The sequence below is a fragment of the Sphingobium subterraneum genome, from assembly GCF_014199435.1.
Classification (GTDB): domain Bacteria; phylum Pseudomonadota; class Alphaproteobacteria; order Sphingomonadales; family Sphingomonadaceae; genus Sphingobium; species Sphingobium subterraneum.
On record NZ_JACIJP010000002.1, the window covers coordinates 630,781 to 688,451 of the forward strand.

The 57,671-nt window shown below is 63.2% G+C and carries 51 protein-coding genes, 2 tRNA genes and 1 pseudogene (2 of these 54 only partly in view); 31 read left to right on the forward strand and 23 right to left on the reverse strand.

The features are described from left to right. From dgoD to FHS92_RS09705, 3 genes are all read right to left on the reverse strand, one after another. Window positions 1–12 carry the 5' end (the start) of a galactonate dehydratase gene (dgoD, locus tag FHS92_RS09695; protein ID WP_184079908.1) on the reverse strand. Its footprint begins 1,128 nt before the window's first position, so 12 of the gene's 1,140 nt are visible here — the first part of the coding sequence; the start codon lies at window positions 10–12; the stop codon falls past the left edge of the window. After that, window positions 9–1,307, reverse strand: a complete 1,299-nt coding sequence (locus tag FHS92_RS09700) for a family 1 glycosylhydrolase (RefSeq protein WP_184079910.1) — start codon at window positions 1,305–1,307, stop codon at window positions 9–11. The genes dgoD and FHS92_RS09700 overlap by 4 nt, the downstream gene beginning before the upstream one ends. Window positions 1,308–1,396: 89 nt before the next feature. Then, on the reverse strand, window positions 1,397–2,275 hold the full coding sequence (locus tag FHS92_RS09705) for an SMP-30/gluconolactonase/LRE family protein (RefSeq protein ID WP_184079912.1): 879 nt from the start codon (window positions 2,273–2,275) through the stop codon (window positions 1,397–1,399). Between the two features lie 105 nt (window positions 2,276–2,380). Here FHS92_RS09705 and FHS92_RS09710 point away from each other — a divergent pair, with 105 nt between their 5' ends. The 5 genes from FHS92_RS09710 (at window position 2,381) to FHS92_RS09730 (ending at window position 5,686) form a co-directional block, all read left to right on the forward strand. Then, a complete protein-coding gene (locus FHS92_RS09710; RefSeq protein WP_184079914.1) occupies window positions 2,381–3,262 on the forward strand; it encodes a 2-dehydro-3-deoxygalactonokinase in 882 nt (293 codons plus the stop codon). After that, window positions 3,259–3,906 (forward strand): 2-dehydro-3-deoxy-6-phosphogalactonate aldolase, encoded by a 648-nt coding sequence (locus FHS92_RS09715; RefSeq protein WP_184079916.1) that lies wholly within the window; start codon window positions 3,259–3,261, stop codon window positions 3,904–3,906. The genes FHS92_RS09710 and FHS92_RS09715 overlap by 4 nt, the downstream gene beginning before the upstream one ends. Continuing rightward, a complete protein-coding gene (locus FHS92_RS09720) occupies window positions 3,903–4,835 on the forward strand; it encodes a Gfo/Idh/MocA family protein (protein WP_184079918.1) in 933 nt (310 codons plus the stop codon). The genes FHS92_RS09715 and FHS92_RS09720 overlap by 4 nt, the downstream gene beginning before the upstream one ends. A gap of 185 nt (window positions 4,836–5,020) precedes the next feature. Continuing rightward, on the forward strand, window positions 5,021–5,335 hold the full coding sequence (locus tag FHS92_RS09725; protein WP_246351892.1) for a DUF4142 domain-containing protein: 315 nt from the start codon (window positions 5,021–5,023) through the stop codon (window positions 5,333–5,335). Between the two features lie 33 nt (window positions 5,336–5,368). Then, window positions 5,369–5,686 carry a hypothetical protein gene (locus FHS92_RS09730; RefSeq protein ID WP_221230976.1) on the forward strand — a complete coding sequence of 106 codons (318 nt, stop codon included), beginning with the start codon at window positions 5,369–5,371 and terminating at the stop codon, window positions 5,684–5,686. Window positions 5,687–5,841: 155 nt separating this feature from the next. On the opposite strand, the gene FHS92_RS09735 is transcribed toward FHS92_RS09730, so the two are convergent. Beyond that, window positions 5,842–6,912, reverse strand: coding sequence for a L,D-transpeptidase family protein (locus FHS92_RS09735; protein WP_246351893.1), 1,071 nt, complete (start codon window positions 6,910–6,912; stop codon window positions 5,842–5,844). Window positions 6,913–7,131: 219 nt separating this feature from the next. On the opposite strand from FHS92_RS09735, the gene FHS92_RS09740 reads away from it, so the two are divergent. Then, window positions 7,132–8,238 (forward strand): YihY/virulence factor BrkB family protein, encoded by a 1,107-nt coding sequence (locus tag FHS92_RS09740; protein WP_184079922.1) that lies wholly within the window; start codon window positions 7,132–7,134, stop codon window positions 8,236–8,238. A 9-nt stretch (window positions 8,239–8,247) separates the two neighbouring features. On the opposite strand, the gene FHS92_RS09745 is transcribed toward FHS92_RS09740, so the two are convergent. The 4 genes from FHS92_RS09745 to mutY form a co-directional block, all read right to left on the reverse strand. Further along, window positions 8,248–9,039 (reverse strand): 3'(2'),5'-bisphosphate nucleotidase CysQ, encoded by a 792-nt coding sequence (locus FHS92_RS09745; RefSeq protein WP_343056712.1) that lies wholly within the window; start codon window positions 9,037–9,039, stop codon window positions 8,248–8,250. Beyond that, window positions 9,032–10,378 (reverse strand): TldD/PmbA family protein, encoded by a 1,347-nt coding sequence (locus FHS92_RS09750; protein ID WP_184079924.1) that lies wholly within the window; start codon window positions 10,376–10,378, stop codon window positions 9,032–9,034. The genes FHS92_RS09745 and FHS92_RS09750 overlap by 8 nt, the downstream gene beginning before the upstream one ends. A gap of 110 nt (window positions 10,379–10,488) precedes the next feature. Beyond that, complete coding sequence (nudC, locus tag FHS92_RS09755; RefSeq protein WP_184079926.1) at window positions 10,489–11,376, reverse strand: NAD(+) diphosphatase; 888 nt, start codon at window positions 11,374–11,376, stop codon at window positions 10,489–10,491. After that, window positions 11,373–12,488, reverse strand: a complete 1,116-nt coding sequence (mutY, locus tag FHS92_RS09760) for an A/G-specific adenine glycosylase (RefSeq protein WP_184079928.1) — start codon at window positions 12,486–12,488, stop codon at window positions 11,373–11,375. The genes nudC and mutY overlap by 4 nt, the downstream gene beginning before the upstream one ends. Window positions 12,489–12,501: 13 nt before the next feature. Between mutY and FHS92_RS09765 the strand changes: the two genes are divergently transcribed. From FHS92_RS09765 to smc, 4 genes are read left to right on the forward strand one after another with little or no spacing between them, the layout of a single operon-like run. Then, entirely contained in the window at window positions 12,502–13,071 is a 570-nt protein-coding gene (locus FHS92_RS09765; RefSeq protein ID WP_425506242.1) for a DUF721 domain-containing protein, read from the forward strand. 33 nt (window positions 13,072–13,104) lie between these two features. Then, window positions 13,105–13,791 carry a DsbA family protein gene (locus FHS92_RS09770; protein WP_184079930.1) on the forward strand — a complete coding sequence of 229 codons (687 nt, stop codon included), beginning with the start codon at window positions 13,105–13,107 and terminating at the stop codon, window positions 13,789–13,791. A gap of 51 nt (window positions 13,792–13,842) precedes the next feature. Continuing rightward, a complete protein-coding gene (locus tag FHS92_RS09775) occupies window positions 13,843–14,583 on the forward strand; it encodes a DsbA family protein (protein WP_184079932.1) in 741 nt (246 codons plus the stop codon). Window positions 14,584–14,626: 43 nt separating this feature from the next. Beyond that, a complete protein-coding gene (gene smc / locus FHS92_RS09780) occupies window positions 14,627–18,067 on the forward strand; it encodes a chromosome segregation protein SMC (RefSeq protein WP_184079940.1) in 3,441 nt (1,146 codons plus the stop codon). 659 nt (window positions 18,068–18,726) lie between these two features. On the opposite strand, the gene FHS92_RS09785 is transcribed toward smc, so the two are convergent. Genes FHS92_RS09785 through lepA form a run of 3 tightly spaced genes read right to left on the reverse strand, consistent with a single transcriptional unit; the run spans window position 18,727 to window position 21,500 of the window. Continuing rightward, window positions 18,727–19,032, reverse strand: coding sequence for an alkylphosphonate utilization protein (locus FHS92_RS09785; protein ID WP_184079942.1), 306 nt, complete (start codon window positions 19,030–19,032; stop codon window positions 18,727–18,729). Between the two features lie 31 nt (window positions 19,033–19,063). Continuing rightward, window positions 19,064–19,684, reverse strand: coding sequence for a LysE family translocator (locus FHS92_RS09790; protein WP_221230978.1), 621 nt, complete (start codon window positions 19,682–19,684; stop codon window positions 19,064–19,066). A 7-nt stretch (window positions 19,685–19,691) separates the two neighbouring features. Continuing rightward, on the reverse strand, window positions 19,692–21,500 hold the full coding sequence (gene lepA / locus FHS92_RS09795; RefSeq protein WP_184079943.1) for a translation elongation factor 4: 1,809 nt from the start codon (window positions 21,498–21,500) through the stop codon (window positions 19,692–19,694). A gap of 158 nt (window positions 21,501–21,658) precedes the next feature. Between lepA and FHS92_RS09800 the strand changes: the two genes are divergently transcribed. Next, entirely contained in the window at window positions 21,659–22,429 is a 771-nt protein-coding gene (locus FHS92_RS09800) for a CsgG/HfaB family protein (protein WP_184079944.1), read from the forward strand. Between the two features lie 103 nt (window positions 22,430–22,532). Here the strand turns inward: FHS92_RS09800 and FHS92_RS09805 are convergent, their stop codons facing one another. Further along, a complete protein-coding gene (locus FHS92_RS09805; RefSeq protein WP_184079945.1) occupies window positions 22,533–24,311 on the reverse strand; it encodes an N-acyl-D-amino-acid deacylase family protein in 1,779 nt (592 codons plus the stop codon). Between the two features lie 293 nt (window positions 24,312–24,604). Between FHS92_RS09805 and FHS92_RS09810 the strand changes: the two genes are divergently transcribed. From FHS92_RS09810 to FHS92_RS09835, 6 genes are all read left to right on the forward strand, one after another. After that, a complete protein-coding gene (locus FHS92_RS09810; protein ID WP_184079950.1) occupies window positions 24,605–25,483 on the forward strand; it encodes a TauD/TfdA dioxygenase family protein in 879 nt (292 codons plus the stop codon). Window positions 25,484–25,590: 107 nt separating this feature from the next. Beyond that, window positions 25,591–26,109, forward strand: a complete 519-nt coding sequence (locus tag FHS92_RS09815) for a cupin domain-containing protein (RefSeq protein ID WP_184079952.1) — start codon at window positions 25,591–25,593, stop codon at window positions 26,107–26,109. Window positions 26,110–26,324: 215 nt separating this feature from the next. Beyond that, entirely contained in the window at window positions 26,325–27,980 is a 1,656-nt protein-coding gene (locus FHS92_RS09820) for a GMC family oxidoreductase (RefSeq protein WP_184079961.1), read from the forward strand. Window positions 27,981–28,257: 277 nt separating this feature from the next. Further along, window positions 28,258–29,421 (forward strand): MFS transporter, encoded by a 1,164-nt coding sequence (locus tag FHS92_RS09825; protein WP_184079963.1) that lies wholly within the window; start codon window positions 28,258–28,260, stop codon window positions 29,419–29,421. 209 nt (window positions 29,422–29,630) lie between these two features. Continuing rightward, complete coding sequence (locus FHS92_RS09830; protein WP_184079971.1) at window positions 29,631–30,662, forward strand: aromatic ring-hydroxylating oxygenase subunit alpha; 1,032 nt, start codon at window positions 29,631–29,633, stop codon at window positions 30,660–30,662. Between the two features lie 375 nt (window positions 30,663–31,037). Then, a complete protein-coding gene (locus FHS92_RS09835; protein ID WP_184079972.1) occupies window positions 31,038–33,431 on the forward strand; it encodes a TonB-dependent receptor domain-containing protein in 2,394 nt (797 codons plus the stop codon). A gap of 231 nt (window positions 33,432–33,662) precedes the next feature. On the opposite strand, the gene FHS92_RS09840 is transcribed toward FHS92_RS09835, so the two are convergent. Beyond that, window positions 33,663–33,836: a hypothetical protein gene (locus tag FHS92_RS09840; RefSeq protein ID WP_184079973.1), complete on the reverse strand. Its 174-nt coding sequence runs from the start codon at window positions 33,834–33,836 to the stop codon at window positions 33,663–33,665. Between the two features lie 25 nt (window positions 33,837–33,861). Continuing rightward, window positions 33,862–34,515: a response regulator transcription factor gene (locus FHS92_RS09845; RefSeq protein WP_184079974.1), complete on the reverse strand. Its 654-nt coding sequence runs from the start codon at window positions 34,513–34,515 to the stop codon at window positions 33,862–33,864. Window positions 34,516–34,832: 317 nt separating this feature from the next. On the opposite strand from FHS92_RS09845, the gene FHS92_RS09850 reads away from it, so the two are divergent. The 10 genes and pseudogenes from FHS92_RS09850 to FHS92_RS09895 all read left to right on the forward strand — a co-directional run bounded on the left by FHS92_RS09850 (window position 34,833) and on the right by FHS92_RS09895 (window position 44,122). Beyond that, window positions 34,833–35,189, forward strand: coding sequence for a hypothetical protein (locus FHS92_RS09850; RefSeq protein WP_184079975.1), 357 nt, complete (start codon window positions 34,833–34,835; stop codon window positions 35,187–35,189). Next, window positions 35,176–36,960 carry a sensor domain-containing protein gene (locus FHS92_RS09855; RefSeq protein ID WP_184079976.1) on the forward strand — a complete coding sequence of 595 codons (1,785 nt, stop codon included), beginning with the start codon at window positions 35,176–35,178 and terminating at the stop codon, window positions 36,958–36,960. The genes FHS92_RS09850 and FHS92_RS09855 overlap by 14 nt, the downstream gene beginning before the upstream one ends. 15 nt (window positions 36,961–36,975) lie before the next feature. Then, window positions 36,976–37,404, forward strand: a complete 429-nt coding sequence (locus FHS92_RS09860; RefSeq protein ID WP_184079977.1) for a BLUF domain-containing protein — start codon at window positions 36,976–36,978, stop codon at window positions 37,402–37,404. Between the two features lie 133 nt (window positions 37,405–37,537). Then, a pseudogene (locus FHS92_RS09865) lies at window positions 37,538–37,795 on the forward strand (alpha-ketoglutarate-dependent dioxygenase AlkB); the annotation flags it as partial. 213 nt (window positions 37,796–38,008) lie between these two features. Further along, window positions 38,009–39,610 (forward strand): EAL domain-containing protein, encoded by a 1,602-nt coding sequence (locus FHS92_RS18660; protein WP_184079979.1) that lies wholly within the window; start codon window positions 38,009–38,011, stop codon window positions 39,608–39,610. Further along, complete coding sequence (locus tag FHS92_RS09875) at window positions 39,610–40,332, forward strand: LysM peptidoglycan-binding domain-containing protein (RefSeq protein ID WP_184079981.1); 723 nt, start codon at window positions 39,610–39,612, stop codon at window positions 40,330–40,332. The genes FHS92_RS18660 and FHS92_RS09875 overlap by 1 nt, the downstream gene beginning before the upstream one ends. Continuing rightward, entirely contained in the window at window positions 40,329–41,981 is a 1,653-nt protein-coding gene (locus FHS92_RS09880; protein ID WP_246351895.1) for a protein kinase domain-containing protein, read from the forward strand. The genes FHS92_RS09875 and FHS92_RS09880 overlap by 4 nt, the downstream gene beginning before the upstream one ends. Window positions 41,982–41,991: 10 nt before the next feature. Further along, window positions 41,992–43,011 carry a type VI secretion system-associated FHA domain protein TagH gene (gene tagH / locus FHS92_RS09885; protein WP_184079983.1) on the forward strand — a complete coding sequence of 340 codons (1,020 nt, stop codon included), beginning with the start codon at window positions 41,992–41,994 and terminating at the stop codon, window positions 43,009–43,011. After that, a complete protein-coding gene (locus FHS92_RS09890; RefSeq protein ID WP_184079985.1) occupies window positions 43,008–43,799 on the forward strand; it encodes a protein phosphatase 2C domain-containing protein in 792 nt (263 codons plus the stop codon). Before tagH ends, FHS92_RS09890 begins: the two co-directional genes overlap by 4 nt. After that, window positions 43,799–44,122: a PilZ domain-containing protein gene (locus FHS92_RS09895; RefSeq protein ID WP_184079987.1), complete on the forward strand. Its 324-nt coding sequence runs from the start codon at window positions 43,799–43,801 to the stop codon at window positions 44,120–44,122. Before FHS92_RS09890 ends, FHS92_RS09895 begins: the two co-directional genes overlap by 1 nt. A 905-nt stretch (window positions 44,123–45,027) precedes the next feature. On the opposite strand, the gene FHS92_RS09900 is transcribed toward FHS92_RS09895, so the two are convergent. Continuing rightward, a tRNA-Ser gene (locus FHS92_RS09900) sits at window positions 45,028–45,117 on the reverse strand. Window positions 45,118–45,260: 143 nt separating this feature from the next. Here FHS92_RS09900 and hspQ point away from each other — a divergent pair. Continuing rightward, window positions 45,261–45,641 carry a heat shock protein HspQ gene (gene hspQ / locus FHS92_RS09905; RefSeq protein ID WP_184079994.1) on the forward strand — a complete coding sequence of 127 codons (381 nt, stop codon included), beginning with the start codon at window positions 45,261–45,263 and terminating at the stop codon, window positions 45,639–45,641. 56 nt (window positions 45,642–45,697) lie between these two features. Beyond that, a complete protein-coding gene (locus FHS92_RS09910; protein WP_184079996.1) occupies window positions 45,698–46,858 on the forward strand; it encodes a cupin domain-containing protein in 1,161 nt (386 codons plus the stop codon). On the opposite strand, the gene FHS92_RS09915 is transcribed toward FHS92_RS09910, so the two are convergent. From FHS92_RS09915 to FHS92_RS09945, 7 genes are all read right to left on the reverse strand, one after another. Further along, on the reverse strand, window positions 46,855–47,403 hold the full coding sequence (locus tag FHS92_RS09915; protein ID WP_184079998.1) for a pseudouridine synthase: 549 nt from the start codon (window positions 47,401–47,403) through the stop codon (window positions 46,855–46,857). The genes FHS92_RS09910 and FHS92_RS09915 overlap by 4 nt on opposite strands. A gap of 100 nt (window positions 47,404–47,503) precedes the next feature. Next, window positions 47,504–47,588 (reverse strand) — tRNA-Leu (locus FHS92_RS09920). 302 nt (window positions 47,589–47,890) lie between these two features. Beyond that, window positions 47,891–49,180: an adenylosuccinate synthase gene (locus FHS92_RS09925; protein WP_184080000.1), complete on the reverse strand. Its 1,290-nt coding sequence runs from the start codon at window positions 49,178–49,180 to the stop codon at window positions 47,891–47,893. Between the two features lie 66 nt (window positions 49,181–49,246). Next, window positions 49,247–50,386 carry an ATP phosphoribosyltransferase regulatory subunit gene (locus tag FHS92_RS09930; protein WP_246351896.1) on the reverse strand — a complete coding sequence of 380 codons (1,140 nt, stop codon included), beginning with the start codon at window positions 50,384–50,386 and terminating at the stop codon, window positions 49,247–49,249. A 93-nt stretch (window positions 50,387–50,479) separates the two neighbouring features. Further along, entirely contained in the window at window positions 50,480–50,980 is a 501-nt protein-coding gene (locus tag FHS92_RS09935; protein WP_184080002.1) for an MmcB family DNA repair protein, read from the reverse strand. Then, the gene (gene pdeM, locus FHS92_RS09940) at window positions 50,977–51,663 is read right to left on the reverse strand and encodes a ligase-associated DNA damage response endonuclease PdeM (RefSeq protein WP_184080362.1); all 687 of its coding nucleotides are present in this window, start codon (window positions 51,661–51,663) and stop codon (window positions 50,977–50,979) included. Before pdeM ends, FHS92_RS09935 begins: the two co-directional genes overlap by 4 nt. A 31-nt stretch (window positions 51,664–51,694) precedes the next feature. After that, entirely contained in the window at window positions 51,695–54,139 is a 2,445-nt protein-coding gene (locus tag FHS92_RS09945; RefSeq protein WP_184080004.1) for a ligase-associated DNA damage response DEXH box helicase, read from the reverse strand. A 9-nt stretch (window positions 54,140–54,148) separates the two neighbouring features. Between FHS92_RS09945 and FHS92_RS09950 the strand changes: the two genes are divergently transcribed. After that, entirely contained in the window at window positions 54,149–55,150 is a 1,002-nt protein-coding gene (locus FHS92_RS09950; protein WP_184080364.1) for a ligase-associated DNA damage response exonuclease, read from the forward strand. Next, window positions 55,150–56,736, forward strand: a complete 1,587-nt coding sequence (locus FHS92_RS09955) for a cisplatin damage response ATP-dependent DNA ligase (protein WP_184080006.1) — start codon at window positions 55,150–55,152, stop codon at window positions 56,734–56,736. Before FHS92_RS09950 ends, FHS92_RS09955 begins: the two co-directional genes overlap by 1 nt. A 49-nt stretch (window positions 56,737–56,785) precedes the next feature. Here FHS92_RS09955 and FHS92_RS09960 read toward each other — a convergent pair whose 3' ends face one another. Beyond that, on the reverse strand, window positions 56,786–57,671 hold the 3' portion of the coding sequence (locus FHS92_RS09960; RefSeq protein ID WP_184080008.1) for an efflux transporter outer membrane subunit. 569 nt of this gene lie beyond the right edge of the window; only the last 886 of its 1,455 coding nucleotides appear in the window; the start codon falls outside the window, past its right edge; the stop codon is at window positions 56,786–56,788.

Below are 57,671 nucleotides of genomic sequence, written 5' to 3' on the forward strand. Positions count from 1 at the left end.
CCCGATCTTCATGTTCCGGGCTCCACAATGCTGGGGACGGGCGGTTCGTGGGCCATGCGCGCGGCCGCCTGCACCTGCTGTTCGCGTGCGTCGAGCCGGTTCCAGTGCGAAGGTGGAACAATCGGTACGGAGAGGCACAGGCTTTGCGCCGGGAGCACTTCCTTCCAGGATGCGATGAGCTCCTTGTACGCCCTGCCCACGGGGCGGATATTCCGGTCAAGGTCGTAGAGGCCCAGTGGATTGACGGTGCCGTTCTGTTCGCGGAGTGCGGTGTCCCAGTCGACCTGATCGGTCAGCGAATACCAGGTGAACCCGACGGTGGGGATGCCGACGTTGCGGATGCGCAGCACATTGGCCCATTCCTTCCACAGCCAGTTGACCGCCTCGTCGCCGTTCGGGCCTTCCTTGAAGTTGGTCTCGGTGTGCATGACCGGCAGGCCGTAGCGGCCGTAATATTGGCGCGTGATCTCGCTGTACCCGAACACCTCGCCGCTCGCCCAAGTGCGCCCGTCAGCGTGAACCCGGTGCTCGTTCGTGCAGTAATAGTCGTTGCCCAGGATGCAGTGCTGCTTCAGCCGGTTACCGAGGAAGAAATGATATTCCTCCTTCGTCATGCCGTTATCGAGCAGATATTCGTACATCTCGCTGTCGACCCGGCGGCCGTAATTGAGGTCGAGCGAGAGAAACCGCATCGAGTTGAGGATTTCGGCGGGGCCGATCGCGTCGGGGCTGTCGGCGTGGAAATATTCCGACGATTCGCTCTGGATGAAGATCGCATCGGGGCGTCGCTTCAGGATCGCCTGCATGGCCAGGACGTTCGCCTTGACGATATGCTTGAGCGCGGTGACGAAGGTCTGGTCGGTGGTCCCCTGCTCGTTCCACCATCCATATTTGGCGGAAAACATGGCGCAGATGAACATCTCGTTGACGGGCGTGTAGAGCTGCACCCACGGGAAGCGTTCGGCGAAATCCCCGGCGTAGCGGGCGAACAGGGCGGGGAAATCCGGGTTCTGGAAATTGCCGATCCAGTCGGGCACACCGAAGTGGCAGAGATCGACGATCGGATTGACATCGCGGCGGCGCAGCTCGTTGAAGGTGAGATCGGCAAACTCCCAGTCATAGCGGCCGGGACCAAGGTAGGTACGGTGGATCGGCGGCCCGTAGCGCAGAAAACCGATGCCCATTTCGCGCAGCAAATCGAAATCCGTCCGCCAGTGCCGATAATGGCCGCACACCTCCATCTGATCCACACGCGTGCGGCCGTTGTTGATCGTCGGAATGCTGTTTTCGATTCCGGTGCAGAACATGAAGTGGGTGATAATCCTTGCTCCTCAAGCATCGGGCCAAAAAGTGGGAACCGGCTTTTGGCGATAAACGATGCGACAACAGATAATGTTCAGCCGCCGAAGGGGACATCCGCCATGCCGCCGACCGCTGGTGTGGTTATAAAGAGCGCGCCCGCCAATGGTTGCCTCGCCAGCTCATTTTCCGGGATGCCGATGCGCGCTGATGTGATCACCAGCGTGTCGAGGCCCGACCCGGCGAACGTGCAACTGGTGGGCCGCTGCACCGGCACCTCCAGCGTCTCCACACAATGACCTTCGGGAGAAAGGCGGCGCAGGCACCAGCCGTCCCAGAAGGCGACCCACAGATGGCTCTGCGCATCGACGCTCATGCCATCGGGATATCCGTCCGCCCGTTCGAAATGGACGAACTCCTCGCGTGTCACGATCTCACCCGCTTCGTCGAGCGCGTAGCGATAGATCCGGCCGAGCGCGGAATCGGCGTGGTACATGATGCGATTGTCGCGGCTGAATGCCGGGCCGTTGGTCACCCGGTAGCCGCCATCCATCAGGGTCCAGTGGGTTGGCGAATCGACCCGAAACAACTGCCCGCTCGCCTGTTCCTCGGCATCGTCCATTGTCCCCGCCCAGAAGCGGCCCGCTCGGTCGACCTTGCCGTCGTTGCAGCGATTGCCGGGGACGTCGGGTTCCAGATCGGCCAGATGGTCATAGGCGCCGCGTTCCGGATCGATCAGCGCCAGCCCGTGCATTGTTCCGGCTATGAAACCGCCCGCCGCGTGCGGAGCAAGCGCAGTGACTGGCCAGGGCGGGTCATAGAGGGTGACGTCGCCGCTGGCCCAGTCCCGCCGCCAGATAGCGGGGGTGCGAATATCGACCCAATACAGGCTCTGGTCCCGCTCCACCCAGACCGGGCCTTCGCCCAGTCGGTTGCGGCATTCGACCAGAGGTGTCGCGGAGGAAGACATGGGCATGGATCAGGAAACCCGTCAGACGCGCGAGGGTTTCGCCGCCACCCGTCTATCACGCGTCTATTCGGCCAGTTGTGCGTTCATTGCGCGCAACACCGGAGGATCAACGTGGCGCAGAAGAGTTTCGTCGCCGTCGACTGGGGCACCAGCAGTCGGCGTATCTATGTCATCGAGGGCGGTACGGTGGTTGCCGACGAGCAGGAGGATTGCGGCGTCACGCGCTTTGCCCGCGACGATTTTCCCGCCGAGATCGCCGCGCTGCGCCGCCGTTTCGATGGACGGCCGCTGTTGCTGTGCGGGATGATCGGGTCAAACCGGGGGTGGGTGGAGGCCCCCTATGTGCCCTGCCCCGCCTCACTCGACGATGTGCGGAGTGGCGCAATCGAGCCGGACGACGGCGTCTTCATCATCCCCGGGGTGGCCTATGACGACGGCACCCGCTGCGATGTGATGCGCGGCGAGGAAGTGCCGCTCTTTGGTTCGGTGGCGCGCGGGCTTGTCGATCCCGACGCGCTGCTGTGCCACCCGGGAACGCACAACAAATGGGTGGAGCTGGAGCGGGGCAGGGTGGCCGCATTCCGCACCGTGATGACCGGTGAGCTGTTTGCGCTGCTGCGGCAACACAGCATCTTGGGAGAATTGTTGCAGGGCGACCCGCAGCCCGGAGCCGCGTTCCGGCGTGGGGTGGACCATGCGTTGAAGCACGCCGATCTGCCCGCCGCGCTGTTCGGCGCGCGCGCGGACCATCTGCTCGCGCGGCGGGAGGACGACCCTGCATCCTATGTCAGCGGGCTGCTGATCGGTACCGACATCGCCATCGGGCTGGACAATGCCGTGGAGCACCGTGGCCCGGTCGCGATCATGGCGCGGCGCGACCTCGCCCTGCTCTATCAGGCGGCGCTCGATGTCGCGGGGCGGGAAGGGACATTGATCGACAGCGACGAAAGTTTCGTCGCGGGCGTCGGTCTGCTGGCGGGAGAATTGTTGTGACAGTGCTGGAACGGTTTCACGCCCTGCTGGGCGAATGTCCGCTGATCGCCATCATTCGCGGTATCCGTCCGGACGAGGCGGAGGCGATCGGCGCCGCGCTCTTCGAAGCGGGTATCCGTATCATCGAGGTGCCGCTCAATTCGCCCGATCCCCTGCGCAGCATCCATACGCTGGCCGAGCGGTTCGGCGGCCGCGCGATCATCGGCGCGGGCACGGTCATGACCGTCGAAGAAGTCATCCATGTAGCCGAGGCAGGCGGGCAGATCATCGTGTCCCCGTCAACCGACACCGACGTCATCGCTGCGACGGTCGCAGCGGGGCTGGTGTCCGCGCCCGGCTATTTCACGCCCAGCGAGGCCTTCGCGGCGCACCGTGCGGGCGCCCACGCGCTCAAGCTTTTCCCGGCGGAGGGCGCGTCGCCCGCCGTGGTGAAGGCGCAGCGGGCGGTCTGGCCGATGGGGGTGCCGCAGATTATCGTCGGCGGCATCACGCCGGATAACATGGCGGGTTACTGGAAGGCCGGAGCCGACGGGTTCGGGCTGGGCGGTGGGCTGTACAAGCCGGGGCAGGGCGCGGATGACGTATCGCGGCAGGCGCGTGCCTATGTTGCCGCGTTGCGTGTGGCGCAGGAGGCGGGGCGATGAGCGATCCGGTCCGCATCGGCATCATCGGTCATGGCAAGATCGCGCGCGATGCGCACATTCCGGCGATCCGGGGCGCCGCCGACTTCGCGCTCTCCGCCATCTGCGACCGGAGCGGCCCGGGAGAGCCAGACGTGCCGCTGTTCCGTACGCCCGCCGCGATGTTTGCGGCGGGGGCGGTCGACGCCGTCGCTATCTGCACGCCCGCGCCGCCGCGTTACGCGATCGCGCGGGACGCCATCGCGGCTGGGGTAGCCGTGCTGCTGGAAAAGCCGCCCTGCGCCACATTGGGGGAGGTCGAGCAGCTGGTTGCTCTCGCGCAGGAGCGGTCCGTGCCGCTGTTCGCAGCATGGCATACGCAATATCACCCCGTCATCGATGCCGCCGCTGCGCTGGTCCGGCGCGAAGGGCTGGCGCATGTCGAAGTGCGGTGGGAAGAGGATGTGCGGAAATGGCATCCGGGGCAGGACTGGATCTGGCGTGCCGGGGGTTTCGGGGTGCTCGATCCGGGCATCAACGCCTTTGCGGTGCTGACGAAGTTGCTGGGCGCGCCCATTGTGGAAAGCGGGCGGTTCGAGATTCCGGCGGGCGCGGAAACGCCGGTCAAGGCTGTGCTGCACCTGAGCGCTGGCGATGCCGGGATCGACGCGGTGTTCGACTGGACCGTGACCGAACAGGACCGATGGACAATCGCCGTCGACACGCTGGCGGGATCGGCGCTGCTGCTGGATCTGGGTGATGGATCGCTCCGCATCGACGGGGAGCGCGCGCCGGTCACCGCCGATTACGGCACGGAATATGACGGCATCTATCGCCATTTTTCGACGTTGCTTCGTGAAGGCCGGTCTAGCGTGGAAATCACGCCCCTCCGCATGGTTGCAGACGCGATGCTGGTCGTGGAGCGATCGACGAGCCTCTGGACAATAGCCTGAACCCTCGTCCCGCCCGCTATCGGACTGTCCATAAAAAGGAACGCACGGACGCGTCCCCGCACTCGGGGAGGAACGGGCCGTTGCACCGCTCGTCTCCCGCTCGACAACCGCACCGACGGGCTTCCTCCAGCGTCAGCATGGCTCGCCCGTCACGATCCATTCCCCCACCTGTTCAGGAGAAGACCATGAGACATTCTTTCGTCTTTGGAGCCGTATTCCTCGCGCCGTCGCTGGCGTTCGTTCCTGTAACCGGTGGTGCCACCGAAGCCACCGCGACGGCCACAACGACCAGCGCGGCATCGTACATCGCGCAGGCGGGGGCTGGCGATCTGTTCGAGATCCAATCGTCGCAGCTCGCCCAGCAGAAGCGGGCGCACCAGATGGCGCTGGATCTGCACCAGAGCTATGGAACGCCGGGCGATCGGCCCGCCCTGAAGCAGGTGGCCGCCAAGGCGGTACCGATCGTCGAAAAACACATCGTCGCCCTGAAGGCCCTCTAGGCGCAATATTCTCACACCGACCGGAGTTCCTTTATGCGAACAATATTATGTGTCCCCGCCATCCTCTGCCTTGCTCTTGCCGCATGTGGCGGGAGTGAACAGGATTCCAGCGCCCTGAACAGCAGTGCGAATTCCGACATGATGATGAACAGTTCCACCGACACGATGGGGACGTCATCCAACATGGCTATGCCGCCGATGGACGCGACCAACGGTGCCGGGTCCATGAACGGACCGGGCAATAGCACCGGAACGACCGGAAGCGGCGGATCGGCCGTCCCCGGCGGTGCACCGACCGGCACCACGACCAGCGGCAGCACCACTGGTTCGATGGGTGGCACTGGCCAGTAACACCAGAACTTTTGTTACCTTTTTTGGGCGGCGCTCGGCTTCGGGTGTCGCCCTTTTCGTGTAACTCTAGCTGAGCCAGAAGCGGAGGATCGCCGCCCACAGCCCGACAAACCAGCCACGCCGCTTTGCCAACGGCGGCCGGTCGGGCAGGCTCGTCAGTTCTGGAATATCGCGGGCGTGCTGACCTTCACCATCTGCGCCAGCCGCGCCACGTCCCAGTTGGTGAGGCGCACGCAGCCATGGCTTTCCGCGCGGCCGATCGTTTGTGGTTCGCCCGTGCCGTGAATGCCGTAATGCGGCTTGGACAGATCAAGCCATGCCACACCCACAGGGTTGTTGGGTCCGGGCTTCAGCAGCGCAGACGCTTTGCTGTCGCTGACATCCCAGAACAATTTGGGGTTGTAGCGGAAGTCCGGGTTGCGGCTGACGCCCTGAATTTTCCAGGTGCCGATGGGCAGCGGGTCATGCGCGCTGCCCATCGTCGCGGGAAACTGGGCGATCAGCTTGCCTCCCTCGTCATAGGCGCGCAACGTGCCTTCGGACTTGTCGACCACCACTTTTGCCGCCTGCGGCTGTTTCGGCGAAACGGCGAGCTTTTGCAGCGTCGCGTTCCAGCCGCGCGCATCCTCGCCCAAGGTGGCAGGATCGATATCCGCGATGTTGGGCACGATGAGGCTCGCCTGCGCGGTGATCGGCCCGTTCCGGTTAAGCTGGGCCAGCACGGCGGGCGTGGTGTGGAAACGCTCGGCCAGCGCCTCGGTCAGGTCACGATAGCCGATGGCGGGCAGCTTCGCCTGTGCCGCAGCATCCTTGGGCAGGTTCGGGAAGAAGGGTCCGGCGGCAAAGGCCGGAGGAATGCGGACCGCGCGCATCGGTGCGACATCGCGCCAGCGGGTGAGCGCCTTGCGGGTCGGATCATCGAGCGTGCCGGTGGGGGAAAGATCGTTTGCCTCCTGAAAGCCGCGCAGCGCAAGCGCCAGTGACGGACCGGACTGGCCGTCGATAACGCCCGGCGAAAAGCCGAGCCGGTCGAGAACAACCTGAACGCGGAACGCTTCCGACACGGCCAGCGTCGCGGGGACCGGCCCCGCGTCCTCGAACCCCAGCGGAGTACCGGCATCGCGGGTGTCGACAGTTTTGGCGGGTGTGGCGTCTGCGGAATTGGACGGAGCTTCCTGGCATGCGGTGAGGAGGATCGGGACAAGAAAAAGGGTGGCACGCTTCAAGGGAGGCTCCTGCAACGGGGGTTCTATGCTCAACGCTGTGGGGCCGAGAACGATGCACGCCCTGCGACGGGGCGAGGAACTTACTTCCTTGCTGGCGCGATATGGTCACGAAGGCGCGTCTGCGGGCCTGCGCAGAATTGCCCCACCACGCGCCGCACGACAGCCGATACGAAGGAGCCACGCCGTGCCAGCACTATCCCACGCCGCCATGCGCCGCCGATGACCGAGCATAGTGCCGCAAAATCCGGTGAAGGACCGGTCGACGAAAAGGGCGAGCCCGTCGATCCGCAGGCGCTGGACGTGATCGCACAGACAGTGCCCGGCGCGACGGGCGAGTCCCCCGCAGACATGCCCGGTGCAGCATGGTGGGCTATCGTCAAGCGCGTCTACATCATGACCGGGTTTCATAATCTCAGCCTGTTGGCGGCGGGCGTTGCTTTCTTTGCATTCCTCGCTTTTGTGCCGCTGATCGCGTCGGTTGTTCTGGTCTACGGCTTGGCGGGCGATCCCCAGACGGTGGCGGGGAATATCGATCTCCTGCGCGGTATCGTGCCGTCCGAGGTTCTGACCATCCTGCGCGATCAGATGATTGCCATCGTTACGAGCAGCGAGACGGCCAAGGGGGTGGGTCTCGCGCTCGCGATCCTGTTCGCACTCTATGGTGCGATGCGCGCGGCTTCGGCCATGATGGCGGCCCTCAACATCATCTATGAAGAGCATGAGACGCGCAGCATTATCCGCACCACATTGGTGGCGGCGGCCATCACGGCTGGCATGGTCGGCGCGGGGCTGATCGGCACGGCGGCGATTTCGCTGTTCACCTATACCAGTAACGTTCTCGCCGCCTATCTGGGGGACGCGATCCGTTTGCTGATCCAGATTCTGATCTGGGCCGTCGCAGCGTGCCTCATCAGTTTCACCTTCGCGATCTTTTTCCGCTACGCGCCCGACCGGCGCGCGGCCAAGTGGCGCTGGTTGTCGGTGGGGTCGGGGCTGTCCACGATTCTCTGGCTGCTGACGACGCTGGGCTTCGGGTTCTACGTCGCGAACATCGGCGATTACAACGCGACCTACGGATCGCTTGGCGGGATCGTCATCTTTCTGATGTGGCTGTTCCTGTCCGCCTATGCCGTACTCATCGGGGCGGAGGTGAACAGCGAGATGGAGCGCCAGACGATGGTCGATACGACCGTGGGACCGGACCGGCCAATCGGCATGCGCGGCGCGGTCATGGCCGACAGCGTGATTGTCGATGAGGCGAGCCGGGCGCTGATGGAGAAAAAGCGGCGTCGCGATGCAGCGCGTCAGCTCGAACGCGGGCGCTGAGGCTGGCGATTATTCCTTGGCCAGCACCGCTTCGACCCGACCACGCAACCGTTCGACGGCGGCATCATGTATGGCGGGGGCACAGCACAATACGCCGAACGCGCTGGGCACCGGCCGGTTGAAGCGCAGCTTCCCGCCGAGCGCATCGGTCACGGTGGCGCCCGCCTCCTGCGCGATGAGGGCAGAGGCCGCGATATCCCATTCATTGCCCCAGCGGATCGTCGCCACGAGATCGGCCTCATCGGCGGCGACCATTGCCATGCGCAGGGCGATACTGTTGGGCTTGTGGACGGTGCGCAGATCGCTGTCGGCGCGCGGCAGGACATCGGACGGCACCCGTGCGCCAGGCAGGCGGGTACGCCCGCTCGCACTCAGCAAGGTTCCGTTGCGCCGCGCCCCCTGGCCCGCCTGTGCCACCCACAGCTCGTTGCGGGCGGGCGCGGCCAATATGCCGATGATCGCTTCGCCGTCCTGCACCAGTGCGACCGAGACCGCCCAGCCGGGCCGCCCGCCCAGATAATCGCGCGTGCCGTCGATCGGATCGACCACCCACAGGCGGTCGGTCGAGAGGCGATCCTGATTGTCGACCGTCTCTTCTGACAGCCACCCCGCGTCCGGGTCGATGGCGCGCAGGGAAGCGCGTAGCATGTGGTTGACCGCGATGTCCGCCTCGCACACCGGCTCGCCGGGCGACTTTTCCCAGCGCTCCACCCGCGTCTTGCCGCCTGCCCACAACGTCAGCGCGTGATCGGCCGCTTCCGATACCGCATCGATCAGGGGGCGGATCGCGCGATCAGCCACCAGCGACCATCATGCCGTCGATCCGCAGGGTCGGCACGTTCACAGCGTAACGGAAAACCAGATCGTTCGCGGGAACCAGTGCGGCGAACATATCCTTGAGGTTGCCCGCAATGGTGATTTCCGCGACCGCCTGCGCCACGGCGCCGTTTTCTATCAGGAAGCCCGATGCGCCCCGGCTGTAGTCGCCGGTCACGCCGTTGACGCCCATGCCGATCAGCTCGGTGACATAGAGACCGCGCTTGATGCCTTGCATGAGGTCGGCGGCGGTGGCCGTGCCGGGGGCGAGATGCACATTGGTTGCCGACACGCCGGGCGATCCGCCGATCCCGCGACTGGCATGGCCGGTCGGCGCGCCGCCCAGCTGCCGCGCCGATGCGCTGTCGAGCAGCCAGCCCGTGAGCCGCCCTCCCTCGACCAGCGCGGTCTGGTGCGTCGCAAGACCCTCGCCGTCGAAGGGACGGGAACGCAGTCCGCGCTTGCGCAGCGGATCGTCGATGATCCGGATCGCGCTGTCGAAGAGTTGTGTGCCCAGGTCGTCGAGCAGGAAGCTCGAACGCCGGGCGATCGAGGGGCCTGCGATTGCGCCGATAAGGTGACCGATGATGCTCGATCCAACGCGCGGGTCGAAGATGATCGGCATCGTACCGCTGTCGATCTTCACCGGATTGAGCCGCGCGACGGCGCGATGTCCGGCGCGGCGGCCGATATCTTCGGGATCCTCGATGTCGACCAGATGGCGCACCGAATGGCTGGCATGGTCGCGCTGCATCGACGCGCCCTCACCGGCCAGCACGCTCGCCCAGGTGCCGTGGCTGGTGGTCGCATAGCTGTTCGCAAAGCCGTGGCTCGTGACAAGCGCCACCTGCGTGCGGCCCTTGCTTGCGCCGCCGCCTTCGCTGTTGGTGACGCCAGGGACCGCACGCGCGGCCTCTTCCACGGCGAGCGCCCGTTCGCGCAGTTCGGCGGGTTCCGGGTCGGCATGATCGGCAAGGTCAAGGCCGGGCACACGGCCCCGCAGCAGCAGGTCTTGCGGCGCAAGCCCGGCATAGTCGTCTTCCGGAGCCTCCTTCGCCATGGCGACGCAGCGGTCGACAAGCGTGGACAGCGATGCGGGGTTCATATCCGACGCCGACACCGTCGCCGAACGCCTGCCCACGAACAGGCGCAGGCCAATCTCCTCACCCTCGGACTGCTCGACGTCTTCCAGTTCGCTCAGTCGCACCGACACGCCGGTAGAGGCATTCCCGATATAGATGGCATCGGCAGCGTCCGCCCCGACCTTGCGAGCCTGGTCGACCAGCAACTCCGCGCGATCCTGTGCCTGAGAAAGTGTGAGCATGAGGGGTGAGCAATTCCTGTAAAAGGGGTCCGGTGCCGGGCCTTAACGCCGCCGGAGAAAAGGTGCAAATCGCGCAAGGCAAGCGAAGCGCACCTGGGAAGAACCGGCCATCACGCCTCCTGTTCCGTCAGCCAGTGCAGCAACAGGTGATGCGCGACCGTCATTTCGCGGGGAAAGAGGAAGCGTGCGTCTGGACTGCCTTCGAAAGCGGTACGGACGCCGGCTGCGTCGATCCAGAAGGCATCCTCGATTTCGGTGGCATCAAGCTTCAGCCTTTTGTCGGGCACCTGGGCGATGCACGCGATCATCAGCGAAGAGGGGAAAGGCCAGGGCTGGCTCATCACATAGCGCACATCGGTCGCGACAACGCCCGCCTCCTCGAACAGTTCGCGGGCGACCGCGCCCTCGACGGTCTCGCCCGGCTCAATGAACCCGGCGAGCGCGGAATAGCGGCCCTGCGGCCAGCGATGCTGACGGCCGAGCAGGATCTCGCCCTCGCATTCCGCCAGCATGATCGTGACCGGATCGACGCGGGGAAAATGCTCCGCCCCGCACTGGCCGCAATGGCGTGACCAGCCCGCCTTTGCAGGCACGGTCGGCGTTCCGCATACAGCGCAAAAGCCATGGCGCGCATGCCAGTCGAGCAGGCTGCGCGCGCCGCCATAGAGCGCCAGCTCTTCCGCACGCAGCACGTCCGCCGCGTCCCAGACCCCCTGGCTCTGCGTCACGCCATGGGGAATGTCGGCGGACAGCTGAACGAACAGCGGCGCTTCCGCACCCTCCAGCCCGAGCAGCACATAATCGTCCATCCTCGCGCCCGCGGGCAGCGGTTCCCGCTCCAGCATGTCGCCCCACAGCACGGGATCCAGGCCACGAAGCACCAGTCGCGCGGCCTCGGGATGGGCGAAGGCGCGCGCGATCGCGGCGGGGTCGGTGCGCACATGGTCGGCGCGGTCGATACTGGGCGCGGCAAATCCGGGCAGCGACTGTCTCTTCATGCATTCTCCCGGAGGGCGAGGCGGGCAACCTTGGCGAACACGCCGGGCAACCCGGCATCGGCCAGCGATGCGAGCGGCCACCATTCTCCATCGCCGCCCGGCAGGCAATCACTTTGTTGCGCAACGCGCAGCCGCTCGACGGTCAGCGTCAACGCAAAGTGCGAAAACACATGCTCAACCGGACTGTTGAGCGCCTGCCACGGCCCCGCCAGCGGGGGCGGTGCGGTCTGTTGCCAACTGGTACGGCTGTCCCAGTCGGTGCCGGGTAGGCCGCGCATTCCGCCGAGCATCCGTTTGGCCGGGCGCTGCTCGATCCATACCTGGCCGTCATCGCGCTCCAGCCACCAGACTGTGCCGGTGCGGCGGGGTTTCTCCCCCTTGGCGGGCTTGACCGGATAGGCGGCGGGATCGCCCGATTGCGCCGCCCGGCAGTCACTTCGCAGCGGGCAGAGCAGGCATTGGGGATTGCGCGGCGTGCAGAGGCTTGAACCCAGATCCATCATCGCCTGCGCGAAGTCGCCCGCTCGTTCATTCGGGGTGATACTGTCCGCCGCCGTGCGGATCGCGGGACGCGCGGCGGGCAGCGGCGTGCCGATCGCGAACAGGCGCGCGACCACCCGCTCGACATTGGCGTCGACCACCACCGCGCGCTGGCCAAAGGCGATCGCCGCAATCGCCGCCGCCGTATACGCCCCGACGCCTGGCAGCGCGCGAAGGCCCGCTTCGCTATCGGGGAAGCGCCCGCGCTGCTCCCCCGCAACCACCCGCGCGCAGGCGAGCAGGTTGCGCGCCCGGGCGTAATAGCCCAGCCCCGCCCACGCCGCCATCACGTCGGCGTCAGCGGCATCCGCCAATGCATCCACCGTAGGCCAGCGCCGGGTGAACGTGTCAAAATAGGGGATGACCGCCGCCACGGTCGTTTGCTGGAGCATAATTTCCGACAGCCAGACACGATAGGGATCGGGCTGTTGCGTGCTTCCGGGACGAATGCGCCACGGCAGGGTGCGGGCATGCGCGTCATAATGCGCCAGCAACCTGTCGGCGATGGACGGCGCCGGGGGAGAAAGCGGTGGGGTGGGAGCAACAGGCAACGTTCGGCACTCGACGGGCATGCCCCCCTATGCCATGATGCGCGCCATGACGGAACCGGGCAAAATCGATGGCAAAAAGCCTGCGCGCAAGGGCACAAAAGCCGCGGGCGATGACGAACCGCGCCGCGTTAATGGGCCGCGCGCGATCGCCGACCTGATGCCGCGAATCGGCGACGCCGCGTTCCGTCGCTTCGGCTTCGTGCAGTCGAGCATTGTCACCCGCTGGGCGGAAATCGTGGGCGAGCGTACAGCGGCGATATCCGCCCCGGAGTCGATCCGCTTTCCGGCGGGCAAGAAGGCTGAAGGGACGCTGGCCCTGACGGTGATGGGTGGCCACGCGCCGATCGTCCAGCATATCGTCCCCGACATCATCGAGCGGGTGAACCGTTTTTTCGGCTATGCCGCTGTGACGCGCGTCGCCATCAAGCAGGGGGAGGTCGCCCGGCGGGAACCGGAGCGTCGCCCGCCGCCCGCCAATCTGCGTCCGATCCCGACCGAGCTGGGCGATTCGCTGCGCAGCATCGGCGATCCGGAACTGCGCGCCGTGCTGGAAGCCATGGCACAGGGACTTGCCAACAGCGCGCCCATCGGCAAGATCGGCTGAACCCTCCTCTCCCAGTCGCCGGACCTGTTCATCATGCCCTTCACCCGCGTTGTTCTCTCGTTGCTGGCCCTTATGCTTATGCAGGGAATGGCGCATGCTGCGCCGCCCCGGGACTGGACGCGGGCTGTCGCCTCTTCGCCCATCGGAGGGACGATTATGGGCAATCCCGCCGCTCCCACGAAGCTCGTCGAATATGTGAGCTATACCTGTCCGCATTGCGCGCACTTTGTGGCGGATGCGAGCGCACCGCTGCGCAGCGGCTGGATACGCGGCGGCAAGGCGAGCGTCGAGGTGCGCAATCTGGTGCGGGATCGCTACGACCTCACGGCCGCGCTGTTGGCGCGCTGCGGAGGCCCGGCGCGCTTTTTCGGTGACCACGAAGCGCTGTTCGCCGCGCAGCAGGCCTGGGTCGAAAAAATCATGGCCTATGAAAAGACGCCGTCCACCCTGCCCGACGATGCTCCGCGCGCGGCGGTGCTCGCCGACATTGCCGACAAGACGGGCTTGCTCGCGCTGATGGCAAAGCGCGGGATCGCTCCCGCCCGGTCGCGCCAGTGCCTCGCCGATCCCAAGGCGATGCAGGCGGTCCTCGCGATGACCAAGGAAGCGATCGAGGATGTGAAAGCCACCGGCACGCCGAGCTTCGTCATCAACGGCACACTGGTCGACGCGCACAACTGGGCCGACCTCGCGCCTTTGTTGCCCGCACCGCAGAAGTGATCTAGTACCGTTCCTGCCCGTACCGAGCCTATTTCCGGAGCCCGATTCCCGATGAAATCCCTTCGCCTTCTTGCCCTCGTCGTCACCGTCGCCCTCGCTGCCTGCGGTGGCAAGGATGCCGGCAACAGCGCCGCGCCCGCAAACGCCGCCAATCTTGCGGCGGTCCCGCCCCCGGCGGGCAAGCAGTGGGCCGACGTGGTTGCGGAAAGCCCGGAGCATGGCTTCGTCATGGGCAACCCCAGCGCCGCGGTCAAAGTGGCCGAATATGGCTCGTTCACCTGCCCGCACTGCCGCGATTTCGCGACCGAATCGGCCGCTGATGTGCAGGCGATGGTCAATACCGGCAAGATGAGCTTCGAATTCCGCAACTATGTTCGCGACCCGCTCGACATGACGATGGGCCTGCTCGCCCGCTGCGGCGGCGCGGAACCCTTCTTTCCGCTGATGGAGCAGCTGTTCCAGAATCAGGCGGCCGCGTTCGAGAAGTTGCAGGCGGGCGGCGATGGGCCGTATCAGGCGGCGATGGCGCTTCCGCCCGAGCAGCGCTTCTTCGCGCTGGCACAGGCGGCCGGACTCATCGATTTCGTCAAGCAGCGCGGCATATCGGAGGAAAAGGCGAAGCAGTGCCTGGGCGATACCAAGACCATCGAGCTGCTGGCGAAGGGCGTGCAGGACGCCAACACACAATACAACATCACCGGCACGCCGACCCTGCTCCTGAACGGCGCCGTTGTGCCGGAAACGGCCACATGGGACCTGATGAAGGCCAAGCTGAAGGAAGCTGGCCTCTGATCAGCGCAATCCTCCTTTCCAGCGAGGCGCGGGGGTAGCGCCGATGGAGATCCGGCGGCTCAAGCTTTCGGGATTCAAAAGCTTCGTCGATGCGACCGAGCTGCGGATCGAGGCTGGCCTGACCGGCGTCGTCGGCCCCAATGGCTGCGGCAAGTCGAATCTTCTCGAAGCGATCCGCTGGGTCATGGGAGAGGCAAGCGCCCGTTCCATGCGTGGCGGCGGCATGGAAGACGTGATCTTCGCGGGCACCGCCACCCGCCCGCGCCGCGACTTCGCAGAGGTTACCCTGCACGCCAGCGTCGCGCCCGGTGAGAGCATCCCTGCCATTGAGGTAGGCAGCGACGGAGAGCTGGAAATCGTCCGGCGGATCGAACGCGGCGCGGGCAGCGCCTATCGCGCCAACGGGCGCGACGTGCGCGCGAAGGATGTCGCCCTGACCTTCGCCGACGCCGCGACCGGCGCGCACAGCCCCGCGCTGGTGAGCCAGGGCAAGATCGCCGCCGTCATCGCCGCACGGCCGCAGGAACGCCGCGCGATGCTCGAGGAAGCCGCCGGGATCGCCGGGCTGCATGTCCGCCGCAAGGACGCCGAGCAGAAACTGCGCGCCGCCGAGGCCAATCTCGCGCGGCTCGACGAAATTCTCGCCGATATGGACAACCGCGCGGCATCCTTGCGGCGGCAGGCGAAAGCGGCGGAGCGCTACACCCGCCTGTCGGAAGCGATCCGCCTGGCCGAGGCGCGCGCGCTCTGGTCGCGCTGGCGCGAAGCGGCGACCGCAGCCGAGGCTGCCGTGGTCGAGGCGCGCCTCGCCGAGGAGGCCGTAAGCAAGGCGCAGGAGGCGCAGCTTGCCGCCGCTGCCTATGCGCGCACCGCGACGGATTCATTGGCCGAGGTGCGCGCCGCCGCCCAGCGTGCACGGGAGGGCGCGAACGAGGCCGGGCACCGGCTCGCTGCTCTGGAAGCGCAGCGGCAGGAGGCGGTTCGCCGCCTTGCCGACATCGACGCGCAGATGCTCCGGCTCGCCGAGGACCGGGAGCGGGAAGGCGCGCTCGCCAATGATGCCGCCGACGCCATCGCGCGGCTGACGGAGGAAATTGCGACGCTGAAAGACCGCGTCCGATCCGCCGAAGCTCTCGCGCCCGAGCGCGCGACGCGCATTTCCGCCGCACAAGAGGATGCCCGCGACACGGAACTGGACCTCGCCCGCGCGATGGCGCGACAGGCGGGCGAGCAGGCGGAGCTGCGCGTGGCGCAGGCGGCGCTCACCGCCGCGCAATCCCGGCTCGAACGGGCGCAACGGGATGTGACCCGGCTGGAGGCGGAGGCGACAAGCCTGCCCAACCCGGCACCGCTCGAAACGCAGCGGGAAGAGGGGCTCGCTTCCGCCGCGCAGGCCGAAGCCGAGCGCGAAGATGCCGAAAAAGCCCTGGCCGAAGCCGAGGCGATCCGCGCGCAGGCGACCGAGGCGCGATCGCACGCTGAATCCGAGCTGTCCGCGGCAAAGGCGGCGCTGGCCGCTCTGGATGCGGAGGCCAGCGCCCTTACCCGCGCGCTCGACCAGAAAGCGGGCGGGGCACGCCTGCTCGACACGATCAAGGCCGCGCCGGGCTATGAGCATGCGCTCGCCGCCGCGCTGGGCGATGATCTGGAGGCCGGACTGGACAGCGCCGCCGCGCGCCATTGGGCGGGGGCGGAGGCGCTTCCTGGTGATCCGGCTTTGCCCGACGGCGCGACGGCCTTAACCGATCATGTCACCGCACCCGCCGCGCTTGCCCGCCGCTTGGCGCAGGTTGCCGTGGTGGAGCGGGATGACGGGTCACTGCTTGCCGTGGGTCAGCGCCTCGTCACGCGCGATGGGCAGATGCGCCGGTGGGACGGCTATGTCGCGCGCGAAGGGGGAGCCGCCGCCGCGCAGCGTCTGATCCGGCAGAACCGCCTCGACGCAATCGCCGCGCAACGGCCTGAGGCTGCCGGAGCCGTGGAGGCCGCGCAGGACACATTGGCGCGCGTCACCGCTGCCGCCGCCGAAGCCAGCGCGGCCATCACCCAGCACCGCGCCACGCTCGCGCAGGCGGAACGCACCATCGCGGACGCCACGCGCCGGGCAGGCGACGCCGCCGCGCAGATCGAGCGCATTGCCGCCCGGCGGGAGGACAGCGCCGCCCGCCTCGCCCATGCGCGGGAAGATTTCGCCGCCAGTCTGGCCGAGCATGAAGCTGCGCAGCAAGCGCGCGCCAACATGCCCGACGGCACCGAGACCGCCGCGCTCGTCGCGACCCTCTCCGCCACCAGCGAAAAGGCGCATCAGGCGGTCAGCCAGTTGCAGGCCGACGCCGTGCTGGCCGAGCGTGCGCTGGCAAGCGACCGCGACCGCATCACCGCCGCCGAAGGCGAGATCAAGAGCTGGCGCGCCCGATCCGGCGAAGCCGTGCGACGCGTCGCGGACATGGCGGCGCGGCATGAGGCTATGCTGGTGGAGCAGCAGACGCTGCGGGATCGCCCCGCCGCGCTCGACGAGGACATCGCCGGGCTGCGCGAAGAAAGCGCCACCCTTGCCGCCGCTGCGCAGGCCGCGCAGGAAGAGGAGCGCGCCGCGGAAGGCGCGCTGCGTCAGGCGGAGGAGCGCCATCACCAGACCGGGGAGGCGCTCTCGCTCGCCCGCGAGGCGCGCGCCGGGGCCGCCGCCCGCGCCGAAAGCGCGCAGGCGCGCCGGGTCGAACTGGCGCAATCGTCGGGCGAGCGTTTCGAATGTCCGCCCGCCGTGCTGCCCGAGCGGCTGGGCTTTGCCAGCGCGGACGTCGGCAGCGCGCAGACCGAGCAGGCGGAGCTCGACCGGCTGACCGCCGAGCGCGAACGGATCGGCCCGGTCAACCTCGTCGCCGCGAGCGAACTCGCCGAGCTGGAAGGGCTGCAGGAAACCAGCCGCGCAGAAAGCGCCGAACTCACTCAGGCGATCCACCAGTTGCGCGGATCGATAGGCAGTTTGAACCGCGAGGGGCGCGCGCGGCTGCTTGCCGCGTTCGAGGCCGTCGACGGGCATTTCCGCCGCCTGTTCACCGCACTGTTCAACGGCGGGCAGGCGCGGCTGGAACTGATCGAGAGCGACGATCCGCTGGAGGCGGGCCTTGAGATCCTCGCCCAGCCGCCGGGCAAGAAGCTCTCGACCCTCACCCTGCTGTCCGGCGGAGAACAGGCGCTGACCGCGGTCGCGCTGATCTTCGGCCTGTTCCTCACCAACCCCGCGCCGATCTGCGTGCTGGACGAAGTTGACGCGCCGCTCGACGACGCCAATGTCGAGCGCTTCTGCGACCTCCTCGACCAGATGGTCCGCGACACCCGCACCCGCTACCTCATCGTCACCCACAACGCCGTCACCATGGCGCGCATGCACCGCCTGTTCGGCGTGACGATGGTGGAACAGGGCGTGAGCCGGCTGGTATCGGTGGACCTCGGCGCGGCGGAGGAACTGCTGGCGGCGGAGTGAGGTCCATACTCCCGTCACCGCAGCGCAGGCTGGGGTCTCAGGCCCGGAAGCGCGCCATTCGGCACAAGATGGCAGCCTGCGCTGGCATGACGGTTAGAGCATCAAGCCTAATCTTACCCGTTCATCCTGAGTAGCCATTGAGCTTGTCGAAATGGCGTATCGAAGGACGGCCCTTCGATACGGGCCTTCGCCGAGCTCAGTCCCTACTCAGGGCGAACGGAGGTGATTCAGATTGATGGTTCGATCCTCTGTTTCGCAAACCCCTCAGTAATGTCGCGCCGATGGCGCTGCACGCCAGATATACAAATCATCGTCCCGGTAAATAATTGCGCTGTCGTTCTGCCAGCGGTCAGAGCGGGGTCTGTCGCCCACGCGGATCGTTTGTGATCGAAAGCCGCATCGATATACCCGCGAAAAGTCTATTCCATACTGCAAGCGATCTGACCGGGTAGCAGGGGTACATCGAGCACCTTTCGTGACAATCCTAAAGATGTTCGCTACCGGACAGTCATTATCGGGGCCCAGGCCAGCGCAACTGTCATCAAAACGATCGAAGGTGAGCGCTCGGCCTATCTCTTTATGGGAGGGACCGTCGCTGACATCGATAGCGCCCTTGTTGAGGGCTGCCGAAGCGAGAATGGCCAACAGTGCCGACATCCCTACCGCTTCTTCACAAACTCCGCCCGCAGCACCAGGCCCTTGATCCCCTCGTAGCGGCAGTCGATTTCCTGGGGGTCGCCGGTCAGGCGAATGGACTTGATGAGGGTGCCGCGTTTCAGCGTCTGGCCCGCGCCCTTGACGGTCAGATCCTTGATGAGTGTCACCTGATCGCCATCGGCCAGCAGATTGCCGACCGCATCGCGCACTTCCACCGCGTCACCCGCCGCCATACTCGCGGCCACCTGCGACGCGGGCAGCCATTCGCCGCTCGCCTCGTCGAACACATAGTCTTCATCTTCGCCCATAGACGGGGCATGGACGAGCGGGGGACACCCGTCAACCGCGCAGCGCGATCCAGATCGCCAGCCCGACGAGCAGCAGCGCGAACCCCTGGCGGATGCGGGTTGCGCGGGCGGGATCGGACAGCCAGCCGTGCACCCGGTCCGCCATCAGGACGATCGCAAGGTGGACCGCGCTCGCCACAGCGACATAAACGAGCGTCAGCGTCAGGGCCTGCTGCAGAGGCGCAAGGCCAGGGTGGAAAAATTCGGGCAGCACCAGCGCGAAGAACAGCGCGGATTTGGGGTTCAGCAGGTTGAGCACCAGTCCGTGACTGAACGTGCGCACCAGATGCCGGGCGGTGTGTTCCTGCGCTGCCCTGCTCGCGGCCCGGCGTGGCCATGTGTCCCACGCGATCCACAGCATAGTGGCACAGCCCGCCCAGCGCAGGGGACCCAGCAGCATGGGCATTTCCGTCGTGAGCCGTGCCATCCCGAACAGCATGGCAAGCCCGAGACCGAGCAGGCCCACCGCCACTCCCAGCACCGCTACAAGCCCCGCCCGCCGTCCTTCCAGCGCACACAGCAGTGCCAGCCAGCCCATATTCGGACCCGGCGTCAGCTCGATGACCAGCACCGTCAGCAGGAACGCCGCGTCGACGGGGCCGGATCCGATCACCCGGCCATCAGCTTTCGTCCCCCATGCGCAGCGCGGCGATGAAGGCTTCCTGCGGAATGCTCACGCTGCCGTATTCGCGCATGCGCTTCTTGCCCTCTTTCTGCTTGTCGAGCAGCTTCTTCTTGCGGCTGATGTCGCCGCCATAGCATTTGGCGGTCACGTCCTTGCGCATCGCGGCGATGGTTTCGCGCGCGATCACCTTGCCGCCGATGGCCGCCTGAATGGGGATCTTGAACAGGTGGCGGGGGATCAGGTCCTTGAGGCGCTCGCACATGCCGCGCCCGCGCGTTTCGGCCGATCCGCGATGGACGATCATGGAAAGCGCGTCGACTGGCTCGCCATTGACCATGATGCTCATCTTGACGAGGTCGCCATCGCGATAGCCGATCTGGTGATAGTCGAAGCTCGCATAGCCGCGGCTGATGCTTTTCAGGCGATCATAGAAGTCGAACACCACTTCGTTGAGCGGCAGTTCATAGGTCACCTGCGCGCGGTTGGCGACATAGGTGAGGTTCTTCTGGATGCCGCGCCGATCCTGGCAGAGCTTGAGGATCGAGCCAAGATATTCGTCCGGGCAGTAGATCACCGCCTCGATCCATGGCTCCTCGATCGCGGCGATCTTGGTCGGGTCGGGCATGTCGGCGGGGTTGTGCAGTTCCATCTCGCCATTGCCGTGGGTGAGTTGCAGCTTGTACACCACCGACGGCGCGGTGGTGATGAGGTCGAGATCATATTCGCGGGTCAGCCGCTCCTGAATGATCTCCAGATGGAGAAGGCCGAGGAACCCGCAGCGGAATCCGAAACCCAGAGCGGCGCTCGACTCCATCTCGAAGCTGAAGCTTGCGTCGTTCAACCGCAGCTTGCTGATCGAATCGCGCAGCTTTTCGAAGTCGTTCGCGTCGACCGGGAAGAGGCCGCAGAACACCACCGGCTGCACTTCCTTGAAGCCCGGCAGCGGGGTGGCCGCGCCATTCTTGACCGTGGTGATCGTGTCACCCACGCGGGTCTGGCTGATGTCCTTGATCTGCGCGGTGATGAAGCCGATTTCGCCGGCCGCGATCTCGCTCAGCGTCTCGATCTTGGGGCGCATGCAACCGACCCGGTCGATCAGATGCTCGGTCCCGCCGATCATGAACTTGATCTGCTGGCCCTTCTTGATGACGCCGTTGACGACGCGCACGAGGATCACGACGCCGAGATAGGGGTCGTACCAGCTGTCGACCAGCATCGCTTCCAGTGGCGCGTCGCGGTCGCCCTTGGGCGCGGGGATCTTCTTGACGATGGCTTCGAGCACCTCGTCGATGCCGATACCGGACTTGGCGCTCGCCAGCACCGCTTCGGACGCGTCGAGGCCGATCACTTCCTCGATCTCCGCCTTCACCTTTTCCGGTTCGGCGGCGGGCAGGTCGATCTTGTTGATGACCGGCACGATTTCATGGTCATGCTCGATCGACTGATAGACGTTGGCGAGCGTCTGCGCCTCCACGCCCTGTGCGGCGTCGACCACCAGCAGCGCGCCCTCGCAGGCGGCAAGACTGCGGCTGACTTCATAGGCGAAGTCGACATGGCCCGGCGTGTCCATCAGGTTGAGCTCGTAGGTCAGGCCGTCGGACGCGGTGTAATCGAGCCGCACCGTCTGCGCCTTGATGGTGATGCCGCGTTCCTTCTCGATATCCATGTTGTCGAGCACCTGCGCGGTCATCTCGCGGTCGGTGAGGCCTCCGCAGCGCTGGATCAGCCGGTCGGCGAGCGTCGACTTGCCATGGTCGATATGGGCGATGATGGAAAAATTGCGGATACGCGAAAGATCGGTCATGGCGCGCGCGATAGCAGGGGAGCGGGATCGGTGCAAACCATCGCCGCTGCAGCACACTTGAACCCGGACGGCCTTGTGATAAGAGTCACTGCCATTCCGGGCACGCACGCATAAAGACGCGTCCAGATATTATTTTTACCTAATCCAGGGGGATTTCGATGCTGAAGATCGCGACTGCCGCATCCGCGCTGTCATTGTTGCTGGTTTCCGTGGCTCCGGCGCAGGCGGCGGACAAGGGGTCATCCGGCCATCAGGCGCAGGAGAAAAAGCAGATGGAAATCCCCGTCTGCACCAAGAAGCTGGGCACGGTCGCCATTGTCGAGCCGGACACGCAATGGTGGCGCGAGCTGAGCCTGGGCAGCCCCGAAGCGATCATCAAGCTGTTCGTACAGCAGTCCGGCTGCTTCGGCCTCGTCAACCGTGGCCGGTCGATGGCGAGCCGCAATCTGGAACGCGCGATGGCGGATTCGGGTGAGCTTCAGTCCGGATCGAACCTTGGCAAAGGTCAGGTGAAGGCCGCGGATTACTTCCTGCAGCCCGACATCGTGACCACTAACAACAACAGCGGCGGCAACGCCTTCGGCGGTATGCTGGGCGGCATGCTTGGTGGCCGTCTGGGCGGCGCGGTGCTCGGTGGCATCTCGATCAAGAAGAAGGAAGCGACCGTCACGCTCTCGATCGTCAACGCCCGCACGACCGAGGAAGAGGCGATGACGCAGGGCTATTTCCGCAAGTCGGACCTCAGCTTCGGCGGCGGTGGCGGCCTTGGCTGGATGGGCGGTCTCGCGGCGGCGGGTGGCGGCGGCTACCAGAACACGGACATCGGTCAGGTCATCGTCCTCGCCTATCTCGACGCCTATACGAAGCTTGTCTCGCAGCTTGGTGGCCTGCCCGCAAACGCGGCGGCAGCGGCGCCCAAGGCGAAGTAATTTTCGCACGGTATGGGAAAAACCCGCTCCTCACCGGGGGCGGGTTTTTTCGTGTCGGCCTGATCCTCGCTCGTTGAACCGAGCGTTCCCTCGGTCTCTATCGTCAAAGGGCGTCCACGAACGCTGACCGGACGAGACCGCCGGGCGTTGCGCCGGTCGGTACGTCGCCCCGATGGGTGAACGTTCCGCGCAACATCGTCGCGGTATATCCCACCGCCCGTTGCGTGATGCGTCGTCCGTCGGCGGGAAGGTCTCGCACGACTTCCGGCATCTGTGCGTCGATCCGATCCAGATCGATGATGTTCAGGTCCGCCCGCATGCCGGGCGCGATCAGGCCACGATCCATAAACCCGAAGAGTTCTGCGTTGCGCCGCGAAAGCATGTTGATCGCCTTGCCCAGTGGGATCTGGCCTTCGCCCTGCCGATCACGCACCCAATATCCCAGCAGAGTGGTGGGAAAGCCCGCGTCGCAAACAGAGCCGTAATGTGCGCCGCCGTCTCCCAGTCCGACGATCGCATTGGGGTCATGCAGCATTTCCGCGACATTTTCGAGGGTTTCCGAACCGACATTGCCGCCTGGCGCCAGGTACATGGTCGTCCCATCGCCGTCGAGAAGCCAATCGAGGGCAACCTCGAAGAGTGACACGTTGCGACGTTCCGCCTCGGCGCGGAGACTGCGGTCAGGCCCCAAGGTATAGCGCGGCGGATTGCCCAGCCGATAGCCCTCCAGCGCGATGCTGACATAGGCTGCGCCTTTCGCGCCCGCTGTGGTTGTATCGGGCTCTTCCGACAGAAGCTGTTTGCGTGTTTCGGGGCGGCGCAGGATGGCGACGCGCTCGTCGACGGGGAGATCTTTGATCCGCAGATAGGTCGGGTGATACATGAAGGGATGAACCGAGAGATCGAGGCCGATCAGCATCCCTATCGGGCGCGGGAAAATCTGAGGTCTGATTTGCGTTCCATGTTCCGCATTCACACGCGCTGACTCTTCCAGCGCATGAGTATAGATACCCGGCGCCCAGGCTGCATCGGTAAGCGAGAAGGTAACCGGGCCGCCGGACGTTTGCGCGATTTCGCGGAACAGCGCCAACTCGCGTGCGACGAATTGAGGTTGTCCTTCCACAGCGACTTGATGTTGGGCTGCGTGATCGATCATCTGCGGTATGATCTGAAACACGCCGCGCCCCGCCTCCTTGAGGCCGCGCGCGAGTGCCAGCAATTCGTCCCGGTCCGATTGGACGTGCGGAGCCATGTTGCCATCGGACCCGCGGTGCATCAGGTTGCGGGATGTAGAAACCCCGATAGCTCCCGCGCGAACGGCTTCGGCGACGATCGCGGTCATCTGCGCTAGGTCCTGCTCTGTCGCTTTCTCGCTGGCTTTCGCGCGCTCGCCCATGACATAAACGCGCAACGCAGCGTGCGGTAGATATGCCGCAACATCGGCATCGAAGGCGCGCGCGCCGATGAAATCGAGATAGTTGGGAAACGTCTCCCATTGCCATGGCATTCCTTCGGTCATGACGATTTCCGGAATGTCCTCGATACCTTCCATAAGCGTGACGAGGATATCGCGATGCTGCGGCTTGCACGGCGCAAAGCCGACCCCGCAGTTGCCCATTACGACCGTGGTGACCCCGTGATATGTGGAGGGCCTCAGCGAATGGCTCCACGTGACCTGAGCATCATAATGCGTGTGCGGATCGATGAAACCGGGGGTGACGAACTGGCCGGTCGCATCGACCTCCACCCGGCCCACGTCATCAATCTTGCCGACCACGCTTATCGTGTCACCCACGATGCCCACATCGGCACGATAAGGCTCTCCACCGGAGCCGTCGACTACGGTTCCCCCTCGAATAACGACGTCGAGTGCCTGGGTCATGTCAAATGCCTCTCGCAGCTTTCCTGCATAAGAACCCATGCAGCTCGCGCATAACGTCCCATGTTTGACGATGGCAGGCGTTGCGAATCCGATGTCACAGGGGCGTACACCCACAGGTCCATCAACCGAAAAGACGCTGAATATTAATGCTTATTTCGAATGATAGAATACGCACAATATATTGGACTCATCCCGGAAAGGCAGGCTTGATCGACAGGCCGACTGCGGATGCATGCATGCAACGCGGCGAATGGGACCGCCTGACAAAGGCGGCCCGATGAGGAGGCACATGGATGCGCGAAACAAGTGAACTGACACGGTTTTCCTGCCGTAACCTGCATCCCGCAATTGGTGCCGAAGTGCTTGGATTGGACTTGTCCGTACCGCTGGCGCCCGAAGTTGTGGCCGACTTGATCGCCCTGTGGGAAGACCGGTCGGTCCTTGTGTTCAGGGATCAGAAGCTGTCTCCGCAAGACCAGTTGCGTGTGACGGATTATTTCGGCCCGCCGTCCCAAAACGAGCACAAGAAGGATATCGGTGTCGATCTGCCCGAGCAGGAGACGCCCGGCATCGTGCTGATTTCCAATGTCCAGGTCGATGGCAAGCCGATCGGTTCGATCGGGGACGGCGAACTGTGGTTCCACTCGGACAACTGCTATTTGCCCAAGAGCGCCAAGGCGAGCCTGCTCTATGCGGTCGAGATCCCCCGCGCCGGGGGCGAGACGCGCTACGCCAGTGGCTACGCCGCGTATCAAGCGCTTTCGCCCGAGACCAAGGCCAAGCTCAATGGGGTGATGGCTGACTATGTTTTCGACTATAAAATCAACACTCAAACCCGACGCTTCAAGCCGGGTCCCGATGCATTTCACGCGGTCCATCCCGCGGTGGTGCTCCACCCCGGCACGGGGCGGCCCGCGCTGTTCGTCAACCGCCAGACGACGGAGCGTTTGATTGGCATGGACCCGGAGGAGAGCGAGGCATTGCTGCAGGAGCTGTTCGATTTTCAGGAAAGACCCGAGTTCGTCTATGACCACCAATGGCGGCCCGGCGACCTCGCGATCTGGGACAACCGCAGTTGCCTTCACGCACGCAAGGATTTCGATCCCGGCGAGCGCCGCACCATGCGCCGGACCACGGCCGGTGAGCAGAAACTCGAACCAGCCCTCGCCTGAGCGAGCCGTAGCTGACAGCACAAGACACGAGGCAATGGATGACATGGAGTAAGCGGAGCGTGACCGCCCGATCTGCCGATGTCTGAATTCTGATGTGGAGAGACAATATGGTGAGCGAGACAGTATCGAAGGGCAAGGGAGTGGAATTCTTCTCCGCCAAAAATCTGGATGCCGCTTCCCAGACCGCAACCAGCCTCAAAACGGAACGACTGGAAATCGGTTTCAAGGAGGGGGTCGACGAACAGCTTTTCATGGAAGGGAGCGTTTCGTTTGCGAAGCATATCAAGAATGTTGCATTCAGCTTCCCGGATAGCGGCCTCCATATCGGCATTTTGGAGCTGGAGCCTAATTTGCCGTCCCCCCTGCACAGCCATTCGGATGATTGCGCCTATTATGTGGAGAAGGGCTCTCTCATTATGGGCAACCGCGAAATCGGCGCGGGGGAGGGCTTTCTCACCCGGAAGGATCAGCCTTACGGCTTTGTCGTCGGTCCAAATGGCGCCAGGATCATTGAATTCACCACGCATCCCAGGGCGACCCTGATGGTCCATGATCGAAGAATCGCCGCCTGGAGAGAGCGCCTTGATCGAGCGGTGGAACGCCTCGACCACCCCTTGTCGGCGTGAGGCGATCGCCAGCGCGGGGCGTTCCCGGAAAAACTGACTGGGAGTTTCCTGGATGGTGGACTTCTGTGGCTGGTTTTATCGGCTGCATGTCCCGGGGGGAGTGTGCCTATGCCGGTTACGCTGAGGACGTCCAAGACCGAGGCCAGGGGCTGCGATGACAGGCAGAGTTTCGAAAAGCGCGCGACAGCCAACATGAAGATCAGGGATTGATAACCATGGACGAGCTGGACGCTGACTATGTGATCGTGGGAGCGGGGTCTGCGGGCTGCGTCCTTGCAAACCGCCTGAGCGCCGACCCTGGTGTGAAGGTTCTGCTGCTCGAAGCCGGGGGTGACGACCGTCCGACAAAGAACCTGTCGCAATTCTATCTCAACATGATGATCCATATGCCCGCCGGGTTCATGAAGACGATCCCGAATCCGAAAACAGCCTGGCACTTCCATACCGAGCCAGACCCCGGCACCAAGGACAGAGTGCATATGTGGCCGCGCGGCAAGGTGCTGGGCGGGTCGTCCTCCGTGAACGGCATGCTCTACGTCCGCGGGCAGCACGCCGACTATGACGGTTGGCGCCAAATGGGCTGCGATAGCTGGTCGTGGGATGACGTGCGCCCTTATTTCATCCGGGCCGAGCATCAGGAACGCGGCGCAGACGAGTGGCACGGTCATGGGGGGCCACTGAACGTTTGCGACATGCTGGAGAAAAATGCCGTCAGCGACGCCGTGATTGATGCCTGCGAACAGGCGGGCATTCCGCGCAATCCTGACATCAACGGCGCCGAGCAGGAAGGCGTTGGCTATTTTCAGAGTACGTCAAAGAACGGCCGGCGGTGCTCCACTTCGACGGCCTATCTGCACCCCGCGATGCATCGGCGCAATTTGAGGGTGGTGACGAACGCGTTGACCACCAGAGTGCAGTTTGAGGGAAAACGTGCTGTCGGTGTCGAATTTATAAAGGACGGGATTGTGTGCCGAGCCGGAGCAAGGCGCGAGGTTATTCTGAGCGGCGGCGCCATTAATTCGCCTCAACTTCTTCAGCTTTCCGGGATCGGGCCGGGCGAACTGCTTCGTCGCTACGGTATCGAGGTGCGGGTCGACTCGCCGAATACCGGCGGAAATCTGCAAGATCACATCCTGTTTCAATCGATGTTTCGTCTCCAGGATGGCGCCTACAGCCTCAACGAGCGAACACACGGACTCAAATTCCTGGGGGAGGTGCTGACCTATGCGGTCAAGCGCCAGGGACTCCTTTCTTCCGGGACGGCGCAGGTCGTCGCATTCTGCAAATCGCGGCCGGAACTGGCGCACCCCGATGTTCAATTTCATTTCCTCGCCGCGACGATGGATATTGAGTTGTTTGCTCGAACGCAGCGCATGGAACTGGAAAAAAAGCCCGGCATCACCATCGCTCCATGTCAGGTGCGGCCCGAGAGCCGCGGCACGATTCAGATCAACTCGGCCGATCCGAAAGTGGCGCCGACAATTCGGCCCAATTATTTGAGCGACAGTTTGGATCAGGAGGTGGCTGTTGCGTCGATGCGGCTTGCGCGTCGGATCGCGAACGAGCCAGCGCTGCAACGCTGGATCACTCATGAGATCACGCCGGGACCGCAATGCTCGACGGACGAAGAATTGCTCGACTATGCGCGTATGACGGGTGCCTCCGTGTACCACCCAGTCGGAACCTGCGCGATGGGCGGTCGGGACACAGATGTGCTCGATCCCCAGTTGCGGGTGAGGGGGGTGGAGGGGCTCCGCGTTGTCGACGCGTCGGTTATGCCCCGGATTCCGTCGGGGAACACGAACGCGCCAACGATCATGGTGGCCGAAAAGGCAGCGGACATCATCCTGGGAAAGTCGTCGGCGTCGTGAGGCTGAGGCGCCATCCGCCAGACACCGGCAAGCTGTCGAAAGCCCATGTCGGAGAAACAAGGATTCTCGGTAAGTTGGGATCAAAGACCTCCTCGCCCGGTTTGAGCGGCGGACATGTGTCGGTCGCTCCGGTCGAGGAAGTAGCTGGCCCAAAGAAAGTGGGCATTCGATGAGCAAGGGCGACAACCGACAGGAATGGCGAGACCATTGGCCCGTCGTGCTGGCGGCTGCGGTCGGGTGCACCGCTTCGCAATCCTATTTGCATTCCATGGGCGTCATGATCGCGCCGATCGAGACGGAATTGAGCTGGTCGCGGGCCGAGATTACCTCCGGTCTCTTCATCGTTTCGCTCCTCGTGTTGCCTTTGTCACCCCTGGTGGGCACTGCGATTGATCGCCATGGGCCGCGTCGGCTCGCCATCCTGGGCATTATTATCTACAGCCTGTCGCTTGCAGGCCTGTCGCTGGCACAGCACGCGATCTGGACTTGGTGGCTGTTATGGCTTCCACTCTCGATCGGCATCCTGTGTCTAAAGCCAACGGTTTGGGTAGCGGCTATCTCAAGCCTGTTTCATACGCACCGGGGGCTGGCCATTGCCTGCGCGCTGGGGGCGACCGGCCTCATGTCTTCTGTCGCCCCTTCATTCACCAATTATCTTGTCGGTCAATTCGGATGGCGCGCTGCTTACGGCGTCTGGGGCGCGATTACGTTGGCCGTCGCCTTGCCGGTGGTTTACACCTTTTTCACAAGCGCCCGGGACCAGAGCCGTTCCGCCACCGGAGGCGGTCCTACGGCCCACGGATTGCCCCATCTCGATACCGGTGAGGCCCAGCGGTTCGGACGCACGGTGATGTCGGCACCGTTTATCAAACTGGCGACGGTGGCCGTGCTGATGTCGGTGGCCAGCCTCGCGGTTGTGGTTAATCTCGTTCCGATCCTCTCGTCGCTTGGCATGGATGTCGGGCGCGCCGCTGCCGTCGTCGGGATTGTAGGTGTTTCTCAACTTGTTGGCCGATTTGGGGGAGGCTTCCTCCTGGATCGGTTTGACGCGCGCCTTGTTGGAGCGCTGGTCGCGATCCTCCCGGCGATTTCCTCGGTGCTCATCGTCGGCCTCGGCCCTTCGATCATACCGGTAGCCATTGGCGTTCTCATGTTCGGGCTGACGATCGGCGCCGAGGTCGATGTCATCGCGTATCTTGCGGCGCGATTTTTTGAGGGGCGCAATTTCGGTGCCCTTTTCGGTCTCATCGTGGGCCTTCTGACACTCGGCGTCGGCGTGGGACCCCTTTTGGCGAGCGTCGTCTACGACGTCACGAAATCCTATCTGCCTGTGCTCTGGGCGGTGATCCCGATGTTCATTACCGCCGGCGTTCTGCTGCTGACCATGGGCCCTTATCCGCAGCGGCGGAACGGGTCTCTTATGCCGGTTGAGGAGGCGTAGATGAACGGTGACACAAGACGACACTCCCAGGCCAGGCTCAGCAACCGATCGGCCAACGATCTGGGTCGGCCAGTGTCACATCGCCCTGCGCCCGCCAATGATAGCCGACACTGATATGTTCATACGGAGCGCGAAGCTATGTTCTGGTCAGGCCGATTTTATAAGCAGTGCTTGGCTCACGGTAAACGAGAAAGCGGAAGCGTAGCGTGATGAACGAAGCAGCCACCTTCACCGAAAGCGCCCGCAAGCGGCATCTCGATTTCGATCTTGGTCCGGGTGCGCACCAATGCTGGTATCCGATGGCGTTGTCGCCGGATGTGCCCGTCGGCAAAGTCATCGGCGCAGATCTCGCTGACGGACGTATCGTCCTGTATCGCGGTGAAGATGGAACCGTACGGGCCATGTCGGCCTATTGCCGACATATGGGCGCGGACTTGAGCGCGGGGGGAGATGTCGTCGGGAATGACATCCGGTGCCCCTATCACCATTGGGCGTATGGTGACGGCGGGGTCTGTAACACTATTCCGTCAGGCGACAGGGTTCCGCGGGGTTCGAACCTCGTGCACCTGCCCACTCAGGAGCAATTTGGACTGATCTGGGTCTTCCTGGGCGAGACCCCCCTCTACGACCTCCAGACGTTCAAGAGCTTTGATCCGGACAAGCATGTCTACCGATCGTTCCAAGTGCAAATGGAGGACAAGCTCAAGGTAGAACCCTGGGTCTTCACAACCAATGTCTTCGACATCGTTCACCTCCGCTTCCTTCATGGGATGGATATCGCTGGCACGGAGATCGAGGAAGTGTCGCCCTATCTGCGGCGCATGTACTGGATCGCGACGCATTCCGGCGAGAAGGACGAAGGGGAGTTGCGCCTCGGCATCGACGTGTTTGGCGCCAACAGTGTCCGGACCGAAGGAGAGATGAATGGCCGCCTGCACTGGTACATCTCTGCGAGCACACCATTCGGACCGGGGGACACACGGTTTTTCTTCACCGTCATCACCACCAAAGGCGACGGGCAGGAGGATTTTCTCGACAGTTCGCAGGCTCTGGCCACAAGGCTGATCAACGAGGATCTTCCGGTTCTGAACAATATGCGCTTTGGGACGCCACGTCTGGTGGCCTCCGACAACGCGCTCGGCAAGTTCATCCGGGCGGCTCGAGAATATCCCAGAACCACTCTCGATGCGCTCGAAACAGCGGCAAATCGTCCGAAGGCGACCACGACGATCGCTGACTAAATCAGGCATTCCCCGGTTCTGGAAGATCCGTCGCCATCGCTGGGAACGGAGAGCGTGTCACGGGTCAATACACCCATGAGCTATAAGGCAGACGGATAAGTCTATAACGCCTAAAACCTGAATAAAATCGCAATGTTGCGTTACGTCTATGTGGGCCCGTGAAGTCGCCAAGATGATTTGGCGCCGTGTATCGTGTTGAGAAATTGGTATTTAAGTAAATCATTATCCTTTTGCGCAATGGATATGAATGTAACTTTCTACGATACCTTTAATAAAAACTGTAATTTACAATAATTCCATCTGAAATTGATAATAGAACAGCAATAACATTCTTCATAAGCTTAAAAATATTTAAAAAATCAATACATAAATAATGTGTCGGAGAGGAGAATAACTATGAAAATTCGCAAAATAATGCGCAACGGAGCTTCTAGAATTTCAATCGGAATCTCGCTCTGTGTTTTTTCATCGACGATGATCGCGAACAATGTTTATGCGCAGGACAGCAGTTCCCCGCGCGGAACCGGTGTGAGCGTCGATAACTCCGAAATCATTGTGACGGCGCAGAGAAGAGAACAATCGTTGATCGATGTGCCTGCGGCGATCACCGCTGTCGGTGGTTCCGATATCAAAAATCTCAATCTTTCCAACCTGTCGTCCATAACCCAACAAGTTCCCAGCTTCAACGTGACGTACGAGCGCGGAACCAACTCACCGCCCGTTTTCAACCTGCGCGGTATTCAGGGCGACGGCCTGCAGGCGCGGCTGAACGAGAGTTCGATCGCCATCTATGTGGACGATGTCTTTCTGGGGGATGAGAGCAACCTCAATGGCGCTCTCTTCGACCAGCAGCGTGTGGAGGTCCTTCGCGGGCCGCAGGGAACATTGTTTGGAAAAAACACGACGGGCGGCCTGGTTCACTTTATCTCCGCCACCCCCACGGCGGATTTCACCGGTTATGCCAACGCGCTCTATGGCTCGGACAATATGGTCACGCTGGAAGGTGCGGTCAGCGGCCCTCTTTCCGACCATATCCGCGTTCGCCTTGCGGGCAAGTTTGATCGGCACGACGGTCATTACGACAATATCTACATCGGTGCCGGACGCAACGGGGTCGAAAAGAAGGTCGGCGATCGAAACATCTGGGGAATTCGCGGAACGGTCGACATCGACCTGGCTCCTAAAACGCTTCTGCGCGTTATCGGCTCCTATTCGGAGAACAACTCGCAATCGACGCCGGTCATGTTTTACGGTTCGCTGAAACCCGGCACGACCGGTTCGGCGCCCTATACGCGTGCCCAGACATGCTCTCAGGCGCAGATCCTGGAAGGCAATCCGTGCGTCAGTCAATCGCAGTTCCTGTTCGGATATGCCCAAAATCCGGAGCGTCGTCCTGGCCTGGCGAACACCGACAAAACCGGAGAGGAACTCGGGATCCATGGCAAGGGCACCTCGATCACCGCGAAACTGACGCATCAGATGGATTGGGGCACCATCACATCCATCACCAACTATATGTCGAGCCGGTATCTTCAGGGCCTAGAGGGCGGAAGAGCCACACCGAGCGTCACGGATCCGACAAGATATGCCGATGTTCTCGCGTACCAGTTCAACAAGCAACACCAGTTTAGCCAGGAAGTACGGCTGAACGGGTCCACTCCCGGTTTCGATTGGGTCGCGGGGGGCTTCTTCTATACCGACAAAAAGCGCTCTGTTCAGGATTCTCGGCTGAACTTCAATTTCGTGCAGCATGTTGAAGGGGGTGTAAACACCGACTCCTATGCGGCGTTCGGCCAGGTCGACGGCCATATTACCGATAAGGTCACGTTCACGGTCGGCGGTCGGTACACGGACGAGGCGCGCACCTTGGTCAGGGCACTCGTTACGGGTTTTGGCCTCAGGCAGGATGTCTTGCCGGCGGTGCTGGTTCCCAACTCGCATACGCGCGACTTCACCGGGAAGCTGGGCGTCACCTGGCAACCGACGGCCGATCAGACCTATTACATGAATTACTCCCGGGGGATCAAAGGGGTCGGTTACAACAACGGCTTCAGCCTCGCCAACAGCCTTGCCCGAAACGCGGCCATCGCCGGACCGGTCGGCCAGGAGGTCCTGGACTCTTGGGAGTTGGGTGCGAAAAACAGGCTGTTCGATCGCAAGCTTTCGATAAACTCCGCGTTCTTCCTTTACAATTATCAGGGCAAACAGGCGGGCCTTGTCGAATATGACGGGGTCAACGTCGCGTATAATTATATCAATGCAGGCACCGCGCGGATTTACGGTTTTGAGACCGAGGTTTTTCTCCGGCCCAATGACTATTGGGATATTCGCGCGTCGGGTTCGGTTCTCCGTGACCAGATGACGAAGTCGGACGTGATCACTACCGACCCGTTCGGGGCTTTCCTCCCCCTGAAGGGCAAGCGTCTCACGGCTACACCGCGATGGACGTTCAATACGATCGCGGCCTATCATGTTCCGACAGAAGTCGGCAGGTTTACTCTTCAGGTGGAGGCAAACGGACGGGGGCCGCAATATTTCGATATCTCGAACGACCCGCTCTCACGGGAGAAATCGCACATATTCACGAACCTTCGCATCCTCTGGGAGTCGCGTGACAGGCGCTTCAATGCACAGGCCTTCGTGACGAACGTGTTCAAGGAAGCTGCGGCTTTCAGTCTCTACACGACCCTGATCCAGGCGCGTGGACAAACACGGATCCTCGAAGGGGAAGGCCGCTTATGGGGCGTCAAACTCGGGGTTGGCTTCTGATCACAATCTTCGCAGGCGCTGCTTGAAAACAGCGCCTGCTTTAGGTCCTGCTCCCCGCGATCGAACCCTTGAGCGTGACGATCCGCGTTTCCGCTTTTTGCCCCGATCAAGTGCGTCTACCACCATCCGCACCCGGATCGGTTCCATCCCGGTTCCGGGCGGCTTCCTTCATCGGCGATAGTCGCGCCACACAGATGTTGTCATGGCGCGCGCGGGGTAGTCCCCATCTTATTACTCGGAGGGAGGAGGAATTCTTTCGGTGACCCGCACAGCCTCGGCCTCGGCATCCAAACCTTCTGCGATTTCATTCAGTTCGTCGCTGGTGGCTTTGTCGTTCACCTCCCGGGCGATACGCCGAAAACGCTTTGCTCGCGCTTGCAAATAGGAACGGTCGCTCTCACTCACACGCTGCCTCTCAAATTAAATCAATTCACGCTTTGCCCGCAGCGACGAGGATTCGCGCATCGTGAGCGGACTTTGCCGCTTCATACCTGGAGAGTAGGGCCACGGCTGCTACCGAATTAGCGACGTTTAGCTTCTTCGCAATAGTCGCTCGATGCGTTTCGACCGTGCGCACGCTCACCCCCAGCTGATCGGCGATTTGCTTGTTCCCGCTCCCCCCGGCGACGAGACGGAGAACCTCGACCTCCCTTGAGGTCAGGCGAGAGAGCAATGCGCCATCCTGCTGCATTTGGTCAGCAATGGAATGCCGTTCGGAAAGGATATTCAAACAACCGTCTACCGCGTTGCTCAACTCCACATCCTGGATCGGTTTGACGAGAAAGTCGGTTGCTCCGCGCCGAATGGTAGCAACCGCAATATACACGTCAGCAAATTGGGTCATCGCGATGATCGGAGACACAAGCGCGGTCTTGGCCACGGCTTCAATGATGTTGAAACCGTTCTCGCTGCCGTTTCCAACGTCCATGAAGATCAGCCCTGGGCCAAGATTGGGCAGTTCATCTATAAAGTCGGCATGTTCGGCAAATGATCGCGCCTGTAATCCGCGGGCAGTCAGTCGGTGGTGGAGATCGAGCCGAGATGATTTATTGGCATCGACGATATAGGCTGAATTAGGCTTCAAGTGTCATCTCGCATCCAGACCGTACACTTGGTTGACCCGACGGCAGTTCCGGATGCCTAGCTACAGCCCATTCATTGCACATATTTCATTGATAAGCCAAGAGAAATACGCCGATTTGCGGGAAACACGTACGCGTTCTCCGAAGAAGGCGAGCAGGCCGCGATTTACTTTCCGATCCTATGCTTGACCCCGCTACGAACCATAATTTGGGAGGTGAGCTCATGTCATTCATCTGCTCGGAACAGTTCCGGCCAGCAGCAATGTGTAGGCTGCGGGGACGCGAGCGTCCGCCCATTGGGCAGCGGGGACATGCATTATTGAAGGCAGAACTGGATACGATGCCATCCATAGCTTGGTGGTCAAGTCGGGACGGCAGCGACGAGGTCTTCAACCAAAGATGGATTGCGTTCACCGGCGCCCACTTCCTTGCCCGCAACATATTCAATGAATGGAGATCCATTCATCCGGCCGACATCCCCTCGCTCAATCTCGCTATGGCAGCGCTCTTTGCGACAGGGGAGACGCAGCGGCTGGAATGCCGGTTGCTGGATGCTTGTAAAATTTATTATCGATTTGACGCGCAGCTCCGTTCACACTCACTATACGGTAGCCAGGAAGAGGGCTTTCTCATCGAATGCGCGCCGATAGGAGCCTGCCGCGATGCTGCACAATAAGCATTCCGTCAGCTTCGTTGCGTCGGAGCCCCTCTCATCCTTCGAATTGCAGGAGACCCCCTGCATTTCGGAAACCCAGACGAGCGGAGCATCCCCCTTTTCGCTCCTTGAGGAATTGGTAAGGCGGTCACCCCATGCGGCACTGCTGATGGATTCATCCTGGCGCATCGTGTGCTTTAATGATCGCTGTCGTCCCTTCCTTGGGGCAACAGCGTCATCGAGACTCCCGGGTTTTTCGTTGAAGGACCAGGCTTCCTCCGATCTTACGACCGTGGTGCAGTCGATGGTCTCGGTCGATCAAAGCCAGCAGGTGGAAGTGGAGTTTGTTTCGCTTTCAGGAAAAGGTCAAAAGAAATGGCGGGAGTTGGAGGCTACACGGATAAGCACGGGCCTGGACTGGTACGTCCTCGTGATCTTGCGGGATATTACGCGCAGGAAAGAAACGGAGGCGCGCCTGCGGCGGCAGTCGTTTCAGGACACCATAACCGGCCTCCCCAATCGTGCCGCGTTTCAGGAAGAGATAGACCGGCGTGTCAAAGCCGGGAAGAAGACCGAGGGCGGCTTTTCCATGCTGCTGTGCGACCTGGACAATTTCAAATATATTAATGATACTCTTGGCCACGATGCGGGAGACGCACTCCTTCGCAGTGTCGCCGAGCGGCTGAGCACCTCTATTTTTCCGAATTTTGCTGCCCGGCTCGGAGGCGACGAGTTCGCCGTGTTAACTGCGGCAAACACCAAGCAAGAACTTGAGGCCTTGAGCCGGGAGATCTTCGCGGTTCTCAATCAGCCTTTCAGCTTCAAGAACCGGACCATCAGTTGCCATGTCAGCATCGGTGCTGCCACTTTCCCCCAAGACGGAGCATCGAGTTCAGAGCTGTTCAAAGCGTCTGACATCGCCCTTTACGACGCAAAGCGGTTACGTCGGGGCTCGCTCAGCATCTTCAGGAGCGAACTTCGCCGGAAGTTGGAACTGGATGCATCCATGATCAGCATTGCCCGGGCGGCGCTGTCCGAGGGGCGGATCGAGCCGTATTACCAGCCCAAAATCTGCTTTCGCACCAACCAGGTGGCAGGCTTCGAAGCCCTGCTTCGATGGCGTGCCGCATCTGGCAGGATCAACGCCCCGGACACGATTTCTGCGGCGCTTGAGGACCCCTCTCTTGCCCTTGCAATCAGCGACTGCATCATCCGACGCGTCATCGAAGATATTGGCGCCTGGCAGAGGCAGGGCCTTCCTTATGGTCATGTCGCCATCAACATTTCGGCTGCCGACTTCAGTGACAGCGCTTTTGCAGAGCGCCTTCTGGATCGACTTCATCAAAACGCAATTCCCGCCTCCCGCATACAGGTGGAGGTGACCGAAACGGTATTCCTGGGACGCGGTGCCGAAAATGTGGATGAGGCACTCACGCTGTTGAACAAGGAAGGGGTGTCAATCGCGCTGGACGACTTTGGCACTGGCTACGCGTCGCTGTCTCATCTCAAGCAGTATCCGGTAGATATATTGAAGATCGACCGTTCATTTGTGAAGAACATCAACACCAGTCCGGATGACACGGCCATTGTTGCTGCGGTCGTCAATCTGGGCCGAAACCTTGGCGTAAAATCTGTGGCGGAAGGGATTGAAACGCGTGCCCAGCATGATGCGGTCGTGGCCATGGGGTGTGACTTTGGGCAAGGGTTCCTTTATGCTCCGGCGAAGACATCTTCATGCGTGGTCTCGTTGCTGAAGCAGCATCATCCAGGCAAATTGCTTTTCCCGAGTTGATCAACGAGGCGGTTTATGAAGTCCATTCTCTACGTCAGCCGATCGCTCATTCCCCAGGCCATTGCAGATGGAGAGGTAAACTCCATGGTCAGCAGTGCCCGGGTCCGCAATCGCTCGTTGAACATAACCGGTGCCTTGATTTACACCGGCGTGCGCTTTGCACAGTTGCTGGAGGGGCCCAGCACCTCGGTTGACCAAGTCATGGCGAGCATCGAAAAGGATATTCGGCATGAACGGATCGTCATACTTCCTGTGTTCCAAAAGTCCGTAAGGCGTTTTTCGACATGGGCATTGGCCTATGCAGGCCCTTCGCTTTACGTGGATCGTCACATAAAGCGGCACTTCCAAAACCTTCCGGAAGAAGAGCGGGTTGAAGAATGTGAAAGGCTTGTCGAATTGATGTGGGCGTTAAGCCAGAGCATCCCTGTTCCATCGACACTGTGAAGAAGCCGACGCCGTCAGGCCGCGCGCTGCCCGCGGACCCTGACGAAGGAGAATGACGATGACCGACAAGCGTTTCACTCACAGCTATGGGTGGAGCTAAGACTTCCGGAATAGAGGCTTCGAACCGACCGAGGCCATACCGGACCGGTCGATCCCGCTGAAACAGCGTGCGGCGGACTTTGCCGGACTTGACCCCGAAGCCCTGGTCCACGCCATGCTGATCCGTTACGCGCCCGGAGCGGGCATTGGCTGGCATCGGGATCGCCAGGTCTTCGGGCATGTTATCGGCATTTCACTGGGCGCAACTGCCGTGATGCGGTTCCGACGGCGAGAAGAAAGCGGGTTCCGGCAAACTTCCGAACGCCCGCAGCATCTATCTCCTGACGGGTGAAGCCCGGCGTCAATAAGAACAAATGCGACGAGTTGAGAGACTTTCATCTCTTTTCAATCGGTTGCAACAATTCGTCGCAAAATACTTAATCAAATTTTGGGCAGTCCCCGCTAGCCAACAGGCAGAAAGTGGCGGTCCAGAATGCGTGTGTTATCCAGACATCTCTCTCGCACATATGGTGCCTGGCTGCGGAGTCCTCTTGCAGCCCCGGTAGTGGCATTCGGTGCGGGAGCCACATTTGCCACCACCGCCATTGCAGCCGCCCAGGGTGTGATGTGGGTAGCTGCGCTGACCGCCATCCTCTTTGCCGTAGCTTTGATGATTACGTTGGGATCGGCGCGCCATCATTATCGGCAGCTGGTTTCGCTCGCTCGTCAAATCTGCGGCAGCGGAAGCGATACACATCAGGGCGGAGACCCCAAAGGGTTGATGCAGCAACTCGCATCTGGTGCACATATTCTGACACTCGATGCGGAGCGATTAAAACACCGTACACCGCGCAGACACAAGGTCACCGGCTTTCCGACACGCGAACTCCTGCTCGCCGCCATGAGCGAAGGCCAACCCTCAGAACATCCGCGTGTCCTGGGCGTCATCGAACTGCTCGATTTCGACAGGTTGAGTGCGATTGATTCGACTGTCGCCACGCAAATCTTGCGGGAAACGGCGCTCCGTCTCTCGCGTATGACCGGCAACCGGCATCTGATCGCGCAGATTGATCGCGCGCGCTTTGCCATCTGGTTCGACGAAGCTCCGCCCGGTAACATCAAAAGCGAACTTCACGCCATTTGCTATGCCTTGCGTGACAAGGTGGAAATCGCCGAACACGCTGTTTTCCCCCAAATTCGTGGCGCGTATGTTGTTGAGCTCTTGCCGTTTTCTCCTCCCGAGATGCTGGAACGCGCGATCGCCGCACTGTCTCAGGTTACGCGCGGCGAGATCGGTCTGGGCAAGGCTGACCCGGCGGAACGTGCGCGCGCGCAATTTTACCTGGAGCAGGATCTGCGTCAGGCCGTTGACCGGGGGCAGTTCGAACTCCGTTACCAGCCCTTTGTCGATGCGGTCGCGCAGCGCGTATGCGGCGCGGAGGCGCTCCTGCGGTGGCAGCATCCCGAGCATGGATTGATTTCGCCGATCGAGTTCATGCCGATTGTCGAAGCGTCGGGGCTGGCAGAGGAAGTCGGGCTTTGGGCGATGAACGCGGGATGCCGGGACGCGCGGCGGTGGGAACAGCAAGGCGTCACCGACTGTGTCGTGGCGATCAACCTGTCCGCGCATCAGCTGGACCGGGCCGACCTCGACGTGATTGTCCGGCGGACCCTGGACCATCATGGCTTGCTCGCAAAGCAGCTGGAGCTGGAGCTTACGGAGACGGTGGCCGCAGGCGATTCGTCGAAAGCCAAGACTCTCTTCGACAGCTTGCATGCGTTGGGTGTGTCGATTTCGATCGACGATTTTGGCGCAGGCTATTCCAGCCTGAGTTACCTCAAGAAATTGCATTTCGACAAGCTCAAGATCGACCGTGAGTTTGTCAGCATGGTCGACAGCGACCCGGACAGTCAGGCGATCTGCCAGAGCATCATTGCCCTGGCTCGGGGTCTTGGCATCGCGGTGCTCGCCGAAGGCGTGGAGCGCGAAGAAGAGTATCACTGGCTGCGCCGACATGGGTGCACGTTGTTCCAGGGATATTATTTCGCGCGGCCTATGGACCTTGCGAGCTTTATCGCCTTTGCGACTGACGACGCCCATCTTCGCCAGTTGACCGATCTTTCCCCGGCCGCGTTGCAACGACGCATCATGATGAGTGCTTTGTAATGCCTTTTGAACGCTTTCCCCGGGTCACCGTATCGTGCGTTGTCCTGCTGGCCGCACTGTCGGCCTGCTCGACACAACGAAGTGGTTCGCTTCCGCGGCCCGCGACCATCCAGAAGATCGATAACGCCCAGCAGATCGGCGATGTGGTGGCGATGCTGGAACGCGGTGCCGTAAAGGAGGGTCAGGAACGTCTCCGCAAAATGGTCAAAAGCGATCCCGCCGACCGGGCATCGGCAACGTTACTCGCCAGCCTGACGGATGATCCCATTGCGTCGCTGGGTAGCAAAAGCTTCGCATACCGGGTGCAGCCCGGTGACAGGATGACCGATCTTTCCCAACGGTTTCTGGGCGACCGGCTGAAATTCTTTCTGCTCGCGCGTTACAACGGCATCGCGGTTCCCGCCCCGCTCAAACCCGGGCAGGTGTTGCGTATCCCCGGTGACGAACCCAAGGTTGTTGCGCCGCGTCCCGCACCGGCCGTCGTGGACCGCGAGCCGGAACCCCCGATCCCGACCCCCGCTCCCGAGGCGCCGCCCCGCACCGACCCTGCGCGCGCGGCGCGCCTGCGGGCGGGCGGGTTGGTTGCGCTCAACCAGGGGCATGTGGTGCGCGCCGTCGCCATGCTGCGGGAGGCCACCGCGCTCGATCCCAAGAACGCCCTGATCAAGCGGGATCTCGACCGCGCCCAACGTATCCAGAAGACCGTGAGGACGAAGCGATGAGCCAGGAACTGCGGCAGGTTGGACGCTACCGGATCGATGAGACCATCGGCGAAGGCGCCATGGCCCATGTGTTTCTGGGGCATGACCCCAGCATCGATCGACCGGTCGCGATCAAGATCCTCAAGCCGGAATTCCGGGGCGATCCGCACATCGTGCAGCGTTTCCTGGCGGAATCGCGCGCGGCGGGCATGCTGTCCCATCCGCATATCGTCACCATCTTCGATGTGGGCGAGGCAAACGGCATCCCTTATATTGCGATGGAGCATTTGAAAGGCAGGCCGCTGGAAGACGTGCTTGCCGAAGGCGGCAGGATGAGCCCAGCCAACATGCTCGCGCTCGCGATCCAGATCACGGATGCGCTGGCATTCGCCCACGACCGAGGCGTCATCCATCGCGACGTGAAGCCATCGAACATCCTGGTGTGTGATCAGGACAGCACGGCGAAGCTACTGGATTTCGGCATCGCCCGGATGGACGGACGCGACGCCGCGCAAGGCGAGCGCGACAGCCGCGCGACGCAGGCCGGGCAGGTGATGGGGACGCCGCGCTACATGAGCCCGGAACAGGCCATGGGAATGGAAGTTGACGCGCGCAGCGACCTCTTCTCGCTGGGATCGGTGCTGTACGAAATGCTGACGGGTAAGCCTGCGTTCGCAGCGACCGGCCTCGCCACGCTCGCCCTCCAGATCACGCAGCAACAGCCGCTCCCCGTGCGCACGCATGTGCCCGATTGTTCGAACGGGACGCAGTTCATCCTGACGAAGCTGCTTGCCAAGAAGCCATCCGAGCGTTTCGCGAGCGCTACACAGCTTAAATCCGCATTGATGCGCGAGTTGGAAGTGGTCGAGCAGGGTTTGTCTTCCAAACGGCGGGGCATGCCGCTCAAATGGAAGCTGCCACTGACATTTGCGCTGACCGCGTCGGTAGCACTGGGGCTCGGCATGACGCTGGTTCTGGAGCGCGAGAATGCGGCGATGGAGCACATGGCAAAGGACGCCGGAACGTCAATGACCGATTTCGTGGCGCGAAATGCGGCACTGCTCGTTGCGGACAACGCCGGATTGCCGTCAGCCGAACAGGACTGGTTACCGTTGCAGGCGTTTGTCGAAACCGCCGCGCAAGACAGGAATGTCGAGCATCTGGTTGTGGTGGATGACTCCGGGATCATCCGCGCGTCAAACCTCAAAGCGCAGATCGGCACGCGTTATGCGGACCCTGCGAAGGGAGGTACGGATTTTCGGTTCGTCAGCCCGCTGCGCTATGCGGGCGCGAATTTTGGAACGCTTCATACGGTCATGAGCCGTGCGGCCCTGGACACGGCCGTGGCGCAGGCAAAGTTCCGGTTGCTCAGCCTTGCCCTCTTCGTCGTCGCCACGATCGCGGGCATCGGCTTTCTGAGTGCGCAGCAACTGTCGCGCCCGTTGTCCCGTCTAAGGCGGGCGCTCGACGATATGAGCGAGGGCAACGCCTCGTTCCGCCTGTCGCACCCACGCAACGACGAAATGGGCAGCGTGTTCGACGCGTTCAACCGGTGCGCTCAAGAGATTGAAGCGCGGTCGGGCGACCGTGGTCCCGTAGCTGACCTGCAGCAGCATCTGAGCACGCGCATACAGCCTGCCCCGACCGGCGCCGGTCGGCAGGCTGCTTGAGGATCCTGACATGTATGTTTTCAAGCTGTTCGAACAGGCGTCCCCCGAAACGATGATTGACGCGCGGCTGCTGCAGCACGGCAACCTCACCGTCGGGCGGGATCCGTCGGCGGACTGGGTCATGAATGACCCGACCTGCGCCATTTCCCGCTGGCACTGCGAATTCGAAGCGGGCGAGACGGGTCTGGCCGTGCGATGCCTGGGGACAAACGGCGTATTCGACGCGAAGTCCGGCGATCGCCTTCCCTCGGATGAGCAGATCCCCGTCGGTGTACCCGACGCTTTCCTTTTCGGACCCTATCGCATGGTGGTCGAACGAGCTGCGCAGGCGACCGCATCCGGTACGGACAGTGGGAAGACCCTTATTATGTCGCCGCCGCTTGGCTCGACCGTCACGGTTCCCACCGAGTGGAGTGACGGATCAGCCATAGCGGCGCACGGCTCGTCCGGTGGGCCACTGATGGATGCCTTTTGCGCGGGGGCGGGCCTCGACCCGTCGTTGCTCGCTGCGGGCGACCCCGAAGACGTCATGCGATGCGCGGGGGCCATTTACCGGCAGATGGTGCTCGGCGTCAGCGATCTCATCTCCGAACGTGAGCGGGTCCGCGGGCAATATGATCTGACGCGAACGACGATTGGCGGGGCAAACAACAATCCTTTCAAATGGGCGCCGACCCAGCGCCTCGCCATCGATCTTCTCTTGTCCGGCAATACGGGGTTTCTGGGAGGGCCGGATGCGCTTAACCAGTCGTTCCGCGATATCAAGACGCATCTGATCGCAACATTCAGCGGCTTTCAGGAGAGTCTCAAGGCGGTGCTCGACACGTTCGATCCCGACGCGATCGAACGCGGCTGTGAAACCGCCCGCTCGCTGTTCAAGGCCAGGGCTTCATCGCGCTGGGAAGAGTTATGCGCACGGCACAAAGCATTGTCTCGCCAGATCCAAGAGGGCGAGGACGGCGCATTGAATTCGGTTTTCGTCGCTGCTTATGAGGCGACCTCTGCCCAGTTGGAGGCACCCAAGGCGTGAAAATCTGGCAGAGAAAATCCAGCGCCTCGCGCCAATCGGAGCTCGATCTCATATCGGTTGCACGCTCACACATCGGCTCGGTGCGCACGGTCAACGAGGATCGCGTTCTGGATCAGCGTGAGGGCGGATTGTGGGCCGTGGCGGACGGGATGGGCGGGCACAGCCGCGGTGACGAAGCCGCGACCGTTGCGGTGCGGTCACTCGCGGCATTATTGCGGCGCAGTCCTGATATCGGCAAGCAAGCCATTACCGAAGCCCTCGACGAAGCCAATAGCGCCATATTCGACAAAGCGCAGTCCGCCCGTCGAACCTGCGGATCCACGATCGTAGGCATGCGGGTAAGGGGGCGGAGCGTCCTGTTGTTCTGGGTAGGAGACAGCCGAGCTTACCGGCTCCGCGACGGCGTGTTGGAGCGCCTGACCCGCGATCACAGTGTGGTCCAGGAGCTTAGCGACGCGGGCGTCATCACCAGCCAGCAGGCCCGGCATCATCCGCAAGCCAACGTCATCACCCGGGCATTGGGTGTAGGTCAATCCGTCGTGATCGATTTCGCGCAGCACAGCATACGGGAGAAGGATTTGTACCTTCTCTGCTCCGACGGACTAACGGGCCTTGTTGACGACGACGCCATCCGGGACATGCTCGCACTGGACATGGAAACGGCTGCGTCCAGCCTCGTCGATGCATCACTCGCGGCCGGTGGCAGTGATAATATATCGCTTGTGCTGATCGGGGCGGGTGCCGCCGCAATATCGGACCGTAGCACGGTATACACAGGTCGACGATAATGGCGCGGGAAAAGACGCACCAAGCAGGACTTCGGGTGGACGTCCGCTGGCCTGTGGATGTCAAAATCAAGCTCCGGAAGCCCATGGAGCAGAATGTCACCGCCCGTATCAGCGACCTCTCGCCGACAGGGTTTCGTTTGCATACCCACAATAAACTGCTGCTCGGTACCAACCTGTGGATCAGCTTACCGGGCTTTGACAGCAAAAAGGCAATTGTTCGCTGGACACGGGATTTTGAGGCGGGATGCCAGTTTGAAGCTGCGATCTACGAGCCGATCTTTTTACATATGCTCAAAGTGATGTCGCAAACAAAGGTACGGTGACAACGCTCAGACATGAAGTCGCCCTGGGTTTGTTGATGGCGGATGCGCCGGGATCGCAACCCGCTCTGTGGCGTTGCCTTCTCATGCCTCGCCTCAAGGTCTTCCGCACGTCCATCGGCTTCCATGATGCCTACGTGGCGGTACCCAGTCGCAAGGCAGCGCTCGAGGCCTGGGGAGCGAGTAGAAATCTCTTTGCCAGTGGGTTGGCCGAGGAGGTGACCGACCCCGCCCTGACCGAGTTGCCGCTCGCAAAGCCCGGCACGGTTATCCTTCGATGCCGCGGGTCACGGAAGGAGCAGCTGGCGTCCCTGGGATCCAGAGGGCAGCCTGCCAAAGGCGGTCGAAAGAAGTGCGATCCAAAGCCACAGCCTAGACGAAAGCCCAGCCGCGTGCCGCTGGAAAAGGCTGAGCGAGCGCTCGCAGACGCCCGGACCTTACCAAGCTGGAAGTCCGCGCGCAGAGCGAGCGGGAGAAATATCAGGCGAAGCTAGCAGAGTGAGCCAATAGTTTTGGCTGGAATATCCACCATCGCCATGATCTGCATCCCTGCCTTGCGCAAGTCCGCCGTCCCGTTTTGGCATTCTTTTCGATCTTGAGTCCTCACGGCGTTGGGATCACGGCTTTCGGCAAGAAGGGTGCGCGCCTCATCACGCTTGCCGGTCGCATCGGGAGCCTACAGGGTTTTGCGCGCCGCTTGGCAGCGCGAACGTTCGCATCGGTCAACACGTTGGGTGCGCAGAAAGCACCAATTTTTCGACCGCTCGTGCCACGTTTTCGCATCCCCTTTCGCTGGATGGGGGCGAACGAGTACAAAAACCGAGGCCGAACCGGTCTTCTGAGTGTCAGTAATCAGGGAGAAAAAGTCGATCCCAGTGGACCTTTGCGGACCCCTATGGAATGGTCCGTGGCGGAGAGGGAGGGATTCGAACCCTCGATACGGTTGCCCGTATGCCGCATTTCGAGTGCGGTGCATTCGACCACTCTGCCACCTCTCCGTGCCGTAGATCGCGCCGGTTTGCGGGTTTAGCCCGGTCTCCTGCCGTGGTCGAGCGCGGCCCTTACCGGATGCGGACCGATTTGCCAAGCATCGCACCCGCATTTTTCTTGTGTGGCGCGAAACCCTCCCTACATTGGAACCATGACACAGATTTCGCACAGTTCCTCGTCCCGCACAGCCGTCCTGCACGGTCCGCAAATATCCCATGCGCGGTTCAGCATCGGCGATGTGGTGAAGCACCGTATGTTCGGGTTTCGCGGCGTGGTGTTCGACATTGATCCGGTGTTCGCGAACAGCGAGGAATGGTATAATTCCATTCCAGAGGACATGCGCCCTGATCGGGAACAACCCTTCTACCACCTTCTCGCGGAAAACGGCGAGGGGAGCTATATCGCTTATGTGAGCCAGCAGAACCTGATGGTCGACGACAGCGGAGAGCCGGTGGATCACCCCGCCATTTCCGGTCTGTTCGGCACCTATGATGCCGGAAAATACCGGTTGCGCCCGGTCTATCGCCATTAGGCACGGCTGACGCCGGCCGGGCTCGGCCTATCCGACCTTCCTCCGTGCGAGTGCCCATGCAGCTCAAGGATTTTGACGCCGACCTGTTCCTGCGCGACGTTTGGCAGAAAAAGCCGCTGCTGATCCGCAATGCGTGGGATGAATGGTCCAATCCGCTGGCGCCCGACGATCTGGCCGGGCTGGCCTGCGAGGACAGCGTGGAGGCGCGGATCGTCAGGGCGGGCCGCAGTGTCGATGCTTGGGCCTGTGAGCAGGGGCCTTTCGAAGATGCCCGCTTTTCCGCTCTGAGTGAGGAGGGCTGGACGCTGCTCGTGCAGGCGGTGGACCATCTGGTGCCGGATGTGGCGGCGCTGATGGATCCGTTCCGTTTCATTCCCAACTGGCGTATCGATGATGTCATGGTGAGCTATGCGACCGATGGCGGCGGCGTGGGGCCGCATTTCGACCAGTATGACGTATTTCTGGTCCAGGGGCTGGGTCGGAGGCGCTGGCGGCTCGGCGGGTTCTGCGATGCGGATACGCCCCTCCTGCCGCACGATGATCTGCGCCTGCTCCGTGACTTCGAAGCGACCATGGAATGGGTGCTGGAGCCGGGCGATATTCTTTATGTGCCGCCGCGCATGGCGCACGACGGGGTCGCGGTGGGCAGCGACTGCATGACCTATTCCATCGGCTTTCGCGCGCCGTCGCGCAGCGAGCTGATGGCGCACTGGTGCGATCATCTGCTGGCAGGGATTGAGGACGACGACCGCTATGAGGATGTTGGCCTCTCCCGCGCCGACAATCCGGGCGAGATCTCGGCGCAGGCCATTGCCCGCCTGCATGCCATGGCGACGGAACAGCTGCAGGATCGCGCGGCGTTCGCCCGCTGGTTCGGACAGTACAACAGCAGCCCCAAATACTGCCCGGTTGAGACGGATGCGGACGAAGCCGTTGACCGCGATGAGCTGCGCGCGCGGCTCGCCGACGGCAATGCGCTGGTTCGCAATCCCGCGAGCCGGTTTTCCTTCATCCGACGGACGGAGGATGTGCTGCTGTTCGTTGACGGCGTGAGTTTCGAATGCATTGGCGAGGCAGGGGCGTTGGCGCAGCGTATCTGCGCGCAGGATCCTGTTCTGTTCGACGCCCGGCAAGCAGACGAGGACGCGATGCTCACTCTGCTGGTAAGCCTGATCGCGCAGGGGAGCCTGGGCTTCGAGGAGGCCGACGAGGATTAAACCCGCACGGCCCGCCATTCGCCCGGTTGCAGGCCATCGAGCGCCCAGTCGCCGATGCTTTGGCGGACAAGGCGCAGCGTCGGGTGGCCGACCGCCGCCGTCATGCGGCGCACCTGCCGGTTGCGGCCCTCACTGATCGTCAGGCTGATCCAGCAATCCGCCACGCTTTTGCGGAACCGCACCGGCGGGTCGCGGGGCCAGAGCGCGGGATCGGCAATGCGGGCGGCCATGGCGGGGCGGGTCATGCCGTCTTTCAGCATGAGGCCGCCGCGCAATGTGTCGAGCCGGGTTTCGTCCGGCTCACCTTCCACCTGAACCCAATAGGTCTTGGGCATCTTGAAGCGGGGATTGGCAATGCGCGCCTGCAGCGCCCCATCACTGGTCAACAGCAGCAGCCCCTCGCTGTCGAGGTCGAGCCGCCCGGCGGGATATACGCCGGGAAGCGCGATATAGTCGGCCAGCGTGGGGCGGGGCGCGCCCGTCCGCTCATCGGTGAACTGGCACAGCACGCCATAGGGTTTGTTGAACAGGATCAGTTCGGCCATCGCCGTGCTCTAGCGCGGTTTCTATGGACAACGCCACCCAAGCGTGTGGGACATCGCCGAGGTGATAGGCGTCGTTACCGGAACCTCGGCAAATCAAAGGTGGTGCGGGCGGTCGGAATCGAACCGACACTCCTTGCGGAACCGGATTTTGAGTCCGGCGCGTCTACCAGTTTCACCACGCCCGCACGGGGCCGTGCTATAACGCCTCTCCGGCCCCACGCAACCGGAAAGGACCGCTGCGGGAACCTTTGATCGCACGGATCGCTCTTCTTTCATTGCCCCACGGGGCGCCACGGAGGAGGAACGCATGGGCAAGGGCTTGCTGTTATGGCTGATCGGTATACCGATCCCGGTAATCCTGCTGCTCTGGCTGATCTTCTAGAGCATTTTCAAGATGACCGTACACGGTCATCGACTCGGAAAATGCGGCACTCAAAGACCCGGAGCGTTTTCGCTCGTAGTGAAAACGCTCTAGCGTCTCAGAGTTTCAGTCCGCGAAGGGATCGCGCACCAATATGGTGTCGTCGCGCTGCGGCGACGTCGACACCAGCGTGACCGGGCACTCGATCAGCTCCTCGATTCGACGGATATATTTGATCGCCTGCGCGGGAAGGTCGGCCCAGCTGCGTGCACCTGCGGTCGTGCCGCTCCATCCCTCGATAGTCTCATAAATCGGTTCGACGCGCGCCTGATCCTGCGGATGGGGGGGCAGATAATCGAACGTCTGCCCGTCGAGGCGATAGCCGGTGCAGATCTGGATCTCGTCCATGCCGTCGAGAATGTCGAGTTTTGTAAGGGCAATGCCGGTGATGCCGCTGACCGCGGCCGACTGGCGCACGAGCACGGCATCGAACCAGCCGCAGCGGCGCTGCCGCCCGGTGTTGGTGCCGAATTCATGGCCACGCGTGCCGAGCAATTGGCCGATTTCGTTATCCTGCTCGGTGGGGAATGGACCAGACCCCACGCGTGTGGTGTAGGCTTTGACGATGCCGAGCACGAAACCCGCGCCGCGCGGACCAAGGCCGGTACCCGAAGAAGCGGTGCCAGCCACGGTGTTGGATGAGGTCACATAGGGGTAGGTGCCATGGTCGACATCGAGCAGCACGCCCTGCGCGCCTTCGAACAGGATGCGATCGCCACGCTTGCGCGCTGCGTTCAACGTAACCCACACCGGCTTGGCGTAGGGCAGCACAAACGGTGCGATGTCGCGCAGCTGCGCCATCAGGTCGTCCCGGTCGATCGGCGGCTGGCCGAACCCGGCGCGCAATGCATCATGATGCGCGCACAAGCGGTCGAGCTGCGGTCCCAGGTCATCGAGATGCGCCAGATCACAGATGCGGATCGCGCGGCGGCCGACCTTGTCCTCATAGGCCGGGCCGATGCCGCGCCGGGTGGTACCTATCTTGCCCGCGCCGCTCGCGTCCTCGCGCAGCGCATCGAGATCGCGGTGGAGGGGCAGAATCAGCGGCGCCGTTTCCGCCACATGCAGCATATCGGGATTGATCGCCACGCCCTGCGCCACGATCTTCGTGACCTCATCGCGGAAATGCCAGGGGTCGAACACCACGCCATTGCCGATGACCGAAAGCGTCCCGCGCACCACGCCCGAGGGGAGCAGCGCCAGCTTGTAGGTCTTGTCGCCGATGACAAGGGTGTGCCCGGCGTTGTGCCCGCCCTGGAACCGCACGACGCAATCGGCGCGCTCGGCCAGCCAGTCGACGATCTTGCCCTTGCCCTCATCACCCCATTGGGCACCGATAACGGTTACATTCGCCACATCATTATCCTTGCTGGCTGCATGCCGGAAAAAACCCCCGCGTCCTTAGCCTGTTTGGGCAGCGGGTCAATAAGCGCGGGGCGTATCCCCGTCGAGCCAGTGGCTGCACCCCAAAGCTGCGCCGTCGTCGCCGGCAGACAATGCGGCGACGGTGCGCCACCCGTCCGCGCGCAGGGCCTTGGCGCGTTCCGCATCGGCGTGGAGCGGCAGGAAGATCCGGCGCTCGTCCGTGCGGCCGAAACCCGCGTCGATCAGCGGATCGGGATAGAGGGAGAAACCGGTCGCCGGTTCCTCCCGACCGTCCGGGTGAATGATCGTGTAACTGCCCCCACGACCGATCTCGCCGATGAAGCCTTCGGCGAAGATCGAGAAGCCGAACCAGCTCTGATAGGCGAAGCTGTGGCGCTCTGTCGGATCAAGCGTCAGGGTGATGTCCCAGCCGATCGGCTTGGCGATGGCGCGCAGTGCCGCGATGCGGCTCGCCAGCACGCCGCCCGCATCGATCGCCTCCAGTCGCTCCATCGCAGCGTGAAAGGGGCCGGTCGCCTCGATCAGCGGCAGATAGGCGGCAGCGGCGGACCCCAGTTCCGCCAGCCCGCCTGCGTCCTTGGAGTCCAACTCCGCGCGTACCGCCTCGATTTCGTCCACGCCGAGCGGCAAAGCATCGGCGGCCAGTTCGTCGATCAGGTCGGGCAGGGTAAAGTCGACCGTGATGCCAGACACGCCCGCTGCCTGCAGCGCCTCGATCGCGACGGAGACGATCTCGGTCGCGGCGACGACGCTATCCGATCCGATAAGTTCGGCGCCGACCTGCAACTGCTCCCGCTCCGGGCGCAACTGGTTGGCGCGCAGCTTGAGGACCGGGCCGGAATAGCACAGCCGCAGCGGACGGGCGGCGGACGCCAGCCGCGTTGCCGCGATGCGCCCGACCTGCGCCGTCATGTCCGGGCGCAGGGCAAGGGTGCGCTGCGACACCGGATCGACGGCGCGCAACAGATCCTGCGCCCGCGCGGACTTCAGACGACCGGTCAGCGTTTCCTCGAACTCGGCGAGCGGCGGCATCACGCGCTGATAGCCATGCGCCGATACGCAATCGATCACGTCCCGCGCCAGCCGGGCCGAGGCCTCCGCTTGGGGCGGCAGGCGATCGGAAAGGCCCTCGGGCAGCAGGCCCATCTGGCCGCCTGAATTGCCTGCGCTGCTCATTGTGCCTGCTCCTGGCTCCCGTGCGTGGTTCGCTTTGCCTCATAGCGTGGCGGCGCAAAAAGGGTAGTCCTGATGCACGAGGCAGGGGGGCGGTCAGAAAAGCGGCTGCTCGACCGCTCCGTCGGGATCGTGCAGATGTGTCAGGCGGCGCATCGCCATGCGCGCGAGGCGCAGCGTCTCGGTCTTGCGCCGCGCGCTCGCCAAAGGGTGGAGGGCGGCGGGACGGACGATCTCCGCGTCATAGGCATCCGCGACAATCACGCCGCTGCGTTCCGGGGCAAAGGCCTCGCGCTCCAGCAATTCATGCTCGAAACCCGCCGGGACCGCCCAGTAAAAACGGTCGCAATAATCGAGATATTCCGGCCATTTCTGGTCGCCGAGCAGGTCTGCGCGTGCGCATTTGATCTCGACGATCACAACCTCGCCCCGCGCCGACACGCCCATCAGGTCTGCGCGGCGGTTGTTGCGCAGCGGCACTTCTGACAGGGCGAAAATGTCGTGCCGCTGAAACAGGCGACACACGCCGCGCACGACCGCGAGCGCACCCTGCGGCCCGCACGCGTCAGGCAGGGAGGTGAGCGGGACACTGCTCATGCGCGCCTCCGCTGCGGTATCTCGCCCAAGGGGAAATGCAGGATCTGGTCGTGCGTGGGGATCAGCGCAGCCGCGTCCTCGTCGCGCCCCAGAGCGGCGCGCACCGCCTCATGCCCGGCATCCAGCCCGCCAGTGAGCGCACCGAAGGCGGGCAGGATGAGTTTATTGCCGCCGCGCACGAAGCAGCGGCGCGACACACGCACGCCCCGGCGGCGCACGGTCCATTTGGGGTGGAAATGGCCGCTGATTTCCGGGCGTGTTTCGTGCGGGCTGGCCTCGTGCCGCAACAACACGCCATCGACATCCGCCTCGCGCATGACCCGGCCGACCGGGAAGCTGCCGTCAACATCATGGTTGCCGGTGATCCACAGCCAGTCCGTCCGCGCGGAAAGGCTCTGCAACGCATCGAACGCCGCGCCGCTGAGGCGTGTGCCGCCGCCCGCGTCGTGGAAGCTGTCACCCAGGCACCAGATCGCCTGTGCGCCCGTCCGCTCGACCAGGCGCGTGAGCGCGTCGAGCGTCGCAAGGCTGTCATAGGGGGGCAGATGCTGGCCGAAACGGGCGAAGAAACTTGCCTTTTCGAGATGCAGATCGGCGATTAGCAGAGCCCGGCGCGCGGGCCAGTACAGCGCGCCCTCCGCACACAGATGAAATTCATGTCGGTCGAACAAATAGGGAACCATTGCTTCGCTATGCAAGGATCGCCGCCCCATTTCAAGCGCTTTGCGGCGGATCATCGACGCGCATCGCGAGCGCGATCAGGCTGGCTTCCTCGGCCAGCAGTTCGTCTTCCGATCCGCGTTGCGCGACCTGTTCGCGACCAATCATCACCATCAGCGGAACGGCGAGCGGCGACACGCGGTCGAGCACCTGATGCAGCATCGTCGCGCCCGCCCTTTGCAGCAGGTCGCCCAGCCGTGCGACATCAACCAGCCGCGTGCGCGCATCCTCCCACGCGGCGCGGAGCAGGAGATGATCCGGCTCATATTTCTGGAGCACATCGTAGATCAGGTCGGTGGAGAATGTCACCTGCTTGCCGGACTTGCGCTTGCCTGGATGCTGCCGCTCGACCAGTCCGCCGATGACGGCGACTTCGCGGAAGGCGCGCTTCAACAGGTGCGAGGAGCGTACCCATTCGACCAACTCGCTTTCCAGGATGTCGGGTGAGAACAGGCGGGCCGGGTCGGTGATCGGCTTGAGGCCGTAGACGCCAATCGCATAGTCATTGGCGACGAAACCCACGGGTTGCAGTCCCTCCGTCTCCATCCGCTTGGTGACGAGCATGCCCAATGACTGGTGCGCGTTCCAGCCCTCAAAGCTGTACGCGACCATGTAATGCAGCCCTTCATGCGGGAAGGTTTCGACCAAAAGCTGCTCGGGTGCGGGAAGCGCGGAGCGCAGCGACTGGACATCGAGCCATTCCGCCACATCGGGCGGGAAGCGCGGCCACTGGTCCCGGTCGTGCAGGAAACCGCGCACCCGGTCGGCGAGATCGGTGGTGAGCGCCAGCCGCGCGCCCATATAGGCCGGGATGCGCGCCGACTTGGTGGTCGCGCGCACGATCAGGTCCATCTCCCTTATTCCCAGCACCTCCAGCGCCAGCCCGGAAAAGCGGAACGTGTCGCCGACCGAGAGGGTAGACGCGAAATATTCCTCCACCCGGCCCAGCGAGCGCCGGTTCTGGAACCGCACATCGAGCATCGGCGCCTCGACGATGATCCCGGCGTTGAGGCGATGCTGCTGGATGAAGCGCGGATGGCTGACCGTCCATCGCCCGTCGGGCAGACGGCGCAGGCGCTGGTAGCGGTCGTAGCGCGAGAGGGCATAGCCGCCGTTCGCGATATAATCGATCAGGCCATCAAATTCGGAGCGCGGTAGGTCCGCATAGGGCGCGGCCCGGCGGGTTTCGGCGAACTGCGCGTCCGGTTCGAAGGGCGCGGCGCAGGCCACGGCCATGATATGCTGGGCCAGCACATCCAATGCGCCAGGCCGCCATAGTTCGTGATCGAGCTGCCCCTCATCGATCGCGTCGAGCGCGGCGCGCGCCTCCAGATATTCGAAACGGTTGCCAGGCACGACCAGCGCCTTGCTCGATTCGTCGAGCCGGTGATTGGCCCGCCCGATGCGCTGGACGAGGCGCGAGGCCCCCTTGGGCGCGCCCATCTGGATGACGAGATCGACATCGCCCCAGTCGACCCCGAGATCGAGCGAGGCGGTGCAGACGAGCGCGCGCAAGCGCCCCTCCGCAATCGCGCTTTCCGCCTTGCGCCGCACTTCCACGGCAAGCGATCCGTGGTGGATGCCGATCGGCAGATTGTCCTCGTTGACTGCCCACAGATCCTGCAAAATCAGCTCCGCAAGCGAGCGTGTATTGCAGAAGACCAATGTCAGTCTGTGCTTGCGGATCTCGTCATAGACCTGCGCCGCGGCATAGCGCCCGCTGTGCCCGCCCCACGGGACGCGGCCGAGCGGCGTCAAAATCGCGATGTCGGGCGGCGCGCCGGGGTCGCCCTGAACCAGGCGAACGTCCCTGCCGTCGCCATCACGGGAAAGCCATCGGCGGTAACGGTCCGGTTCGCCCACCGTGGCCGACAGCGCCACCCGTCGCAACCCGGGCGCGAGTCCCTGCAACCGGGCAAGGCAGAGCGACAGCAGATCCCCCCGCTTGCCGCTGGCAAAGGCGTGCACCTCGTCGATGATGACGCTGTGTAGCCCGGCGAACAGCATCGGGCTGTCCTCATGGCTCAGCAGCAGCGAGAGCGATTCGGGCGTGGTCAGCAGGAAATGCGGCGGGCGCACCCGCTGGCGCTGCTTGCGGTTGGACGGCGTGTCGCCGGTGCGCGTTTCCACCCGCAAATCGAGGCCCATCTCTTCAAGTGGCTGGACGAGGTTGCGCTGGATGTCGACGGTCAGCGCCTTCAACGGCGAGATGTAAAGCGTGTGCAGCCCGTCGCGAGGATGGGTCACGAGATCGGCAATACTCGCCAGAAACCCGGCAAGCGTCTTTCCCGCGCCCGTCGACGCGATCAGCAGCGCATCCTCTCCGGCCTGTGCCGCCGCGACCATTTCCCTCTGATGCCGCCGCACCTGCCAGCCACGCCCCTCAAACCATCGCGTTATGGCGGGCGGCAGGCTGGAATGATCGGCAGGGGTTCCCATATGCCCAACATGGTTACACCCGGCAGCTGGATAAAGCCTTTTCCGCAGGGCATTTACGTCGAACCGGGCGATTTCTGGATCGACCCTTCAGCGCCGGTCGATCGCGCGCTTGTCACCCATGGCCATGCCGACCATGCGCGGTCGGGGCACAAGGCGGTGATGGCGACATCAGGGACGCTGGCGATTATGGCCGTCCGCTATGGCGAGGCGGGTGTGACGCAGGTTGCCGACTACGGCACGCAGCAGCGCGTGGGTGATGTCGATGTGCGCTTCGTCCCCGCGGGTCATGTGCTTGGCTCCGCGCAGATCGTGCTGGAGCATCAGGGCGAGCGGGTTGTCGTATCGGGCGATTACAAGCGCCGCCCGGACCCGACCTGCGCCCCGTTCGAGCCGGTGCCGTGCGATATCTTCGTAACCGAGGCGACCTTCGGCCTGCCGGTCTTTCGCCACCCGGACACAGTGGACGAGATCGCCAAGGCGCTTGCCACGCTTGCCGACAATCCCGACCGCTGTGTGCTGATCGGCGCCTATGCGCTGGGCAAGGCGCAGCGGGTCATCATGGAATTGCGCGCCGCCGGGCATGACGCGCCGATTTATCTCCACGGCGCGATGCAGAAATTGTGCGACCTCTACCGCGAGTTCGGCTGCGATCTCGGGGACCTGCGCCCCGTGACGGCGCAGAACAAGGCCGATCTGCGCGGTGCGATCATCCTGTGCCCGCCCTCCGCCCTCAACGACCGATGGGCGCGCGCGCTGCCCGATCCGGTTACGGCGATGGCGTCGGGCTGGATGCGCATCCGCCAGCGCGCGCGTCAGCGCAATGTCGAGCTGCCCCTGATCCTGTCCGATCACGCCGACTGGGACGAACTGACGCAGACGATCAGGCAGGTCGACCCCGGCGAAGTATGGATTACCCATGGGCGGGAGGATGCCCTGCTGCGCTGGTGCGCGCTCCACCAACGACGCGCACGGGCGCTCGACCTGGTCGGGCGCGAGGATGAGGACGACTGATGCGGCGCTTCTCCGACCTCATCGACCGGCTGGTCTACACCCGGTCCCGCAACGCGAAGGTCAAGCTGATCGCCGACTATCTGCGCGCCACGCCGGACCCCGATCGCGGTTGGGCGTTGGCTTCGCTCACCGGCCAACTGGATCTTGCGGCGGTCAAGCCTGCGCTGGTGAAGGCGTTGATCGAGGAGCGGGTGGACCCCGAACTTTTCCGCATGAGCCGCAATTATGTGGGCGATCTCGCCGAAACCTGTTCCCTGCTCTGGCCGGAGCCGCCGGGGCGGCCAACGCCGGTCGTCGTCCCGCCATTGGGTGAAGTGGTCGAGACGTTGAAGGCTTTGCCGCGCGGGCAGGGCGCGGCGACGATGACGACGCTGATGGACCGGCTCGACGTTCCGGGGCGTTATGCCCTTATCAAGCTCGCCACCGGTGCATTGCGGATCGGCATTTCCGCGCGGCTCGCAAAAACCGCTTTTGCGCAGGCCTTCGATGTCGATGTCGAGGAGGTGGAGGAAATCTGGCACGGCCTTGTCCCGCCCTATCTTCCGCTGTTTCAATGGGGCGAGGGGCATATCGAGCGTCCGCGCTATGACGATATCCCGGTGTTCCGCCCGTTCATGCTCGCCCATCCTCTGGAGGACGGCGCGGTCGACCTGACAGACTACGCCGCCGAATGGAAATGGGATGGCATCCGCGTGCAGATCGCACGGGCCGGAGGTGAGACGCGCCTGTTCAGCCGGACCGGGGACGACATCACCAACAGTTTCCCGGAGGTCGCCGAGGCGATGCCGATCGACGCGGTGCTCGACGGTGAATTGCTGGTGCGCGGCACGGCGCAGGGCAACAGCGCGGCGTCGTTCAACGCGTTGCAGCAGCGTCTGGGGCGCAAGGCCGTATCGGGCGCGATGCTGCGCGATTTTCCAGCGTTCGTGCGGCTGTACGATGTGCTTTATGACGGTGCACAAGACCTGCGCGGCCAGCCGTGGACCGAACGGCGCGAGCGGCTGGAGGCGATGATGGCGCGCCTGCCGGGGGAACGGTTTGATCTGTCCGGCCTGATCGTGGCGGGGGATTTCGCCCAGCTCGCCGCCCTGCGTGAGGGCGCTCGCGATGCGAGCATCGAGGGGCTGATGCTCAAGCGGCGTGACAGCCTCTACAGCGCGGGGCGCAAGGTCGGGCTATGGTATAAATGGAAACGCGATCCGCTCGTCGTCGATTGCGTGATGATGTACGCGCAGCGGGGATCGGGCAAGCGGTCGTCGTTCTACTCCGACTATACCTTTGGATGCTGGTCGGAGGACGGGACGTTGCTGCCGGTGGGCAAGGCCTATTCCGGCTTCACCGACGCCGAACTGAAGATGCTCGACGGTTTTGTCCGCAACAATACGGTCGCGAAATTCGGACCGGTGCGGGAGGTGACGAAATCGCTGGTGCTGGAGGTGGCGTTCGATTCGGTGCACCGTTCCAAGCGGCACAAATCGGGCGTTGCGATGCGCTTTCCCCGCATCAGCCGTATCCGCACCGACAAACCGGCAGAGGAGGCGGACACGCTGGAAACCTTGGCAAAGCTGATTACCGATCCGGTGTAAAGCAACTTCGATCCGTTCGCCCTGAGTGGGGCTTTCGGCAGCTCAATGGCTACTCAGCACGAACGGGAGAGGACGGGCCCTTGGCATCAGACACATCCACCAGCGCGTCACCGCCGAGCGCGCGATAGAGATCCACCCGGTTGTTCACGCGCACCAGCCGTGCGTTGGCGAGCGAACGGCGTGCGGAATAGAGCGTACGCTGCGCGTCCAGGCTCTCGAGAAACGGGTCGATCCCCGCGCGGTAGCGGGCTTCGACCAGCGTGTAACTGCCCTGCGCGGCGGCCCCCAGTTCCTCCGCCGCGGCAAAGCGCGCATCGATGGTGCCATGCCGGGCCAGCGCATCGGCGACATCGCGGAAGGCAGACTGGATGGCACGCTGATAATTGGCGAGCGCGGCATCCCGCTCAGCGCGCGCCTGCTGCAGGTTGCCCGCCCGCGCGCCACCATCGAAGATGGGCAGGGACGCGCCCGCCCCTGCCGACCAGGTAAACGCGTCGCCAGTGAACAGCGAACCCAGCGCGCTGCTCGCCAACCCGGCGAGGCCGGTGATGCTGATCGTGGGGAAGAAGGCAGCGCGCGCGGCACCGATGCGGGCGTTGGAGGCGCGCAGGCGATATTCCGCCTCCGCCACGTCCGGACGGCGGAGCAATACGCGTGAGTCCAGCCCGGCGGGCAGCTCGGCAAAGGCACTGTCGATCGTTTCGATCCCATCTGGGAGTTCCGTGTCGGCCACTGGCGCGCCGACCAGCAGTTCCAGTGCGTTACGATCCTGTGCCACAAGGGTCGTGAAATCCGCGACATCGCCGCGCGCCTGCGCCGCGATCGTCTGCGCCTGCAACAGGTCGGTGCGCGCCGCGATGCCACCCCGCAGCCGCGCTCTGGTAAGCGAGACCGTCTGCTCGGCGCTCGCCTGCGTATCCCGGGCAATGGCGAGC

What these genes read in the sequence shown, in the direction of transcription:
- FHS92_RS09700 (WP_184079910.1), bottom strand. Translation starts at nt 1,307, where the DNA reads ATGTTCTGCACCGGAATCGAAAACAGCATTCCGACGATCAACAACGGC.
- FHS92_RS09705 (WP_184079912.1), bottom strand. Translation starts at nt 2,275, where the DNA reads ATGCCCATGTCTTCCTCCGCGACACCTCTGGTCGAATGCCGCAACCGA.
- FHS92_RS09720 (WP_184079918.1), top strand. Translation starts at nt 3,903, where the DNA reads ATGAGCGATCCGGTCCGCATCGGCATCATCGGTCATGGCAAGATCGCG.
- FHS92_RS09725 (WP_246351892.1), top strand. Translation starts at nt 5,021, where the DNA reads ATGAGACATTCTTTCGTCTTTGGAGCCGTATTCCTCGCGCCGTCGCTG.
- FHS92_RS09730 (WP_221230976.1), top strand. Translation starts at nt 5,369, where the DNA reads ATGCGAACAATATTATGTGTCCCCGCCATCCTCTGCCTTGCTCTTGCC.
- FHS92_RS09740 (WP_184079922.1), top strand. Translation starts at nt 7,132, where the DNA reads ATGACCGAGCATAGTGCCGCAAAATCCGGTGAAGGACCGGTCGACGAA.
- FHS92_RS09750 (WP_184079924.1), bottom strand. Translation starts at nt 10,378, where the DNA reads ATGCTCACACTTTCTCAGGCACAGGATCGCGCGGAGTTGCTGGTCGAC.
- nudC (WP_184079926.1), bottom strand. Translation starts at nt 11,376, where the DNA reads ATGAAGAGACAGTCGCTGCCCGGATTTGCCGCGCCCAGTATCGACCGC.
- mutY (WP_184079928.1), bottom strand. Translation starts at nt 12,488, where the DNA reads ATGCCCGTCGAGTGCCGAACGTTGCCTGTTGCTCCCACCCCACCGCTT.
- FHS92_RS09765 (WP_425506242.1), top strand. Translation starts at nt 12,502, where the DNA reads ATGATGCGCGCCATGACGGAACCGGGCAAAATCGATGGCAAAAAGCCT.
- FHS92_RS09770 (WP_184079930.1), top strand. Translation starts at nt 13,105, where the DNA reads ATGCCCTTCACCCGCGTTGTTCTCTCGTTGCTGGCCCTTATGCTTATG.
- FHS92_RS09775 (WP_184079932.1), top strand. Translation starts at nt 13,843, where the DNA reads ATGAAATCCCTTCGCCTTCTTGCCCTCGTCGTCACCGTCGCCCTCGCT.
- smc (WP_184079940.1), top strand. Translation starts at nt 14,627, where the DNA reads ATGGAGATCCGGCGGCTCAAGCTTTCGGGATTCAAAAGCTTCGTCGAT.
- FHS92_RS09785 (WP_184079942.1), bottom strand. Translation starts at nt 19,032, where the DNA reads ATGGGCGAAGATGAAGACTATGTGTTCGACGAGGCGAGCGGCGAATGG.
- lepA (WP_184079943.1), bottom strand. Translation starts at nt 21,500, where the DNA reads ATGACCGATCTTTCGCGTATCCGCAATTTTTCCATCATCGCCCATATC.
- FHS92_RS09800 (WP_184079944.1), top strand. Translation starts at nt 21,659, where the DNA reads ATGCTGAAGATCGCGACTGCCGCATCCGCGCTGTCATTGTTGCTGGTT.
- FHS92_RS09805 (WP_184079945.1), bottom strand. Translation starts at nt 24,311, where the DNA reads ATGACCCAGGCACTCGACGTCGTTATTCGAGGGGGAACCGTAGTCGAC.
- FHS92_RS09810 (WP_184079950.1), top strand. Translation starts at nt 24,605, where the DNA reads ATGCGCGAAACAAGTGAACTGACACGGTTTTCCTGCCGTAACCTGCAT.
- FHS92_RS09815 (WP_184079952.1), top strand. Translation starts at nt 25,591, where the DNA reads ATGGTGAGCGAGACAGTATCGAAGGGCAAGGGAGTGGAATTCTTCTCC.
- FHS92_RS09820 (WP_184079961.1), top strand. Translation starts at nt 26,325, where the DNA reads ATGGACGAGCTGGACGCTGACTATGTGATCGTGGGAGCGGGGTCTGCG.
- FHS92_RS09825 (WP_184079963.1), top strand. Translation starts at nt 28,258, where the DNA reads ATGATCGCGCCGATCGAGACGGAATTGAGCTGGTCGCGGGCCGAGATT.
- FHS92_RS09830 (WP_184079971.1), top strand. Translation starts at nt 29,631, where the DNA reads ATGAACGAAGCAGCCACCTTCACCGAAAGCGCCCGCAAGCGGCATCTC.
- FHS92_RS09855 (WP_184079976.1), top strand. Translation starts at nt 35,176, where the DNA reads ATGCTGCACAATAAGCATTCCGTCAGCTTCGTTGCGTCGGAGCCCCTC.
- FHS92_RS09860 (WP_184079977.1), top strand. Translation starts at nt 36,976, where the DNA reads ATGAAGTCCATTCTCTACGTCAGCCGATCGCTCATTCCCCAGGCCATT.
- FHS92_RS09875 (WP_184079981.1), top strand. Translation starts at nt 39,610, where the DNA reads ATGCCTTTTGAACGCTTTCCCCGGGTCACCGTATCGTGCGTTGTCCTG.
- FHS92_RS09880 (WP_246351895.1), top strand. Translation starts at nt 40,329, where the DNA reads ATGAGCCAGGAACTGCGGCAGGTTGGACGCTACCGGATCGATGAGACC.
- tagH (WP_184079983.1), top strand. Translation starts at nt 41,992, where the DNA reads ATGTATGTTTTCAAGCTGTTCGAACAGGCGTCCCCCGAAACGATGATT.
- FHS92_RS09895 (WP_184079987.1), top strand. Translation starts at nt 43,799, where the DNA reads ATGGCGCGGGAAAAGACGCACCAAGCAGGACTTCGGGTGGACGTCCGC.
- hspQ (WP_184079994.1), top strand. Translation starts at nt 45,261, where the DNA reads ATGACACAGATTTCGCACAGTTCCTCGTCCCGCACAGCCGTCCTGCAC.
- FHS92_RS09910 (WP_184079996.1), top strand. Translation starts at nt 45,698, where the DNA reads ATGCAGCTCAAGGATTTTGACGCCGACCTGTTCCTGCGCGACGTTTGG.
- FHS92_RS09915 (WP_184079998.1), bottom strand. Translation starts at nt 47,403, where the DNA reads ATGGCCGAACTGATCCTGTTCAACAAACCCTATGGCGTGCTGTGCCAG.
- FHS92_RS09930 (WP_246351896.1), bottom strand. Translation starts at nt 50,386, where the DNA reads ATGAGCAGCGCAGGCAATTCAGGCGGCCAGATGGGCCTGCTGCCCGAG.
- FHS92_RS09935 (WP_184080002.1), bottom strand. Translation starts at nt 50,980, where the DNA reads ATGAGCAGTGTCCCGCTCACCTCCCTGCCTGACGCGTGCGGGCCGCAG.
- pdeM (WP_184080362.1), bottom strand. Translation starts at nt 51,663, where the DNA reads ATGGTTCCCTATTTGTTCGACCGACATGAATTTCATCTGTGTGCGGAG.
- FHS92_RS09945 (WP_184080004.1), bottom strand. Translation starts at nt 54,139, where the DNA reads ATGGGAACCCCTGCCGATCATTCCAGCCTGCCGCCCGCCATAACGCGA.
- FHS92_RS09950 (WP_184080364.1), top strand. Translation starts at nt 54,149, where the DNA reads ATGGTTACACCCGGCAGCTGGATAAAGCCTTTTCCGCAGGGCATTTAC.
- FHS92_RS09955 (WP_184080006.1), top strand. Translation starts at nt 55,150, where the DNA reads ATGCGGCGCTTCTCCGACCTCATCGACCGGCTGGTCTACACCCGGTCC.